The organism is Photobacterium galatheae (assembly GCF_000695255.1).
In the GTDB taxonomy this organism is placed as follows: Bacteria; Pseudomonadota; Gammaproteobacteria; order Enterobacterales; family Vibrionaceae; genus Photobacterium; species Photobacterium galatheae.
In genome coordinates this window covers 57,672-102,853 of record NZ_JMIB01000013.1, presented here as the reverse complement: position 1 = coordinate 102,853, position 45,182 = coordinate 57,672, and the positions used below count along the sequence as shown (strand labels likewise).

Here is a 45,182-nt window from a genome sequence, read left to right as displayed (position 1 = left end):
TTGGTCACTCAGTTCACTGATAAAATCTTTTTGACTGTATCATTGTCGAGTGCCCACACAGATTGCATGGTCAAATTGTTAAAGAGCTTTCGTCGTTAACCCGAAGGGTTAATCTCGAACAGGGCGGTCATTCTAACGAATCAATTTAAAGAGTCAAACAATTTTTTATTTGGCTTCTTTGTGCCGCCTTGTATCCAGACCAGAGTGCCGGTTTGTTCCGTACCCCGTGTCGGTGAGGCGGCATTATAGAGATTTGAAGATGCGTGACAACCCTTTTCTTCAGAAAAATTGTTTAAGCGGTCATAATTTCAGCTAATGTGAAATTATGCGTCGTAAGTCAACATTATACGATCGCTATTTTCACTTTCTGGTAATCAGAAACTTATACACGTAATATTAATGTGATTAATTTGTTAAAAGAGTTCGCATTCTTACTATTCAATCAATGACACTGTAGCTTGCCTATGAAACTTTCTAACTCATACACGATGATCGTCGCGCTGATAACACTGATTGGCGCTGTCATTTTTAGCTTCATTTCTTCAACTGCAGCGATTGCTTTTGCATTAGGTGCCATCTTGTCCGGTTTAGCCAACGCCTATCTTGGTAAAAACCAAACAGACAGCCCCAAAGGAGAAGATAATCAGAGCAGCAAAACACTCTATGTGGGTAACCTGCCTTACCGAGCCAATGAAGGGGATGTCAAAGAGCTATTTTCAGAATACGGTGAGGTGTTCGCTGTCCGCCTCATGAAAGATAAACGGACAGGAAAAAGACGTGGATTCGGTTTTGTCGTCATGAATAGCAAAGATGCAGACTTCGCTATCAATAAACTGAATGAGAAAGAATTTGGCCAACGTACCCTGAAAGTCCGTGAAGCCAATGAGCCTAAAAACGAGGATAGTTCAGACTTCTGACCTGGCTGAGCTGCATCGCCAGCAAACTTTCGTTGAGTGCCGTATGATCTGACTTGTCACAAGTGTGATAAGTCAGATTTTCCACCGGCCACTTTCTTCCGCTTGAAATATCTTCGGCTAAAAGCGATTGGACCCGGCTTGCAATTGCATTCCCGGAGTCAACGACATGACGGGCCTGTGGAAAAACTTTCTTAATCTCTTCTTTCATGAGTGGGAAATGAGTACATCCCAGCACCACAGTATCTATTGCCGTCGACTCCCACGGCTGAAGGATGGCGGCCAGTTCTGACAGATCTACCCTTCCGCCGCGTAACTTCATTTCAGCAATTTCCACCAGCCGGGTCGTGCCCAGTAAATGAACTTCACAGTCGGCGGCAAATTCCTGAATCAATGACTGAGTATACTGACGCTTTACGGTTGCCGGTGTAGCCAGAACGCCCAGCACTTTACTCTGGCTTAATTGTGCGGCGGGTTTAATCGCTGGAACAACGCCAACCACAGGCTGATTTAAAGCGGACCTCAAATGGGGCAATACAATCGTGCTCGCCGTATTGCAAGCAATGACCACCAGATCTGCCTGATGTTTATCAACCAATGTCTTCACGATATGCAGCGTGCGTTCGATCAAAGTCGACGCTTCCAGTTCGCCATAAGGAAAAGCGGCGTCATCAAACGCATAGATATATTGATAATGAGGCAACAAGCTGTATATCTCCTGATACACAGATAAGCCGCCCACACCGGAATCAAAAATTAGGATGGTTTTCACAGTGTCTTTCTGACTGACAAGATTGAAGCCTTCATCATACTGGTTGAATCCTAAAAGCCAACTCAGCGACGTCAGTTTACTGTGAGTCTGAGGCCGAGATCTGATAGCGAAGATAATGAAAACGCTCCTCACGTTCCACAAACAACGGACTGATATTCAGTTGCCCGTGAAAACATGGAGCAGACACCACCAGAGTATGGAACTCGCCATCTTCTCCGCATGGGTCGACACCTTCGGGCAGTTGTTCAAGCAGCGAATGCCCAAACCATTGGCCGCAAAAATCACCGTTCAACTGATGCGTGTCTACCGTGGTCAATATGGTTTGAATTCCCCTGTTCAGAATTTCCAACGCCAGTTGACGACTCTCTTCACCAAGTAGAGGGAAAACACATTCCCAGCCAGCCGGCTCAATATAACTCCGCCGGTAAGCTTCAATGCCATTACAGAACATATCGCCAAAGGCGACAGCCTCAGTCTCCCATCCAGAGTTTTGAATCGCCGCAACCACCAGCGACTGATAAACCTCATTGGCAGGAAACACCTGCGGCAGTGGGATTTCCAGCAAAGGCAGTCCAATCAAACGCGCCTGCTCCCGGACGACAGTGATTGGCGTTGCCTGAAACGGTACTTCATCGCCGACATAAGTCGTGAACAAGCCGGTCACCTCATAACCGGGATTTTCCAGCAACCGAAGCAAAGTCAGGGCTGAGTCTTTGCCGGAGGACCAACTGACAATCACTTTCCTGGGTTTCATCTTCATCTCACGAAAAAGCCGCCCGAAGGCGGCTGAGGGTTAAAACTGATAGCCAATAGTCAGGTAGTAAGCACGCTCTGCGGCTGGATAACCAAGCGCCGTTTCATAATCTTCATCAAACAAATTCGCAACGCGAGCACTGAGCGTCGTTGACTCATTTGCATAATAACTAACAGCTGTATCAAACAGAGAGTAAGAAGCCAACGTCACATTACTCGTTGGAAATGTACTGTAATCCAATTCTGGACGTTTACCGACATATAAATAGCTAACCGACCAATCCACCTGCTCAAAACTTACTAACGCATTCCATTTATACATCTCTTTTGCGCGACGCTGGAGCTGATGACCATCAGCATCTTCAGCATCTTTATAATCAGCACTGAGTTGATGCTGAATGATACTTGTCTCGAACTCCGCCACCAATTCGATGCCTTGGATATGGCTCTCACCATTAACGTTTTGGTACTCATAAGTTACTGGGTGAGAATCAATCAGATTGTTAATTCTATAATCGTATCCAGTTAACGACCAGTAAACCTCTCTAACTACACCGCTAAACCCGATCTCCCATGCTTCCGACTCTTCCGGTTTCAGATCCTTGGTGCCGTATTTGGGATCATACTGTTGATAAAGGCTTGGAGCTTTAAAAGCTGTACCAAAAGAAGCCTTAAGACCAAGTTCAGGGATAAATTGATAACCTGCAGCAAGATTGTAAGTGAACTCACTACCAAACTTTTCATTTTCATCCAGCCGGGAACTTGCTTCAAGCGACATATTGTTAATACGTGCTGAAGCTAAGCCAAATACTGCACTGTTGGTCCTGTCGAAAGTTTTCTTTGCAACCTTATCGGCATAAGACTCCTTACGCCAATCAAAACCACCAGCCAATACGACCGAATCATTAAACAAATAACTGTTAGTCCACAGAATGTTTTGCTGTTCAAGTTTATCTTGAGTACCGCTCATTTTCCCTTGGCTCTGTTCATAGTCCCAAGATTTTTGCTTCTGCGTGACCAGTTGTAACTCAGACATCATCTCTTCAGATTGAAACTTTGCACCAACTGTTGCTGAAAGGTCGTCTTTTTCAGACTCTGAATATTTTCGAGAGGAATAGCTACTGTCATACTGATAAACATTTTCATAAATACGAAAATTGCCAAAAGCTGACCACTGCTTGTCAAAATGATGTACATAGCCTAGTAAACCATTTTTACTATCAAATCCATGGCGATCACCGTCATTTAACCCTGTGACAGGATGGACGTTATATCCTTCATCACTCACGGAACCAAGAGCTAAATTCACTTGACCTTTGTCACTAACTTTCACACCTGATGCGACACTAATCTCTTGATAATCTAGGCTACCAAGCCCTACATTTGCATTTGTACTCTCTTCATCGGCACGTGCAATAGTAATGATGTTAATTACACCACCAATAGCTTCTGAGCCATATAATGAGGCTCTTGCACCACGCACATATTCAATACGCTGCACATAAGTCAACGGAATTTGGTTAAAATCTACGGCTCCTTTAGCGGCGCGAGAAAAACGGACGCCATCCACCAAGACCAATACCTGGTCGGAATCTGTTCCTCGTACAAAAATAGAAGCCAACTGACCACGGCCACCGTTTTGCGTAATTTGCACACCAGTCAGACGACGTAATACATCAGGTAGTGTTTTGGCCTGCATTTGATCAATATCTTGGCGTGTCACAATTTCAATATCGGCCAATGTACTCTTATGACTTTGCTCAAACCGGTTGGCGGTAACCACCATGGTCTTTTCAGTCGTGTTCTGGGCAGAAACAAGAGAGGATTGCAGGCACAGCGGTGCCAACGCCACTGCTAAAAGCGTTTTTTTCATTATTTTGGATACCTTAAATCGCGTTGAAATCTGGCAGTCTCCGTACTGCCTTCGACGATGACCGGTCTTCGGACTTGAGAGCACGGTTGAACAACCGCCTAGGACAACGACTTCCCATTTCGTTCAGCATGCCTTGCGCACACTTGAGGAAACAGTGTCTGGCTTTCAGCCTTGTGTCTTCGTTCTCTCTCACCGCTGCGCGTCAGTTACGGATTCTCACCGTATTCCCCGCCTGTCTGCTATACAGGCAAACCATCGCAACAAAATGCTAGTTTTCACCGTTCCAGTTGTCTAGTTTAGTTTGCTATTACTCATGACAAATCTACGCCACCAGCATTTTTCTCTGCCCTTGCACTGGACATCAGTCAACAATGCAATAAAATCTCCGCTCTTATTTTGAGCAGTTTTGAGGCAACACCATGGCAGCAACCCCAATCAACCCCGATACCTACCAGGCACAGCTGGACGAAAAAGCCGAGCGTATGCAAGCGCTGTTTGCTGACGTAGACACCCCGGAGTTGGAAGTGTTTGCTTCGCCTGCACAGCATTACCGTATGCGTGCGGAATTTCGCGTCTGGCACGAAGGGGAAGACCTGTATTACATCATGTTCAATCAGGAAACCCGCGAGAAGTACCGTGTCGATCAGTTCCCTGCTGCCAGCCGCCTGATCAACGATCTGATGCCGCTGCTGATGGACGCCATGAAACCAAACCGCGCCCTGCGCCATAAACTGTTTCAGGTCGATTTCCTGTCGACCTTAAGCGGCGAGGTGCTGGTTTCTCTGTTATATCACCGCCAACTGGACGATCAGTGGCTCACAGAAGCCAAAATGCTGAAGCAGCGCCTGAATGATGAGGGCTTCAACCTCAATTTGATCGGCCGTGCACGTAAACAGAAAATCGTGCTGAATCAGGACTACGTGGTTGAGAAACTGAAAGTCAATGATCGCACCCTGACCTATCAGCAGGTCGAGAACAGTTTCACCCAGCCAAATGGTGAAGTTGCCCAGAAAATGCTTGAGTGGGCCGTCGACTGTACGCAGGACAGCGAAGGCGATCTGCTGGAACTGTATTGCGGTAACGGGAATTTTTCTCTGGCACTGGCACAGAACTTTGAGCGCGTTCTGGCAACTGAGCTGGCGAAACCGTCTGTGGACTCAGCTCAGTACAACATTGCAGCAAACCAGATTGATAACGTGCAGATCATCCGGATGTCTGCTGAAGAGTTTACACAGGCCATGGAAGGTCAGCGCGAGTTTCGCCGTCTGAAAGACAACAACATTGACCTGAAAAGCTACAACTGCAATACCATTTTCGTCGATCCGCCACGGGCTGGCATGGATGACGATACTTGCCGTATGGTGCAGGGCTACGAGCGCATCGTCTACATTTCCTGTAACCCGGACACCCTGAAAGCTAATCTGGAAATTCTGAGCACCACACACCGGATCACCCGCTTTGCGCTGTTTGACCAGTTCCCGTATACCCACCACATGGAAGCCGGAGTCATGCTGGAGCGGAAATAATCGCACGCTCGGGCACAATCATTCTGAGACAAAAAAGGCGCCTGTCGGCGCCTTTTTGCATGAGATGAACAAGCTTATGCGTCTTGCTGGGTCTTCGATTTTGGCTTCATGATGCCCATTCGGTAGGCCACCCACAGCAACAACGCCAGGCAGATCATCAGCGGCAGGAAGTTCGAACCCATATCCGGTGTCTGGGCGCGCAGGAATGCGGAATACCCAAAAGCCCCGACTAAAAACAGCGCAAAGGCAATTTGCGGTGTCCCTTCCGACATTGGACGAGTCAGGTAATCCTGATAGAGGCAATACACTGTCATCACAAATGCAATGACAGGAAAAATAGAGAAAGCGACCGCACTGGAAGTAAACACAGCCAGTGTGGCATTACCGCATAGCCCTGCCAGCAGTGACAGGATTAAGGTCTTGCGTTCTGCTTTAACTTGTTGCTTGTCCATATTTTCACCAACATTTTCTATTTAGGTTTATGCGCCAGCGTGTTCCGCTCACGCTCTTTACGATACCAGTAAGCACCTTTGGCAATCATCCGCAGTTGCATAATCAAACGCTCGGCATGCTCTGCCCGCGCCTGAGCATCGAGATCCAGCGCATCAGCACCGGAGCTGAACACCAAGGTCACCAAAGCTTCAGCCTGAATAAAGGCATCTTCATGATGACTTCCACTTTTGGCCACCAGATACTCCGTGAGTTCCGCCACAAAGTGCTGAATTTCACGCGCAACTGCCGCACGAAACGCAGGAGACGTGCCGGAGCGCTCCCGTAACAGCAACCGGAACACGTTCGGGCTGCTTTCAATAAATTCCATAAAGGTTTCAACAGAAGTGCGGATAACGCTGCCTTCCTCGGCAATACGCTGCCGAGCCTGACGCATCAACTGGCGAAGCAGCAAGCCACCCTCATCAACCAATGTTAGTCCAAGTTCATCCATATCTTTGAAGTGACGATAAAATGACGTTGGCGCGATCCCCGCTTCTCGGGCGACTTCGCGCAAACTGAGACTGGAAAAACTTCGCTCGGCACTGAGCTGGTTAAATGCTGCGTTAATCAGTGAACGCCGGGTTTTTTCTTTCTGTTGGGCCCTAATCCCCATGGTTGACTGCTTCTCGGTTGCCAGTTTGTGTTTCACTATACCCGCTTTCTGAAACTTGTTCAGCGTCAATCCACTTTTCGCCCGGGGGAATACTAACGACCCGCTCAGCTGGAAGCAAAGTCACGGTTCCGGTTTTCCCAGTCGGCTCACAATCTACTGATATTCAGGCACATTTTTGAGAATTCTATCACCGACAACGTGATCCTCCGCGCTCTATCGCGGCAAGACGATTTTCCCTTGTGCAGGAAAACGTTACACTCCTCACCACAAAAACAATCGAATCATAAAGGCGGCCCATGACTAAACAACACCCTACGACTCCCTCACACTATGATGTGATCATTATCGGCAGCGGACCCGGAGGCGAAGGGGCCGCCATGGGGCTCACCAAAGCCGGCTTCAACGTCGCAATTGTGGAGCGAGAAAGCAGTGTTGGTGGCGGCTGTACCCACTGGGGGACTATCCCTTCCAAAGCGTTACGTCATGCGGTCAGCCGGATCATCGAATTCAACAAAAACCCACTCTACAGCCGAAACACAACACCACTACACAGCACATTCAGCCAGATCCTGGGCCATGCGCAAACTGTGGTCAGTAAGCAAACCCGCATGCGTCAGGGTTTTTATGATCGCAACCAATGCACCATCCTCTCTGGCGAGGCCAGTTTTGTAGACAGCCACACCGTTCGTGTTCGTCATCACGACGGCAGTCAGGAAACATACACCGCTGACAAGTTCGTGATCGCAACCGGTTCACGGCCATATCACCCGAATAACGTCGATTTCAATCACTCACGTATTTATGACAGCGACTCCGTTTTGCGCCTGCAACACGACCCGCGACACATCATTATTTACGGTGCGGGTGTCATCGGCAGTGAATATGCGTCAATTTTCCGTGGATTGGGCGTCAAAGTCGATCTGATCAACACCCGCCAGCGCTTGCTGGAGTTTCTGGACAACGAGATCTCCGATTCGCTGTCTTATCACCTGTGGAACAACGGCGTGCTGATCCGAAACGACGAAACCTACAACAAAATTGAAGGAACAGATGACGGAGTGATCCTGCATCTGGAGTCGGGCAAGAAAATGAAAGCCGACTGCCTGCTGTACGCGAACGGTCGTACCGGTAATACCGACCGTCTGAATCTGGACGCTGTCGGGCTGACACCCGATTCCCGGGGTCAGTTATCCGTCGATCAAAACTACTGCACCGAAATCGACAACATTTATGCCGTGGGTGATGTGATTGGCTACCCGAGCCTGGCCAGTGCCGCCTATGACCAAGGCCGCTTCGTCGCACAAGCCATTGCAACCGGTCAGGCACAGGGGCAACTGATTGACCATATCCCGACCGGGATTTATACCATTCCGGAAATCAGTTCAGTCGGCAAAACCGAGCAACAACTGACGGCAGAAAAAATCCCCTATGAAGTGGGTCGCGCCCAGTTCAAGCATCTGGCCCGGGCCCAGATTGCGGGTATGGATGTTGGTAGCCTGAAGATCCTGTTCCACCGCGACACCAAAGAGATCCTCGGGATTCACTGCTTCGGTGAGCGTGCGGCAGAGATCATCCACATCGGCCAGGCGATTATGGAACAGAAGAACGGCGGTAATACCATCGACTACTTCGTCAATACCACCTTCAACTATCCAACCATGGCAGAAGCCTATCGTGTTGCTGCACTGAACGGGCTGAACCGCCTGTTTTGAAAGCACCATTCTGCAGCTCTCCCTGTGGAACCATACACCCCATAAACCAAACGGCGCACTCGGAAGTGCGCCGTTTTTGTATACTTGTAAGCCGTTACAGCCGGTTACCACGATACGCCGATGACGGGTTCAGCAGCATATGACGGTTGACATCTTTGTACAGCAGATAACGGAAACGGCTCGGCCCCCCCGCGTAACAGGCCTGCGGGCAGAACGCACGCAACCACATATAATCACCGGCTTCCACTTCGACCCAGTCCTGATTCAGGTGATAAACGGCCTTCCCTTCCAGTACGTACAGACCATGCTCCATCACATGGGTTTCATCGAAAGGAATGATTCCACCGGGCTGGAAAGTCACAATATTAACATGCATGTCATGACGCATATCTGCCGGATCAGCAAACCGGGTGGTCGCCCAGACATCACCAGTGTCCGGCATGGCGGTTGGTTCAATGTCGTTTTCATTGGTCACGAAAGCATCTGGCACCGCAATACCATCCACAAACTGATACGCTTTCCGGATCCAATGGAATCGCACCGGTGCATCGCTGTAATTTTTCAGTCGCCATTGTGCTGAAGGCGGCAGATATGCATAACCTCCGGTTACCATATGATGCTCTTCGCCTTCCAGCGTCAGGGTCATCTCTCCTTCAACGATAAACAACACGCCTTCTGCGCCGGCGTCCAGCTCAGGTTTCTCACTGCCACCCTGCGGCGACACTTCCATGATGTAGTGAGAGAACGTTTCTGCAAATCCTGTCATTGGGCGGGCAATCACCCAAAGTCGTGTGCCTTCCCAGAACGGCAGAAAACTGGTCACGATATCGCTCATCACCCCCTTGGGAATGATGGCATACGCTTCGGTAAACACCGCGCGGTCAGACAAAATCTGAGTTTGAGGGGGCAGACCGCCCTGAGGGGCATAATAGGTATTACGAGCCATGACAGATATCCTTTCATGTATAGCAGTGTGACTGCGCCGATAGATAAAGCAGGGTCAGGATGAGACTGCTGTTTCGATACTGGAGACTTCTGATTGTAGAGCATGGCTATTTGATTTATAAATTAAATAAATAAATGCCAGTTAGTGGATTTCCCACTGAAAAATAATGAACCTGAACAAGATATTAGATCCGGTATTGCTGCGTAGTTTTGTAGCCGTGGTTGACAGCGGCAGCTTTACCCGTGCCGCAGAGAGCACTCACCTCACACAATCAACGGTCAGCCAGCAAGTGCGTAAACTTGAATCCCAGCTTGAGTGTGAACTGTTGCATCGCAAAGGCCGCTATGTCACCGCAACACTGGAAGGGGAGCGGGTGCTCAGCTATGCCCGGCGCATCCTGCAACTCATGAATGAAGCGATTGCACAAACCAGTCTCAGTGCCGAACAGCAGAAAATCCGGCTGGGCGTGCCGGAAGATTTTGCCACCCATGCCATCATGCCCACCCTGCACGCCTTTTCCAGTGCGTATCCGGGCATCCGGCTGGAAGTAAAAAGTGGGATGTGCAGTGATATCTGGCGAGAGTTTCAGAACAATGAACTGGATCTGGCACTGGTGAAACAACGTCCGGGCAGCCAGCCCGGTCTGAGTCACTGGCCAGAACCCCTGTGCTGGATTGATGCACTGCACAGCAACAATCTCGATCAACACCCCGTCCCACTGGTCTCATTCCCAATCGGCGGGTTATACCGGAACGAAATGGCCCATACCTTCGACAGTCTTGGCCGAAGCTGGCGACTGGCCTATGTCAGTACCAGCCTGTCCGGTGTCTGCTGCGCTGTCGAATCAGGGCTGGGGATTTCACTACTACCCCGACGACTGGTCACCGCACAACACCGGATTCTGGACGAACGGGACGGGCTGCCATCGGTTCCGGATATGGAAGTCACCCTACATGCACAAAGTAAGCTCTCGGCGCTCAGCCGGACTCTGGCCGAGCAGCTGATTCAGACCTGTGATCGGATATTCGAACGGGAGATGTGACGCAGAAAAAAAACGGCCCTTCCGGGCCGCTTTGATGTTTCCTTAACTGGCTTCCATCATCCGGTTATCCGGCGTCAGAATTTCGGACCAGGGCAAACTTTCGTCACCCAGCGTAATGAAATTCGGGTTTTCCAGCGTATGCCGTTCGTTATAAGACAGCGGTGTCAGATGGGTATTCAAAATACGCCCACCCGCTTCTTCGACAATACATTGCGTCGCCGCGGTATCCCACTCTCCGGTTGGCCCCAGGCGCAGATAGCAATCAACTGCACCTTCCGCGACCAGACAGGACTTCAGCGCCGCCGAACCCAGTGGCACCAAATCATAGTTCAGTGCCGGATCTAACCGATTGGTGATCACACGAATATCCTGACGTCGGCTAATGGCCACAGCAATCGAACGCGTCGGACCTTCATGTTTATGGGTAGAAATCTGAACGGTTTCGCCCTCTGGCGTAATCTTCCAGGCACCCTGCTTCCGGTACGCATAATACACCACACCAGACACCGGCGCGTAGACCACTCCCATCACAGGCTGGTTGTCTTCCACCAGCGCGATAATGGTCGCGAAATCTCCGCTCCCGGCAATAAACTCCTGAGTTCCGTCCAGCGGGTCTACCAGCCAGTAACGCTGCCACTGGCTTCGCTCCGCCAGCGGAATGGCGGCATCTTCTTCCGACAAAACGGGAATATCCGGGGTCAGTTCAGTTAAACGTTCCAGCACCAGTTTATGGGCTGCCAGATCTGCACTGGTGACCGGGGTATTATCTTGCTTGACCTGCTTCTCAAACTGGCCACGCTGGTAGATATCCAGAATGACCTGTCCCGATGCCCGGGCAATTTCAATGACGGATGGAATAAGGCTCGATAGTTCCATCTCACACTCCTGCGCTAGGATAAATACTTCAATGCCAAAAATAAGGCGGTGATGCTTCTGGCTTCTGCAAAGTCCAGATGGCTGAGCAGTTCCTCCGCCTGCGCCAATGGCCAGCGGACGATTTCCAGCGGTTCAGGTTCGTCCCCCTCCAGCCATTCAGGATACAGGTCCTGTGCCAGAAACAGGGTCATCCGGCTGGAAAAGTAGGACGGGGCCAGCACGACTTCTTTCATGGGCACCAGAGTTCGGGCACCAAAACCGATTTCTTCTTTCATTTCACGGTTCGCTGCCTGCTCGGCGGCTTCACCGTGGTCAATCAGTCCTTTCGGAAAACCCAGCTCATAGCGGTCGGTGCCGGCTGAGTATTCACGCACCAGCAACAAATCGCCTTCAGCAGTCACCGGGACGACCATCACCGCATGACGCCCGCTAGGCTTCATCCGCTCATAGGTCCGTGTCTCACCGTTACTGAAGCGAAGATCCAAAGACTCAATCTTGAACAGGCGTGACTGCGCCACAACCTCAGTCGCCAGAATGGTTGGTTTTTTACTTTCTGCCGCCATGCTGTTTCCTTGTAACTTGGTCTATTGGCTATTAAATGGCAAGGCTGTCAGAAAATAAAGTAAAAATGCCACCTTCCTCAAACCCGTCAGACCATTTCAGCTTTGAAGAACACTGCCACTCAAAGATTACAGGCGACCAGAATACCGGACCGGATAACGACCGCTGGCATCCGGATTGCCCAACCACTTGAGCTGATCCCGCAAATTGGCTGGCAGCTCTGTGCCCGGCGTAAACCAGCCATTGAGGCTATAGGTTTGATTCTGGCTCAAGCTAGCCTGCCACTCGCTGTTGACCTGCTCAGATGTCTGACGAGCGATGGCCGCCAGTTGCCCGTCGTTACAGCTCAGCTCAGCATTCACCGGCCCCAGGTCAATCTCGCCCAGTGGCGTGCCAACCAAAGCACCATTCCAGGCCAATCCACCATCCAGCGTCTGACAATAAGGCGGCGCAAAGCGGTAATCATCCAGCGTCAGTGTAAAACTGCCCCCCAAGGTTACCGGTACAGGTAAGCGCATATACTGTACCGCCTGTTGCGCTGACATCGTCAGCACAAAGTCTTGTGCATATGGGCCATCAAAATTAATGCCAAGGGTGCCGTGGCCACGGTATCCCAGCGCACTGCCCTTGCCCATATTCACCTCAAAAACTGCATCGCCTGTCAGCAGCTTCCAAGGCGACATATTCCAGTCAACCTCTCCCAAGACCCACTGCTGCCAGCGGATTTGCGACGCTCTGCCTTTCCAGGGCGTCCCACTGATCCCGGAGACAGCCAACCCCGGTGTCTTCGGAACATACTGCCATAACCAGCTTGCGGGCAAATGCACCAACAAACTCACCAGCAAGGCAAGCATGAAGCTCACCCCAACAAACACTCTGAAACCCACGCTTAGCCTCGTCCCAACTGTAAACGGTTTACTTCGACCACACCGGACTGATCGGTTTTGGACACATCCAGAAATTTCGCTTCAATCCCATGCTCATCCCGGAGAAATGCCAGCCAGTTCACCAGGGTATTAAACGGCAATGGCTGCACCCAGACCTGCACCGACTCATCGCGCGGTTGCGGCTGCATTCGGATCAATTCAATCCGAAAACGTCGGGTTGTTTCATTCACAACCTGATTCAACCCCGTTGGACTAATGCTTCCTGTCGCACCGGTTTTCGCTCTGCGCTGGGTAATTTCATTCGCTGTATTGCTTACCCAGGACAATAGCTGGCGCTGGACTTTCAGCTGATCTTCAGCGTGTTGCGCCCGCAGGGCCATCGGCTGCCAGATCCCCCAGTAGAGGACGGCAATCACCAGCGCAATCCCGCCACCGACCACCAGACGCTGTTCACGACTGGTTAATGATTTAAACCACTGATTCACGAACGCCTCCTCAGCACCAGTGCACCACTCACCTGCTGGCCTTCCCGGTTCAACTGGCCCTGATCGACTTCAAATTCTTCCACCAACAGCACCCTGAGTTGCTCAAAGTGCTGGAATTCTGCCGCAACGGCCTGAAGACGCAATTCTTTACGGTTCTGATCGTATTTCAGGTTATGAACGGTTAGCTGCGGCACTTTACTCAACGCGGGCCGTAACTTAACCAGCCACGGTAACAGCCCCTGGCCGGACTCCGCACCGCCGAGACGGCTCATCTCATCATTGAACTGACGCTTCACATATCCCGTGTATGGAATCGACTTAAACTGAGGCAACACCTCACGGAAAATCCGGTAACTCTCATCTTGATAAGCCTGAGCCTGCTGCTCGATGCTCTGCACCCGAACCACATATTCAGCCACCATCACGCCTAACAGCAACGCCGCGGCAATGCCGACTTTACGCCAGGGCTTCAGAGCTTTATGCCAGGTTGGCTGCAACTTGTAAGGGCCAGATAACAGGCTGGCTTTACTCTCGTGCGCGCCCTTTGCCAGCAGCGCCATTACCAGTTCAGGTGCTTCAGCCTGCCACACCCCAGGCATCCCCGATGGTGCCGGCGTAAAGTGACGGATACGCGTCTGAACCGCCTCTGAGTCTTCGTCTGTCAGCGCTTCAGCAACGTCAACCTCAACCGACTCCTCAGAAAGATCCTCTTCCATGGCCTGGCTGACCAAAGGGACTTTCTGTGCCATCAGCCAGCTCGCCAGCCATTCACTGTCGGCACAAATACCTTGGGCCACGGATTGACGCAGTAACCACTGGCCATCAATTTCCGCGGCGCTATAGCTGTTCTCAAATGCCGGCAGACAGAGACAATCCGGAATCACTTTCCGAACGGAAAGCCCGGCATCCTCACACAATGACAGCCAGTCCTGCATTCGCTGGTGACCTACCACAGCCACATGTGCTTTATCCGCTTCACGCTGGAGCATGTGAATATGCAAATCATCCACATCCTGAGCCAGCTCTTCCTCCAGCAGGTAAGGTAGCACCTGCGCAAGCTGGCGTCCGGAACCGGATGGAATCGACACCTGACTCAGCAGTAAATCACTTCCTGGCACGAGCAAATAAACGGGGCGGTTCGCACCGTAATCCGCCAGCTCGCTGAGCTGACTGCAGTCAGCCAGTTCACCCGAGGCAATCACTTCCTGTTGCTGTGGCGACCAGACCAGCCAATGCACCGGCCCGGCAGGACGGCTACTTAGCCTTATCGTCAGAAACTCGCTCACTCATTCCTCCATATCGACGACGCACAACCGTCACCTTGTTCTCCCCGTCTCGTTTGAGCAGGGCTAATATTCTTAATCGAGCCCGGTCTACTTTCACTTCAGCATCCAGCTCAAAAAAATCACTTTTGACAGCCAGATAAGGCTTCGCCTGATCCCGGACCGTCTTGGTCAGCCGGCTAATCGCACCATCCGCTAAAAATGCATCCACATCCTGCCAGCCATCATAAGGGCGATTTTCGATCAGCTGACGGGCATCATCCAGGCTCAGTTCAGGGCTGAATGCCCCAACCAGCAAGGCTGCCTGCTTCGCGGTAATGGTATTGACGTTAATCAGCAAATCGGTGGTCGGCAACGCACACAATAATGCGCGTGTCTGCTGAAACATTTTGGCACTCACACCATTCACCGATCGAAATTCAGTGATATCCGCCATCAGATTTCTGGGGGGAAGATAAGGCGGAGAAAATCCTTCGTAACTGCTGTCACCTGCACCATAGGCGCTGTAGACCGTCTCGTCCGGATCGACATATTCCCAGACCGAATCCGCCGCCACTTCAGCTTCGTAACTTTCACTCCCACTTTCTTCCAACAGGGCCTGCAGGAAACGGACCCGGAATGGCTTTTTCGTGCGATCCTGTTCCGGCGCCTGACCAGACAGAGCATTCAGATTAAAACAGGCCTGACGGTCATAGATATTGCCTTTCACTTCTCCGTTATCCAGCGGATAGCTCTGTCCTTCCGTCGCCCAGACCTGACTAAGGTTCACCGTATCGCTGTCAGACAGGCTTTGCTCAATGGCCACCTTGGCCAACTGCTCCATGCCCTGGCTATACCAGTAGGCTTGCTGGTTAAATACCTGGTTTTCAACCCGGTAAAAATTCAGTTGCAGACGATCGGTCATCTGTACGGCAAGCAGCGTCATCATGGCAAGCAGAAGCAGGACAACGATCAGGGCAACCCCACGCTGTTTCGCTGGTGACGGTCTCATGAATCTCCATCCCCGTCTTTTTTGGTCACTGAGGGCAGTTTCGCCTCGGGCAGCATATAGACCCGTTCAACTTTGCCGAAGTCATCCAGCGTCAGCGTGACAGCAATCCCTTTCGGCAGTGCGCCACTCTCAGTCCAGTTCTCCTGCCAGCCCTCACCGTAGAAACGAAACGACAGTCCGGTCACACCGGTCAGCACCTGGCGCACCAGTGGCTCAGTTCCGACGACGGTATCCGGATAGCGAAACCAGACCCGTTCCAGCGTTTCATCCACGATCCGATAACCGACCCGAAGAATTTCACTACGGGGAAACATCTGCTGCGGATTTTGCCAGCCGTCACGGGTAAAGAGGATACCATGACTTGAAGAATCAAGAAGATACTCGCCACTTTGCAGCAGCGAACTGCTTTCATCATTCCCCTGCTGTCTGACCTGACGGGCAACCATCTGGCGAAAGTCACCATCCAGCATCACCATCGCCCGCTGGATTTCCTGCAAGCGCTCGTTATGCTCCCGGGACTGCTCATCGCTTCGCTGAACCCCATTCATCACCTGATAAGCAGACATGCTGAGCATGGCGAAGACGGCAATCGCCACCAGCACTTCCAGCAGCGTGAAGCCGGCTGAACGCTGTGGTCCAAATGGGCGACGCTCAGTTTTCAATGTAGGTCCTTAGGGTGGTTACCCGGTCTTTCATTGCTTCATCGGTCGCTACGGATACATCCAGCGCTCTCAGATAACCATCTGCTGTTTTCGTGCTTTTCACCGACCAGTACCAGGTTTGCCCGGCAAGCTCTGACTTGCCCTTTTTCTCAGCCGTCAACTTTTCACCGGCAATGCGGAGCCGGGCAAACTCATTGTCCGCGACCATGGTGGCAAAGGTTTTCTGTTCCAGATAACCCACAGTGTTGATATGCTGACCAACAGCCTTCATCACACTCAGGGCGGCCGTGGCAAAAATGGCCAGCGCCACCAATACTTCCAGCAGGGTAAACCCAGTTTGAGAACACTTCGTCAGGCCGACTTTCATGGCTTCGTTTCCTCGCGGGTTTCACCCGGCGCCAGCAAATGCAGCTGCCCCACTTCATCGGCTTCCACCCGCCAGACATTGCTCTCTCCGCTGGCGTCAAAAGTCACGGTAAACGGAGTAAACTCGCCGCTGGCCATCACAATGATCTGGGGGGGACGGGTCTGCTTCTCTTTTTCATCCGCAAACAGATCTTCATCAAACAGCGTTCCCGGCTCAAACAGACGATCATCGTCCTGCCAGGCATTGCTGCCGATTTTCACTTCCATACCCAATGAATCAGGCAAGGTAACTTCACTGAAATAACGGGAATCTTTCAAAGGCTGCCAGCCATCTGGTGCCAGCTCAAAGAAGCGGTAATCTTGCCGGTCAATCCGGACACCATAGTCTCGCCCGTTGAGCATCGCATCTTCCCCCAGCAGCTGCACCAGATAATGAAAACGCTGCGCTTCTTCTTTCAGCGCATCGTCTTTCGGGGCAGGCAGGGTTAAAATCACGGCTACGGCGCTGGTTGCCAACAGCACCAGCACCAGTAGCAGTTCGATCAGGGTAAAACCAGCAGCCTTTCGATACATAGCAGAAATTAACGGTAATCCAGCATGTTCCAGTTACCGATATCGGTATTCACACCTTCACCGCCTTCCTGACCGTCAGCACCCAGGCTGAACACATCCACCGGGCCATTTTCGCCAGGCATCACATACTGGTAATCGTTGCCCCAAGGGTCTTTCGGTAAACGTTTGATGTAACCGCCGTTACGGTAGTTACGAGGCTCCGGTGTCGATGACGGTGCACTCACCAGCGCTGGCAGCCCCTGATCTGTGGTCGGGTACACACTGTTGTCCAGTTTGTACATATCCAGCGCCTGCTCCAGTGCACCGATATCGGTCACGACTTTCTGCTGATCCGCTTTCTCTTTGTTACCCAACAGGTTCGGTACGACCAGACTGGCCAGAACACCGAGAATCACGATAACCACCATGACTTCCAGCAGAGTAAAACCGCGTTGTTGACGTTGCATTGCAAAAACCTCCAAAAGGAAAAACTACATGCCCACCATATTGTTCAGGGCAATAATTGGCATCAGGGTAGCAATGACAATAAACATTACTATCCCGGCCATCACTACAATCAGCAAGGGCTCAAACACCCCCAGTGCCATGTTGACCAGTGACTCAAAGTCCCGGTCCTGATTATCTGCAGCCCGGGTCAGCATCTGCTCCAGCTCACCACTGCGCTCACCACTGGCGATCATATGCAGCATCATGGGCGGAAACAGTTTTGTCTGCTCCAGTGAAACCCGAAGGCTAGCCCCCTCGCGCACTTTATCTGCGGCTTCAAGGATTTGTTGGTTAACCCAGGTATTGGTCATCACCTGAGCTGCCACCTTCATCCCTTCCAGTAAAGGAATGGCGCTTGAGGTACAAATGGACAGTGTCCGGGCAAAGCGGGAGGTATTCAGACCCCGGCCAACTTTGCCGATCACCGGCACCCGCATCATACGCTGATCCCATTTCAGGCGCAGATCAGGGCGGCGCAGTGCCATCCGAACTCCCATAATCAGTGCCATGATTGCCAGAACAACCAGGACTCCCCAGTGCTGGACAAAATGACTCGCTGCCAGCAGTACCTGAGTGATCTGCGGCAGTTCCTGGCCCATATGAACAAATTGATCAACAATTTTTGGCACAACGGTTGCCAGCAGGAAAGCAATCACGGAAACAGCCACCAGCGTCAACATGGTGGGGTAGATCATCGCCTGTTGCAGCTTACTGCGCATCTTCTGACGATTCTCCGTGTAATCGGCCAGTCGGTTCAGCACGGTATCCAGGTGACCGGATTTTTCGCCGGCCGCCACCATGGCACGAAACAGCTGATCAAAGATATGCGGAAACTCAGCCATACTGTCGGACAGGGTGTAACCTTCCACAACCCGGGAACGCACAGCCAGCATCATGTTTTTGAGACGAACCTTCTCACTTTGTTCCGCAACCGCTCGCAGACACTCTTCCAGCGGCATCCCGGCCTGAACCAGGGTGGCCAATTGCCGGGTCAGCAAAGACAGCTCATTGGTGCTAATACCGCGACGCAGCACCAGACGACCGCCGGCCTTGCGCTTTTCTCTTTCATGGCTCTGGCTGACCTCTACCGGAATCAGCCCCTGCTCTCGCAGTTGCTGACGGATCTGGCGCGCTGTATCTGCCTCCATGACCCCTTTCTTCTGGCGCCCTTTGGCATCCAGCGCTTTATATTCAAACGCTGCCATTATCCCTCCCTGGTGACCCGCATTACTTCTTCCAGCGTCGTGATCCCCTGACGGACTTTCGCAAGCCCATCATCACGGATACTCGGTGTATGCTGACGGACCACCTTCTCAATAGCTTGTTCACCGGCTTCGGCATGGATCAGTTCCTGCACCTGCTCATCAACCAGCAACAACTCATGAATACCTGTCCGGCCCCGGTAACCTTTATGATTACAGTGCTCGCAGCCCACAGGGTGGTAAAGGGTCAGAGATTCATACTCAGGCAGACCAAAGAGTTTCTTCTGTTCATTATCAGCCAGATAGGGCTTCCGGCATTCCTTACACAGGGTACGTACCAGGCGCTGCGCCAGTACCCCCAACAGGGAGGATGACACCAGGAAAGGCTCAATCCCCATATCACGCAGACGAGTAATGGCACCGACTGCGGTATTAGTGTGTAACGTTGACAGCACCATGTGACCTGTCAGAGAGGCCTGAACCGCAATCGAGGCTGTTTCCAGATCACGGATCTCACCGACCATCACCACATCCGGGTCCTGACGCAAGATAGCGCGCAGGCCGCGGGCAAAGGTCATATCGACTTTGGTATTGACCTGTGTCTGGCCGATTCCGTCGATATCAAATTCAATCGGGTCTTCAACGGTCAGGATATTCCGCTCTGAGCTGTTCAGCTCCTGCAGGCCCGCATACAGGGTGGTTGACTTACCCGAGCCCGTCGGGCCGGTCACCAGAATAATCCCGTGCGGACGCTGAATAATATATTGGAAACTCTCATGAATCCGAGGCGTCATCCCCAGGCTGTGCAAATCCAGCCGGGTCGCATTCTTATCCAGCAGACGCAGTACCACTCGCTCACCGTGAGAGGAAGGCATGGTAGACACCCGCACATCCACCGCCCGGCCACCGATGCGAAGCGAAATCCGGCCGTCCTGCGGCACCCGCTTCTCGGCAATGTCCAGACGGGCCATGACCTTAATCCGGGACACCAGCAATGGGGCCAGCTTACGACTTGGATTGAGGACTTCACGCAACACGCCATCGACCCGGAAACGGATCGACAACGCTTTTTCGAATGTTTCTATATGAATATCGGACGCGCCTTCCTTGATGGCCTCAGCCAGCATGGCGTTGATTAGCTTAATAATCGGCGCATCGTCTTCTGACTCAAGTAAGTCTTCCGTCTGTGGTAACTCTTCGGCCAATGAAAAAAAGTCATCACTGTCCGAACCGAGATCTTCCATGAGCTGACGGGCTTCCGATGAATCACGCTGGTAAGCTTCTGTCAGCCGCTGCTCAAACACCTCAGGTGCCAGCTGCTCCACATGAAAACTACTGCCACAAACCCGACGCACTTCCGCCAAAACCACGGCTTTCAACGGGCCGCCATGATAAAGCACCCGGCCCTGCTCTCCCGCTTCCAGCACCACCTGATGACGCTTGGCGAATGAAAACGGTAAACGGAACTGCACCAGTTCAGTCGGGTGCATGTTATCCATTATTGCTCCTCCAGACGGGACACAAAGGCCCGTACTTCAGCCGGCAGCGCAATATCATCACCATATTTCGGCAACACAGGCGACTTGCTGTTTGGCATCAGGCGCAGACCTTCATCCGCTTTGTAAAGTTGCTCAGCACGGATGTAGTTGTACTTACGCTGGGTAATCCCATCAGCCGTCACCCCATCGCGAATGATGGTCGGTTTAATAAAGACCATCAGGTTTGTGCGGCCCTTACTGGTATTGTTGGACTTAAACAGATGGCCCAGGATCGGAATATCACCCAGCAACGGAATTTTTGATTCATTCTCGTTCGACTGATCCTGGATCAGGCCGCCCAGTGCAATCATCTGACCATCCTGGATCAAGACGGACGTTGTGAGCTGGCGCTTGGAAAAACGAACGTCAACGGCACCATTGGCACCCAGGACGTTGGAGACTTCCTGTTCAATTTTCAGCTGAACCGAGTCACCTTCGTTAATCTGAGGCGTCACTTTCAGTTTAATCCCCACTTCTTTCCGCTCAACGGTCTGGAATGGGTTATCGTTGTTCGAGCTGGCCGTTGAACCGGTCACCACCGGGACTTCTTCACCGACGATGAATGACGCTTCCCCGTTATCCATCACGGTAATACTTGGCGAAGACAGAATATTTGATTCACGATCCGTGGCCACCGCGTTCACCAGCATGGTCCAGTCGCCCATGATCAGGCCCAGCACGGCACCGTTGGCGCCAGAAAGCACCTGGCCCAGTGTGGTAAAGTCACCGCTCTCGGTCACTTCAACATCCACCAGGTTGTTATTGTTATCAAAACGCTGTTCGGTTCGGGTGGTATCCTGCGCTTCTTCCAGACCGATCAGGTACTGGCCAATTGGTACGTTAGAGTTACCAAACTGAACGATACCATTTTCTTTCGAACCGTACTGAATCCCGAGGTTAATCCCGGCCCCTTCAGACAGCTCCACAATCATGGCTTCAATCAGCACCTGTGCCCGGCGGATATCCAGTTGCGCAATGATATTCTCCAGCGCGCGCATGATATCGGGTGGGGCTGTCAGGATCAGAGCATTGGTATCGGCATGGGCCGAAATCATAACTTCATTTTTGTTATTGCCAGCCGCTTTTCCATTCCCCTGCTTTTCAGCCTGAAGGTTATCTGAAACGCCTTTTAACACATCCACCAAATCTTCAGCATTGGCGTATTTCAGATAAATCACCCGGTTGTTACCGGAACTGGCCATTTCTTTATCCAGCTGACGGATCAAACGTTTCAGACGTTCACGTACCTTTGGATCTCCGGACAGCAACACGGCATTAGTTCGCTCATCCGCCACCAGCTTCGGTTGCAGGAATTCAGGCGTGGACTTTGAATCGGCTGATTTATTCAACGCATCCACAATCCGGACCATTTCCGCTGCCGAGGCATTGTTCAGCTCCACCACATCGATTTCTTTATCACCTGCGCGGTCAACACGCTCAATGATATCTGCCAGACGATTCACGACGGCTGCACGACCGGTGATCATAATGATGTTGGCCGGGTCATAGTGCACCACGTTACCGGCACCGGCATTGTCGTTCAGCTGACGCAGCAAAGGTGAAAGTTCCCGCACCGACACATTCCGTACCGCCACAACCCGGGTCACGACTTCGTCGCCCTGAGCCTGTGTCTTGCTGTCGACGACGGGAATCGAAGAAGTTTTTGCGTCTTTATCCCGAATCACTTTGAGTACGCCGTTATCCATTTCGACCACAGCGAACCCATAAACTTCCAGCACATTCAGGAAAAACTGATAATACTGTTCATCATTGAGCAGATCATAACTGCGTACATTCACCTGCCCCCGGACTGATGGATCGACGATAATTGTTTTTTGCAGGTTCCGTCCGACGATATTAATAAACTCTTGAATATCTGTTCCTTTGAAACTGGCGCTGAATTCGCTTGCCATCAAAGGAGCTGATAGCAGGCTGGCCGCCAGCCACAGGGTGCCCTTACCCATCCATTTTTTCACAACTAACTCCTGCGAATGTACGCAATGTGTTCAGGCTGCTATTGCAGCTCAATATATATGTCATGTAACTGGCCATCTCGCTCTACGGTCAGCGTGAGCTCCGTGGCCGAAGACAGCTCGGTCCACAGTCGTGCCATGACGGCCTCGTCTTTTAAATCGTTGCCATTCAGGCTGACCGCCAAATCATCTGGCTGTAGCCCCACGGCATCAAACAGCACCCGGTTTTTCCCCGGATTGACCCGATAGCCGATTAAATTTCCATCCTGCTTCACTTGTGATAGGCGGATGTAAGAAAAAAGGTTTTGCGGTTTTTCCAGAATTTCCTGTTTAATCTGCGCCAGCTCATCCCCTCCGCTCTCCGTAGGTTCAGACCTCGGGGTCGGACGCACAGCCGGAGACGGTGCTGCGGCACGGGCATTGCCCTGACCAAACTTCACGCCATCCAGCATCAGGGTTTCATCCCGACCGTTATTGCGGATAATCACCCGGTCTGCAAAGACGGCCTGCAAGGTTGCACGCGTCCCGTCAATCGCTTCATTCAGACCATAGGTATTCTGTTTACCCCGGTTCGTAATCACTGCCAGGCTGGTATTGGGATCGTCGCTCGCCACCACCCCAACCAACGTCAGATTCAGTTTGGTTTCCGGCGCATCCTGTTTCACTGGCTGCTGTGGAACCACCTTCGGCGCGTCGGCACGGTATCGGCCAAACAGCTCCATACTGGTGATATCCGAGACTTGAAATCCTTCCTGTTTGCTCCCGGTAACACTCACGATAGGTGCTTGCCAGACTGGCGGGGTTTCCACCGGCTGCAGGAAAGACCACAGCAGACGACCCAGCACCCAGGCCAGCACAATCACGAGCCACCAGGTCACGATTCGGGTCAGGGTTTGCATGGATGGCATCCGTTTGCCCGCAACTGCCTGACGCCACTGCATTGTTACCCTAGCTACATCCATTGATTGTTTCTGCCTCGTGACTCTGTGTAATCAATAATAAGACAAGCAAGTCTTTGCTTAGGTTCCTGTCAAAAAACGCAATATTTTGCATACCCACCAAAGCTCATCTTGTTGCATGACAGGTTAATATAGCAAACCCACTCACCGAAAAAACATAACTCATTCAATAAGAATGCCGTTTCGTGTGAGCAATTTCCCATTGATTGTTGAATTTGCGATCTGGCATCACCATTTAGTAAAGCTGACGCAGCTTTTCCGATGTGATATTTTTAGCGCCCATTTGGGGTAAGGAGCCAGAAAATGAGCCGGCAAACTTCCGAATCCGATACATCTGATGTGCGGCTAGACAAGTGGCTGTGGGCTGCCCGTTTTTATAAAACCCGCTCGATCGCACGGAATATGATCGATGGCGGAAAAGTTCACTATAACGGTCAGCGCTCCAAACCCAGCAAACTTGTCGAAGTCGGCGCCGAAATCAAACTGCGGCAGGGCAATGAGGAAAAAACGGTCACTATCCTCAAAGTGTCCGGTACACGCCGTGGTGCTCCTGAAGCCCAAACGCTGTATCAGGAAACCGAGGCCAGCCTTGCCCAGCGTGAGCAACAGGCCCAGATGCGTAAACTCAACGCATACAGCAACCCGCATCCGGATAAACGTCCGGATAAGAAACAGCGACGCGATATACTTAAGTTTAAAAGCGATCACTAGCCCTGATTGCCGGAGAAAACCAAATCATGACCAGCGATAATCTCTACCGTTACCTGTTCGACGATGTCTCTGTGCGCGGTGAACTCGTACAATTGAACGACACTTACCAGCACATTATTAAGAGTAAAGACTACCCTGCGCCGCTGCAGACCTTACTGGGTGAACTGCTGGTTGCCACCAGCCTGCTGACCGCTACTCTGAAATTCGAAGGTTCCATCACGGTACAACTGCAAGGTGACGGCCCGGTGAAACTGGCCGTCATTAACGGCGATCACAACCAGCAAATGCGCGGCGTTGCGCGCTGGGATGGCGACATCCCTGCCAATGGCACCATTCACGACCTGATGGGTAAAGGGCACATGGTCATTACCATTACGCCAAACCAGGGCGAACGTTATCAGGGCGTTGTAGGACTGGAAGGCGACAGCCTGGCGGCCTGCCTGGAAAACTATTTCGCCAATTCCGAACAGCTGGCAACCCGGATCTGGCTGCGGACCGGTGAACTGGATGGTCAGCAAAAAGCTGCTGGGATGCTGCTGCAAATCCTGCCGGACGGTAAAGGCGATGCCAGCGATTTTGAGCATCTGGAGCAACTGACCAGTACCGTGAAAAATGAAGAGCTGTTCGGCCTGACGGCAGAAGATGTGCTGTACCGCCTGTATCACCAGGAAAAAGTGAAACTGTTTGAACCTCAATCCGTCGCTTTCCACTGCGGTTGCTCCCGCGAACGCAGTGCTGGTGCCATCAAACTGTTGGATCGCGCTGAAATAGAACGCATTTTGCAGGAAGATGGCAAACTGTCCCTGCACTGTGATTACTGTGGTACCAGTTATGATTTTGACAGCATTGATGTAGCCAGCCTGTTTGAAACCGGGGCTGAAGGCGACGATTCTCAGCTCCATTAATTTTCAGGAATTATTAACACTGAAAATAAATTACAAAAGCCAGCGCGATGCTGGCTTTTTTTTTAACTCAGGCACACTTTTCCACTTCTTTCTGAAATGGAAATACAGCTTCACCCGGCTTAATTGGCAAGTAATATTAATCGCTTACCGCTGGTATAATCCTTCCCTGAGAGGGTAAAATTAGTCTAGGTACAGATAAAAACACAAGTCAATTTCCACATTTTGTATGTGGTTACGATAAAAATTACCTCCCTGACTTCAGGGTGAAAAAAGACAGCCAATAACCCCTCTTACCCCCAAGGAGCCACCGATGACAGTCGTGCACGCCGAAGAACAAAAGGTTAGCCAATCTCTGGATTTAAGCCAGTACGGCATCCAAAACGTGAAAGAAGTCCTTCGTAATCCGAGCTACGAAGTCCTTTTTGCAGAAGAAACCAAGCCTGAGCTGGAAGGCTATGAAAAAGGCGTAGTGACTGAGCTGGGTGCTGTTGCCGTCGATACCGGTATCTTCACCGGCCGCTCTCCAAAGGACAAATACATTGTCAAAGATGACACCACCCGCGATACCTTGTGGTGGGCTGATCAGGGCAATAACGACAATAAACCAATCACGCAGGAAGTCTGGCAGGATCTGAAAGCGCTGGTTGCCAACCAATTGTCAGGCAAACGTTTGTTTGTCGTCGACGGTTACTGTGGTGCTAACCCGGATACGCGTCTGTGCATCCGCGTCATCACCGAAGTCGCCTGGCAGGCGCATTTCGTGAAGAACATGTTCATCCGCCCAAGCGAGGAAGAACTGGCAACCTTCAAGCCTGACTTCGTGGTGATGAACGGTGCCAAGTGCACCAACGACCAATGGCAGCAGCACGGCATGAACTCGGAAAACTTTACCGTGTTCAACCTGACCGAGCGCGTTCAGCTGATCGGCGGCACCTGGTACGGCGGCGAGATGAAGAAAGGTATGTTCTCGATGATGAACTACTTCCTGCCACTGCAGGGCATCGCCTCCATGCACTGTTCTGCCAACCAGGGTGAGAACGGTGATGTTGCCGTCTTCTTCGGCTTATCCGGCACCGGGAAAACCACCCTGTCGACCGATCCGAAACGTAAACTGATCGGGGATGACGAGCACGGCTGGGACGACAACGGCGTGTTCAACTTCGAAGGCGGCTGCTACGCCAAAACCATCAAGCTGTCTAAAGAAGCGGAACCCGATATCTACAACGCCATCCGCCGCGACGCCCTGCTGGAAAACGTGACGGTTCGCCCGGACAGTACCATCGACTTTGATGATGGCTCCAAAACAGAAAACACCCGCGTCTCCTACCCGCTCTACCACATCGATAACATCGTCAAGCCGGTCTCTCGCGGCGGCCATGCCAATAAAGTGATCTTCCTTTCTGCTGATGCATTCGGCGTCCTGCCACCAGTGTCCAAACTGACACCAGAGCAGACCAAGTATCACTTCCTGTCTGGCTTTACCGCCAAACTGGCCGGTACAGAGCGCGGGATTACTGAACCCACACCAACCTTCTCAGCGTGTTTCGGCAATGCTTTCCTGAGCCTGCACCCGACGCAATATGCAGAAGTGCTGGTCAAGCGTATGGAAGCCGCTGGCGCAGAAGCCTATCTGGTCAACACGGGCTGGAACGGCACAGGCAAACGCATTTCCATTCAGGATACCCGTGCCATCATTGATGCGATTCTGGATGGCTCGATTGAATCTGCAGACACCAAGCAAGTGCCGATTTTCAACCTGACCGTGCCGACTGCTCTGCCGGGCGTGAACCCGGACATTCTGGATCCGCGCGATACGTATGCCGACGCAGCCGACTGGGAAGCGAAAGCACATGATCTGGCACAGCGTTTCATCAACAACTTCGAGAAATATACCGACAACGAACAGGGGGCCGCCCTGGTTGCTGCGGGTCCTCAGCTCGACTAATGAATCACCAAAGTGAACAAGCCCTGCACAGCAGGGCTTTTTTGTCTCTGAACCAATCACACACTCAGACGAACTTCTTCATGAAAAGCTAAATAACCAGCAAAAACCAGCCGCATTTCTTGCCAAGTCGTCGCATTTCCGTCACTCTTTTGATACCGACCTTACCATGCAGTTTTCTCAGGAATTTCATCACCGCCCGATTGCCCGGCAGCGGCCTAAACGTGGTTTGGCGGCTGATATGGAGTTCGGCATGCGTTTTATCGCAAAAATTCTGGCTAGCCTGATTATTCTGCTGCTGATGGCAGTCACGATTGCATTCATTCTGCTGCACACCCGTCACAGCGCATTATTGGTCAATACTCTGGTCAGTCACCTGAGTGACACCACGCTGCAAGTCACCGAGGTCCAGTATTCCCTTCAGGATGATCCCCGTCATCTGCGTCTGATCCAGCCTCGCTGGCAACGTCAGGGATATTCAGAACAAACGGCCGAACGAATCGACCTCTGGTTGTCCCCGACATCACTCTTCCGCAAAGGGTGGCATTTTGACAGCCTGCTCATTCAAGGACTCACGCTGAATCATCTGTCTGATTTACCGCTGGAAAGCGGTACGATAAGCACACAACGTCTGGCCCTGACGAACCTGACCCTGGACCTGCCGGAACTCCAGCTGAAAAATGCCCGCTTGCAGATTGATAACTGGCGTAACAGTGAAGCGCATTGGGGAGACTTCAGCGGCAACTTCCAGCTTTCAGCCGATCAGCTGATCTGGCAACAGCAAACGCTGAACAAACTGCTGATCGACGGTGAACATTCCTCCAAAGGCTGGACCTTCTATGGCGTTTCTTTTCACTGGCTGAATGCAAACTTCAACGGGCAGGCTGAATTCGAAGCAGATACACACCACCTGATCGTTCACCAGCTCACGGCCAACGGCCTGCAAATCGACGAAAATTTTCCGCTTGAGCCACTGCTCAGTCTGGCCTCAGAAGCCCGCCAGACCGATCTCAGCCTTGAGCTGCGCCGACTGGATATCCTCGACGGCAGCCTGGAACGCAGCCAATACAGCGTCAACCACGCCAGTCTGTCGCTGGAGAACTGGCAATGGCCGGGAGCACTGTGGCAACAGAAAGACGCCCGACTGTCTCTGGGCGCTGAAACCCTGCGCTGGCACGATCTGATGCTGGAAAATCCGTTAACGGAATTACACCTCACGCCAGGGCAAATCAGCCTCAAAGGATTTTCCGCCCGGTTGCTGGAAGGCTATGTGCGAACTGAAGCAACCCTGACCCCGGATGCCCTGTTGCTGCATCAGTTGGAACTGAAAGGTATTCGCTGGGTCATGCCAGAGGCCATTCAGGCCTGGCTCATGGGGAATGCGGCACCTCAAAGCCCGCTACAACAGCAGGTCGATACCTGGTGGCGTCAGCTCAATGAGCTGACCGTGGATCAACTATCAGTCGGCTACAGCCAGCTCACCGGCACTTATGCACCGCTGCCCATTCAGTTCAGCGATATCAACCTGGAGGGGACTGGCATGGTGCTATTACATGAAGGACAACCCGGCCTTTGGCAGGGTGAATTTGCCGCGGGTGCCGGATTTACCAATATCCGCCAAATCACGATTCGTAACCCGTTGCTGACCATGAGCAGTCAGGCCGGACACTGGCAGCTGACACGCCTGACACTTCCCATTGAAGCCGGGATACTGGAAGGCAAAGGCGAAATACAACTCGGCGAAGCGGGCTGGCCGTGGCAGCTCAAGCTCTCCGGAGACAGCCTGCCACCGCAAATGCTCAGCCATTGGCTGAATCTGCCGCTCCCGCTGCTCGGCGCCATGGATATTCAGACACAAGCCAGCGGACTGGGACAATTCCAGCGCGGGTTGGCATACAGCCTCCACGGTCAACTGGAAGCCAATTTCCGTCAGCTATCGCTGACCCAGCAAGAAAGCGCACTCATGGCCCGCTGGCAAGCTACCGAACAACCAACCGGCTTCGCGTCCAGCCCAGACAGCACCGAACCCCTGATGCCTGTCACCCTGAGTCCACTGACGATTCATGCTGATCGCGGCCGGATCAGTCTTGAGCCTCTGGCCCTTCAAGGCCCGCAGCTACACGCAGAATTACAGGGCGCGTGGGATCTGGCGGCACCGGCAGACAGTGCTGTTGAGTTACAGGCCAGTGACGGCTGCCAGCAGCTCACCAAGCGCTGGCACAGTCATCAGCAGGAGACGAGCGTATCGTCATCCTGTGAGCGGAAGAGCATATAAGTCCCGGTAAAAGTCGCAGCCAGGGTTTCATCACTGAACACCTGAACTTCCACCACCATCCGGCCTTTGCGGCCATTGGCGATGCGATCCAGATCGCCGGTCAGGGTTTCTACCCCGGTCACAGCACGGGGTCTCGATTTGACCGGCGCTGAATAACGGATCCGGCTGTCCACCAGCATGATGTCAGCCTTGAGCTGACGTTCTTTCAGCAGCATCCACAGAAAGCCCCAGCCTGCCAGTGTCGCCATGGTAAAGATACTGCCGGCGAACATGGTCGCCCGCGGATTAAGATTGGCATTGAGCAGGGCACTGACTTCGAAACGATACCCGGTGTACTGGCTGATCTTGACGCCCATTTTGTCACTGATCGGAATCTGTGAGTGCCAGACATCCTGCAGCTCCTGACACCAGTCCGGATGACGCACCACCTCTGTTAATGGGTCGAGATATTTCAGCATCTGCTGATGACGCACCGGCCCGCGTTCTTCGCTCAGCTCTCCCTGATTGGCAAAACCGTTCATCTGATAAAAACGAATCGCTTCCTCACGGGCATTACAGACCAGCCGTTTTGCGCCCTCTTGTCGGGCCAATGACTCCAGCGCCATCAACAGCAGCCCACCCATCCCTTTATTGCGATAATTCGGGTGGACAGCCATATAGCGGATCTGACCGTCATTTTCAGGGGTCATATACAGTCGTCCAATCGCTACTGGCTGGCCGTCATCATCCACAATCATGCGATGGAAGCTGAGGGCATCATACGCATCGCGCTCAGAGCCAACAGGCATGTGCCAGGGCTGTCGCAGCATCTGCCAGCGAAAATCGAAATAACGATCAAGTTCCGCGTCAGATTGCGGGGTGATCAGTCGAAACATTCCATCTTTCTCCAATCATTCAAATCCATTTGTACAGCGGCACCCGATATGATCCTGTGATCATGGCACGGATTCACCAACCCAGCGCTTTTGTGCAGGCTAGCACTGTAACCAGAAAGTGACAGGACCATCATTCAGAAGTGCGACCTTCATATCGGCCGCAAAACGCCCGGTTTCAGTCCGAATGTCTTTCTCTTGGCAGGCTTTGACGAAATCGTGATACAGGCGCTCTGCATCGGCTGGATTCGCCCCAGCCGAGAAACTCGGCCGCATTCCGCTGTTGGTATCGGCAGCTAAAGTAAACTGCGACACCACCAGCACACTGCCGCCGACCTGCTGCACATTCAGGTTCATTTTACCGGCTTCATCTTCAAACACCCGGTAACCCAAGACCTTATCACGTAAGCGGCGGACTTTGGCTTCATCATCCCCTTTTTCAACGCCGAGCAATACCAGCAATCCTTGACCGATAGCCCCGGTGACGATGCCATCGACCGTCACACTGGCTTCGCTGACCCGTTGTATGAGCGCAATCATTCTGTTTCCCCTACAGTTTTCAATGTTCAGAAGAGGAATTGTCCGTTTTGTCTGGAACTTTGTCTACTGAAGCCAAATGAGGAGCCGCTTTCTCATCCGGATTCTTCGGCATGTGATCCGCATGCTCTCGCTTCATCCAGTGCTGCTCCTCGCAGAGGCTGGCGGTGATTTCCGCGCCCAGCAACACGATACACCAGCACAAATACACCCAGACGAACAGAATCGGCACCACGGCCAGTGCCCCATAGATCACCTGATAGGAGGGAAAATTGGTGATATAAAGGGCAAAGCCCTTCTTGCTCAGCTCAAACAAGGCACTCGCGATCAGCGCCCCGATCAGCGCATTGCGCAATCGGACTTTGGTGTTTGGCACCAGCATATACAGCCCCAGAAATGCCAGCGTTGACATCAGCACCGGCAGCCCGCGCAGCAATTGCCGCACCAGTCCGCTGGCGGTTTCACTGCCCATGATATTCAAAGAACCCAGATAGGAGCTAATCGCCAGACTGGAGCCAACCAGAATTGGCCCCAGAGTCAGCACCATCCAGTAAATCGAAAAAGAAATCACCAGACGACGGTGCTGGCGAACCCGAAAAATAAAATTCAGCGACTTATCAATGGCAGAAATCAGCAAAATGGCAACCACAAACAGAGCGCCGATCCCCACCGCCGTCATTTTTCCGGCATTGGCCACAAACTGGTTCAGATAGGTTTGCACCACATCCCCGGCGGTTGGCACGAAATTTTCAAAAACGAAGGTCTGTAATTGTTCCCCCAGCGGAGCAAACACCGGAAAGCTCGACAGTGCTGACAACACCACAGTGATCAGTGGCACCAGTGACAGCAAAGTCACATAGGCCATGGAGCCGGCAATCACGGTCAGGCGATCATGGCCGATACGGCGGTGCAAATACTGCACAAAATGCCACAGGACTGTGAGCGTCTGGCGCAAACCCGGGCCTCGTATGATTTTTTTATCTGGCATATTGATTGAATCTTTGCTTTTATTCGTTCACTGAATCAAACAACCCTTTTCTAAATCAGCATCTTGCATTGAAAAATAGCCGGAGGCACCAAAGCCACCGTCAGGTTGTTTGGGTATATCAACAACATAGTGCGTCCGGGAAAGAATCACAACTTAACCCTATCGCCAGTCAGGAGCCCTTCTATGCCATATGCTTTTGTTCTGCTGCTGAGTCTGACCCTGCTGTCCGGCTGTCAGAGCGCCTATTATTCTGCCATGGAATCCGTGGGGGTTCATAAACGCGATATTATGGTCGACCGGGTGGAAGACGCCACCGAAGCACAACAGGATGCACAAGAACAATTTACCTCGGCACTGGAAGCCTTACAGTCGCTCACCAATTTTAATGGCGGCGAACTGGAAGCGACCTATGAACGCGTCAATGCTCAGTACGAAGCCAGCAGTGACGCCGCAGACAAAGTCAGTGACCGAATCGCCGCAATCGAAGATGTCGCCGATGCCCTGTTCGAAGAATGGCAGGAAGAACTGAGTCTGTACTCCAGCGCGACCCTGCGTCGTGACAGCGAGAAAAAACTGAAAACAACCCGGGCTTCCTACCAGAAAATGCTGGCAGCCATGCATCGGGCAGAAGCGAAAATGAAACCGGTACTCAATACACTGCGTGACAACAGCCTGTACCTGAAACATAACCTGAATGCTGCGGCCATCGGCTCCCTGCAGGGCGAATTCCGTTCACTGGAACGCGATATCCAGCGTGCGATCAACGATATGCGAACAGCAATCAGTGAGTCGGAACGCTTTGTCGCCCAGCTCAATCACAGCAGTTAATCTCAACCAGAACCGATAAAAAAATCCCCCGCCGGGTAAACCAGACGGGGGATTTTTTTCATGTGCGCCACATTCACTGGCGCACCAAAGCATCGTTTACTTAATCAAAACTTACTTCGCACCGCGGCTTGCACGCTTACGATCAGTTTCCGTCAGCAGTTTCTTACGGATACGGATGCTTTCTGGCGTCACTTCCACCAGCTCATCGTCATCGATGAATTCCAGTGCCTGCTCCAGGGTGTACTTAATTGGTGTCGTCAGCACCTGTGCATCATCGGTACCGGATGCACGAACGTTGGTCAGCTGCTTCCCTTTCAGGGCGTTTACAGTCAGGTCATTGTCACGGCTGTGAATACCGATCACCATACCTTCGTAAACTTCCACACCGTGACCGATGAACAGACGACCACGCTCCTGCAGGTTGAACAGGGCATTCGTCAGCGCTTTACCCGCAGCGTTTGCAATCAGTACACCGTTAATCCGTTGACCAATCTCGCCACCTTTGTGCGGACCGTAGTGATCGTAAGTGTGGTAAATCAGGCCAGAACCAGAGGTCAGCGTCATGAACTCAGTCTGGAAACCGATCAGACCGCGAGACGGCATGATGAAGTCCATACGAACACGGCCTTTACCATCCGGTGCCATGTCTTTCAGCTCACCTTTACGCAGGCCGATTTTCTCCATGATACCGCCCTGATGCTCTTCCATCACATCAATGGTCACAGTTTCAAACGGTTCCATCAGCTGGCCGTTTTCTTCTTTGATGATAACTTCAGGACGAGATACCGCCAGCTCGAAGCCTTCACGACGCATGTTTTCGATCAGAATCGACAGGTGAAGCTCACCACGACCTGAGACGCGGAATTTGTCCGGGTCTTCCGTTTCTTCAACACGCAGCGCAACGTTGTGGACCAGCTCTTTCTGCAGACGCTCCAGAATGTTACGGGAGGTCACGAACTTACCTTCTTTACCGGCAAACGGAGAGGTGTTTACCTGGAAGGTCATGGTGACGGTTGGCTCATCGACACTCAGTGCCGGCAGCGCTTCAACGGCGTTAACGTCACAGATGGTGTCAGAGATTTTCAGCTCACCCAGACCGGTGATCGCGATGATGTCGCCTGCAGTCGCACGATCAATGTCGTGACGCTCCAGACCCAGGTAACCCATAACAGTACCAACTTTACCGTTACGGGTTTTGCCGTCTGCACCAATAATGGTCACTTGCTGGTTTGGTTTCACAGAACCACGGGTCACACGGGCAACACCGATGACGCCCACGTAAGAGCTGTAGTCCAGCTGAGAGATTTGCATCTGCAGCGGGCCATCCACGTCAACAGATGGCGGAGCCACGTTGTCAACGATCGCCTGGAACAGCGGTTCCATGTTTTCGCCGGTTTCACCTTCTTCGCGAGAAGCCCAGCCGTTCAGCGCTGACGCATAAACAACCTGGAAGTCCAGTTGCTCGTCGCTCGCACCCAGGTTGTCAAACAGGTCAAAGACCTGATCCATCACCCAGTCAGGACGCGCGCCCGGACGGTCGATTTTGTTGATCACCACGATTGGCTTCAGACCATGCGCAAACGCTTTCTGCGTCACAAAACGGGTCTGTGGCATCGGGCCGTCTACTGCATCAACGATCAGCAGTACGGAATCCACCATCGACATAATACGCTCTACTTCGCCACCGAAGTCGGCGTGTCCCGGGGTGTCCACGATATTGATGCGGTAATCATTCCAGTTAATGGCGGTGTTCTTCGCCAGAATGGTAATGCCACGCTCTTTTTCGATATCGTTGGAGTCCATCACGCGTTCTTCAACGCCGCCACGGGAGTCCAGAGTACCTGATTGCTGTAGCAGTTTATCTACCAGGGTGGTTTTACCGTGGTCTACGTGCGCAATGATTGCGATATTACGTAATTTATCGATCTGTGGATTAGACATGGATTTGGCATTCACTCAGATGTAGCGACCACCTGTGCACGAGGCAGTCACTGATTAAAAAAACGGCTCATAATCTACCAGATTTTACGTCAAAACCCAGCAATTATGTGATTTATATCATCGCAGCCGAACCAACCCGACATCACAATGAAGATTAAACGCAAAAATATCATTAAAAACAGCAAATTAAACCGATTGCATGATAATCTTCTTTTCTCTGGCTATTTATCATGAATGCAATCAGTAGCGCTAGTGATTGACAATTGACCAGTGTGGACTAAATATAGCCTGAATCTTGGCTCGGCTTGTCTGGCAAGTCCGCCAAGCAGGAAAGTGGCCCAATGCACCGTCATGGTGCACACTTTCACCATATCAGTGCACGGAAGCCCAAGTTTTTCAGTACTGAGCGCCATAACAGGGCGTAATGATGGCAATTTTGGGGCTTAAAAAAGTTGGCATGGATTTCGCAAAGTTCTTGGTATCGGAGCACATGACTGTTCCCTTCCAAATATTTTTTGCGGCCAGTTGCCCAAATCTAACACCGGAGGTTACTTAAGATGTCAGTAGAAAACGTACTTGCGTTGATCCAGGAAAACGAAGTGAAATTTGTTGACCTACGCTTTACCGATACCAAAGGTAAAGAGCAACACATCTCTATCCCCGCTCATCAGATCGACGCTGACTTCTTTGAAGACGGTAAAATGTTTGATGGCTCTTCGGTCGCTGGCTGGAAAGGCATCAACGAGTCTGACATGGTGATGATGCCGGACGCATCAACCGCGGTACTGGACCCATTTACAGAAGATGCCACGCTGAACATCCGCTGTGACATCCTGGAACCTGCTACCATGCAAGGCTACGACCGTGACCCACGTTCAATTGCCAAGCGTGCAGAAGAATATATGCGCAGCACTGGCATCGCAGATACCGTTCTGGTTGGTCCAGAGCCAGAGTTCTTCCTGTTCGACGACGTGAAATTCGCCACCGACATGTCAGGTTCTTTCTTCAAGATTGATGACATCGAAGCGGCCTGGAACACAGGTTCTGATGTCGAAGGCGGTAACAAAGGTCACCGTCCGGGCGTGAAAGGCGGTTACTTCCCGGTTGCACCAGTCGACTCTTCTCAGGATATCCGTTCTGCCATGTGTCTGATCATGGAAGAAATGGGCCTGGTTGTTGAAGCGCACCACCACGAAGTGGCAACTGCGGGTCAGAACGAAATCGCAACCCGTTTCAACACCCTGACCACCAAAGCGGACGAAATTCAGATCTACAAGTATGTTGTCCACAACGTGGCACACGCATTCGGTAAAACAGCAACCTTCATGCCGAAACCATTGGTTGGCGATAACGGCTCTGGTATGCACGTGCACCAGTCTCTGGCAAAAGACGGCCAGAACCTGTTTGCCGGCGACAAATACGGCGGTCTGTCTGAAACTGCCCTGTACTACATCGGCGGTATCATCAAACACGCACGCGCCATCAACGCCTTCGCAAACCCGGCAACCAACTCGTACAAACGTCTGGTTCCAGGCTTCGAAGCACCGGTCATGCTGGCTTACTCCGCGCGTAACCGTTCTGCGTCCATTCGTATCCCAGTGGTACCAAGCCCGAAAGCACGCCGTATCGAAATTCGTTTTGCTGACCCTGCGGCGAACCCATACCTGTGCTTTGCAGCCATGCTGATGGCCGGTCTGGACGGCATTAAGAACAAGATCCATCCGGGCGAAGCGATGGACAAAGATCTGTACGATCTGCCAGCGGAAGAAGCGGCTGAGATTCCAAAAGTTGCAGAGTCGCTGCAAATCGCGCTTGCTGCTCTGAATGAAGACCGTGAGTTCCTGACATCTGGTGGCGTATTCTCTGATGACTTTATCGATTCCTACATCGCCCTGAAGTCAAAAGATGTTGAACGCATCAACATGTCAACGCACCCACTGGAATTCGATCTGTACTACTCTGTATAAGCCAGAGCAGTGCACTGAATTCTAACCCAAAGGCCTGCACTGCAGGCCTTTTGTCTGTCTGCTGTCCTGACATAATCTAGCTGACCCTTCGTACCCTGACGATGCATCCTCATGGTGCATCCCGCCACCGCCCTACCGTTTTGCCCACAACTGGCGCAACGTATCATGACCCTCCCGCCAGATACCGTTCTTTGTATCGTTCCTTCCGTGATGCCTGGCATGGATGCGGCTGGGGTATACGACAATCAAAAGACGGCAAGCTTATTGCATTATCTATTCGAGTCACCGTCTCCCGGGCGCTGTTCAGTACTGGCTCTGCCGATTCAGAGGCATCCATCTGGAAAACATCCGGGTGCACCGACTTTGTGCTGCACAAGCATAGACAGACGCGCTACACTGTAATGCACCAAAACAGTGCAATGCACCGATCCGGTCTGCGCTCGCATGGGCTAGGCCGGTCATAACAACAAGGATGAAACTGTGACTGCCGCTTTTACACCATTGATCCTGAACAATCTGGTCACCGCGGTGATTCTGCTCGATGAGCCACTGAAAATCCGCTATGTCAATCCAGCCGCCGAGCAGCTGATGTCCTGCAGTCAACGACGCCTGCTGGGCAGCCGATTTCCGGATCTGCTTCAACACAGTTCTCTGGATTTAAGCCTGATCCAGGCGACCGTTCAAAGCGGCCAGGGACTGACCGATGGCGAAGTCACTCTCGTGATCGACGGTCGCCATCACACGCTGGAAATTAATGCCACTCCAGTCAGCTGGCAAAAGGAAGTGCTGATCCTGCTTGAACTGAAAGCCGTCGATCAGCAACGGCGGATCAGTCAGGAAATCAGTCAGCATGCCCAGCAACAGGCAGCCAAGGAACTGGTGCGCGGGCTGGCACACGAGATCAAAAACCCGCTCGGCGGACTGCGTGGCGCAGCACAGTTGCTGGAGAAAACCCTGCCCGATCCCAGCTACACCGAATATACCCAGATGATTATCGAGCAGGCGGACCGACTGCGGAATCTGGTCGACCGACTGCTGGGGCCGCAAAAGCCGGGCGTACGAACCGTCGGCAATATCCATGTTGTGCTGGAGAAAGTCCGCCAGCTGGTGTCGCTCGATCACAGAGAACAACAGTTGCAGATCCAGCGCGACTACGACCCTAGTCTGCCAGATTTCAGCATGGACCCGGAGCAGCTTGAACAAGCGATTCTCAACATCGTCAGCAACGCGGCACAGGCACTGAGTCAGCAAGGGGAAGGGGTGATTATTCTGCAAACCCGGACCGCCCATCAGGCAATGATCCACGGCCAGCGCCACCGGATTGCGGCCAAAATCGACATTATTGATAACGGCCCCGGTATTCCGGCTGATATTCAGGACACCCTGTTTTATCCCATGGTGACCGGACGCGAAGGCGGAAACGGACTGGGACTGTCGATCGCCCAGAATCTGATTGACCAGCACCACGGCAAGATTGAAGTTTCAAGCTGGCCCGGACAGACCAAATTTTCCATTTATTTACCGATACAAACAACAGAATAACAAAGCAGCCGGGCGCACCTCAGCCTTAAGACCCGGCACGCCAACAAAGGACACAACGGAGGGCACGCAATGAGCAAAGGACTAATCTGGGTTGTCGATGATGACAGCTCGATACGCTGGGTACTGGAGCGAACCCTGAATGCAGCCGGACTACGCTGCGAAACCTTCGCCGATGCCGACAGCGTCGTGGAGGCGCTGGAGCGCAGCGTTCCGGATGTGCTGGTTTCCGACATCCGGATGCCGGGCACCGACGGTCTGACCCTGCTGCGTAACCTGCATACCGACTACCCGACCTTACCGGTCATCATCATGACTGCGCATTCCGACCTGGATGCCGCCGTCAACGCCTATCAGGAAGGGGCGTTTGAATACCTGCCCAAACCGTTTGATATTGATGAGGCCGTCAGTCTGGTTGAACGTGCAGTCACACACAGTCAGGAGCAAAAACGCCAGCAGCAGCCGGAAGAAATGACCAAGCGCGCACCGGAAATCATCGGCGAAGCCCCAGCGATGCAGGAAGTCTTTCGTGCCATCGGCCGCCTGTCCCGCTCGTCGATTTCCGTGTTGATCAACGGGGAATCCGGCACGGGGAAAGAACTGGTGGCACAAGCGCTGCACCGGCACAGCCCACGCAAAGAAAAGGAATTTATCGCCCTGAACATGGCCGCTATCCCCAAAGATCTGATCGAATCCGAACTGTTCGGCCATGAAAAAGGGGCTTTCACCGGTGCCAACAATATCCGTCAGGGGCGCTTTGAGCAGGCCAACGGCGGCACCCTGTTTCTGGACGAGATTGGTGATATGCCGCTGGATATTCAGACCCGGCTGCTGCGGGTACTGGCCGACGGTCAGTTTTACCGGGTCGGGGGCCATTCGCCCATCAACGTGGATGTACGTATCATCGCCGCAACGCACCAGAATCTGGAACGTCTGGTTGCCAAAGGCGATTTCCGGGAAGACCTGTTCCACCGCCTGAACGTGATCCGGGTACATCTGCCGGCGCTGAAAGACCGCCGTCAGGATATCCCGCAACTCACCCGGCATTTCCTGCAACGGGCGTCAGACGAGCTGGGTGTCGAAATCAAAACCCTGCACCCCGACACCGAAATCCTGCTCACCAGCCTGCCCTGGCCTGGCAATGTCCGCCAGCTTGAGAATACCTGTCGCTGGCTGACGGTCATGGCCAGCGGGAATGAGATCCTGCCGTCAGACCTGCCGCCGGAGCTGACCACAATGGAAAGCCAGCCTGCGGGCGACGGCAGCGAGCCACACTGGCACCAGTCACTGCAAAGCTGGGCCCGTCAGGCGCTGCAACAGGGCAATCAAAACCTGCTGGGCGAAGCCATGCCGGAATTTGAGCGCATTCTGCTCGATACCGCACTGGAATTTACCCATGGTCACAAACAGGAAGCCGCCAAACTGCTCGGCTGGGGACGCAATACACTGACCCGGAAACTGAAAGAGCTGAACATGGCTAACGATTGATCTTTTTTCAGGGATCGCGACTGAATCACTGGTGATTTTTTCAACACCGGAAGTAAACATTCGCCCGATCTGACGGATCGGGCCGGATCCTCATTCAGCCCGATAATGATTGTCGCCGATTCTTTGCTTATACTGAGGCAACAGTTTTTCCGGGATACCAACATCATGATTCACAAACACCTGCCATTGACTGATTTGCACCGTCACCTCGACGGAAACATCCGTATTCAGACCATCCTTGATCTGGGCCAGCAGTTTGGCATGACCCTGCCTGCCAATGACCTTGAGTCGCTGCGTCCGCACGTTCAGATCGTTGAAGCCGAGCCGAGTCTGGTTGCTTTCCTGTCCAAACTGGACTGGGGCGTCGCGGTTCTGGGCGATCTGGACGCCTGCCGCCGCGTTGCCTATGAGAACGTTGAAGACGCGCTGAACGCACAGATCGATTACGCAGAGCTGCGTTTCTCGCCTTACTACATGGCAATGAAACACAATCTGCCGGTGGCTGGTGTGGTTGAAGCTGTGGTCGACGGCGTGAAAGCCGGCTGCCGCGATTTTGGCATCAAAGCCAATCTGATCGGCATCATGAGCCGTACCTTTGGTATTCAGGCCTGCCAGCAGGAACTGGATGCGCTGCTGACCCAGAAAGACCATCTGGTGGCTGTGGATCTGGCCGGTGATGAGCTGGGCCAGCCAGGCAATCAGTTTGTGGGTCACTTCAGGCAAGTGCGTGATGCCGGCCTTCAGGTCACGGTTCACGCCGGTGAAGCCGCGGGCCCTGAAAGCATGTGGCAAGCCATTCAGGAACTGGGCGCTGTCCGGATTGGTCACGGTGTGAAAGCCGTCGAAGATGCCAAGCTGATGGACTATCTGGCCGAGCACAAAATCGGGATTGAGTCGTGCCTGACCTCGAACATCCAGACCAGCACCGTTGCCAGCCTGACCGCACACCCGATCAAGCAATTCCTGGATCACGGTATCCTGGCCTGTCTGAACACCGACGACCCGGCCGTGGAAGGCATCGAGCTGCCTTACGAATACGAAGTCGCCGCACCACAGGCTGGCCTGACTCAAGAGCAAATCCGTCAGGCGCAGATCAATGGCCTGGAAATTGCCTTCCTGTCTGACAGCGAGAAAAAAGCACTGCGTGAGATGGCGGCGAATCGCTGATCGCTCATCTCAAATCCGTAGCTTCATCATGAAAAACGCCCCGGCAGGCATCCAGTCCGGGGCGTTCTTTTGTACTTCAACAATCAGCAGAAACAGGAAATTAAATCACCCGCGAAAACTGCTGCTGACGGGCACGCTGACGCAGATAGACATCAAAACACATGCAAATATTACGGATCAGTAACCGGCCTTTCGGAGCGACCTGAATCTGTTCTGCCGTCACTGTGACCAGACCATCGTCAATGAAGGTCTGCAACAGCGCCAGATCTTCCGCAAAATAGTCCGCAAAGCTGATGCCGTATCGCTGCTCGATGTCGGTTGTCGAGAGCTCGAACTGACAAATCAGGGTTTTGATCACTTCCCGACGCAGCAGATCATCGTCATTGAGATTCACACCTTTCCACAATGCATGCTGCCGGGTTTCGATATCAGCATAATAAGCTTTCAGCTCTTTCTGGTTCTGGGCATAGCTGTCCCCTATCATGGAAATCGCCGAGACGCCTAACCCGAGCAGATCGCAGTCACCCTGTGTCGTGTACCCCTGAAAATTACGGTGCAGCTTGCCTTCGCGCTGCGCAACAGCCAGCTCATCATCAGGTAAGGCGAAATGATCCATCCCGATAAACTGATAGCCTGCCCCCGTCAGGGTTGTAATCGTACTGTGCAGCATCGCCAGCTTTTCGGCAGGTGACGGTAAGTCCGCATCTTTGATCTTGCGCTGCGCCGCGAACAACGACGGCATATGGGCATAGTTAAACACCGACAGACGGCCCGGTTGCATCGCCAGTACCTGCGCCAGTGTTTTGACAAATCGCTCGTTATTTTGCTTCGGCAGCCCATAAATCAGATCCAGATTGGTCGACCGGAATCCCAGCGCGCGGGCGCGTACCACTAGCGCTTCAATGAAATCTTTGTCCTGCTCCCGGTTGACCAGTTGCTGGACTTCTTTATCGAAATCCTGCACCCCGATACTAAGACGATTGAAGCCTTCGCTGCGCAGGTGATCCAGCATGGTCAGCTCCATACGGCGCGGGTCCACTTCAATACTGATTTCCGCATCAGGCAGAAGATTGAATGACTCACGGAGCATCGTCATCAGGTGGGTGATCTGCGAGGCCGTCAGAAACGTCGGGGTTCCGCCACCAAGATGAAGCTGACTCACCTCACGGCCCTGCAACAGCGCCGCTCGCTGGCGAATTTCCAGCGCCAGTGCCGCCAGATAAATATCCGCTTTATGGGCATGACGGGTAATGACTTTATTGCATCCGCAGTAATAACAGAGGGTATGGCAGAACGGGATGTGAACATAAAGCGATAAACGCCGCTCAGGATAACGCTGGCAGGCCGCTTCAAAATCCGCAGTCGTAAAATCAGGCTGGAACTCCAGCGCGGTCGGATAGGAGGTATAGCGTGGGCCGGAGTAATTGTACTTTTCAATCAGGGCCTGATCCCAAATCATGGCTGGCTGTGTCATGCTGCTCTACCTCACGGACGCTCGAATAAGTCAATCGGCTAAGCTAACACGGGCTAACACCCTGCTTATTGATCGATCACAAAGATTGATCAATCACAAAGACAACACGCAATCATCCGTTTCAGGTACAAAAAAACCCGGGGAAAATCCACCGGGTTCATTGTTCTTATCGAGCTTTTCAATCAGGCTTTCTGCGCCAGAATCTGAGCTAACTCCTGCTGAATGGCATCGAACAGGCGGGATTCTGCTTTCATCCGGACCATATCGTCTCTCATCCGATCCTGTTTCGGCATGGCTTTGCGTTCATCGCCACGCGGCATTTCTTCCACCACGGTATACAGCTCGTACAGTGCCGGATACTGGGCAGAAAAATTCACGCTGCGCTCAGCCTGCAACACCGTCATCAGCTTATACAAGCGAATGGCAATTTCCGACATGTCGCATTGCTCCTGCTTTCCGGCTTCGGCAATGATATAGACACTTTCAAGAATATTGGTGTTGCGCTGCACAATGGCTTCAGCCTGTTGCTGCTCAGCACGGGCAATAAAAGCTTTGTGACGCTGCTTCTGCAGATACAGCTGGTACAGCAGATAACCGGCATAAGACGCCAGTGCCAGTACAATCAGGCTTCCTGCCACCAGCAACCAGAGTTTCAGATCCTGCAAGGCTTACTCCTTATCGAAATCGTCCCAGCGGGCATTTTCAAAGTCATCCAGCAGATCTTCCTCGCTGCGGGTATCACCGATCGCGATTTCATCATCTGCAGCCACATCTTCCTCGTACAGGCCCAGCTGTTTCATCAGTTGCTCGATTCGGTCGAGTTTCTGATCCACCTGCTTCTGTAAACCGGCACCCAGTTTCTCACCAGCGTCCAGACGGTCCAACAGCGCCATCAGTTGCGGATCGCTCTCCAGCATCGCCAGTTCCTGCTCAGCATTCATGCGGCGAACTTGTTTGGTTGGTTTCGGCTCGACAATCAGTGGCACCGGTTTTTTGCTGCCGTGGCGAGGATCTTTGGCCTGACCCTGGCGGCTACCATGCTCAGCACCGCCATCGGAATGACGGCTGCCAGCCTTCAACCCTTTGCGCTTGCGGGCTTTCTGACGGGTACGACCATCCAGATCCATCTGGCTGACACTTTTTTCAACGTACTGCGCCGGGCCTTCCGAGCCAGGTTTACGGCTTCTTTTCTTACGGGTCATGACTGATTTTTCCTCAGCATAATTACATCGTTACCTACAAATTCCACCGTCAAACCATCGCGCTCGGCCAGAAAACCGAAGGTTTCCCGACTAAAAAAGCTGACGTGGGTGGGATCATTCTTGTAATGCCAGCGGCTGAATGCCTCGACATCCGTGGCCAGCTTTGTCATCAATCCCAGCCAGCCTCCCGGTTTCACCAGCGACAACAACTGTTGCCATTCGCGAGCCGGGGTATAAAAGTGTTCAATGGCCTCGGTACAGGTGACAAAGTCATACTGACGCTCAAGCACGCTGTTGTCCGGGGCATAATAAGGATCATAGACAGCGATCCGATGTCCCTGCTCCCGAAACATCGCGGCCAGCGCCGGACCTGGCCCACAGCCAAAATCCAGTCCGTCGAGTTTGCCTTCCGGCAAACGTGCTGCCAGCGGCGTCGCCAGACGCTCAAGAAAACCTCGATAACCTTCATCTTCAACATGGTTTTCATGCTGATCGTAGACTGCCTTTTCCTGCGCCGGCGACAAATGCGAGGCCGGATCGGCAAAGACCAGATGACATGCCTCGCACTGAAGGTACGCGCGGCGGCGGTCTTCATGGTATGGCAGGACAGAGGCGCTCGCGCATAAAGTACAGGCCGTCATCAACTTCTCCCGGGTTCCGACGCTTGAAATCAAGCCGCGTATCATATCAGACCTGCACCGATTGAGAAATGGACAGCCCGGTGCATGCTGAAGGCGCAGAGAATAAAAAAGGCAGCCTGAGCTGCCTTTTTTCGCTTGTTACTTCTTGCGATACTGAGGTCGGGATCAGTGAAGACCGCCAAGATAATGTGACAGGGCGTCGATTTCCTTGTCACTCAGTTTCGCGGCAACAGAGCGCATCATTGCGTTCATATCGTTGCTACGCTGGCCATCGCGGAAAGCCGTCAGTTGTTTCTTGATGTAATCCGCGTTTTGCCCGGAAATGTCCGGGAAACCAGACAAGCTGGTACCATTACCGCGAGGACCATGGCACGCCGTACAGGCCGTAATACCACGTTCAGCATCACCCACACGATACAGCTGCTGACCCATTGCGATCGAGCTTTCTGTGGTGGTGCCTTCTACCGCAGGTAAGGAACCAAAGTAAGCCGCCAGATCCGCCATGTCTTCTTCAGACAATGGCATCGCCATGCCGCCCATCACAGGATCATTACGCCCCTGTTCACCACCCGTTGTCATCCCCAGCTTGAATTCCTTCAGCTGTTTCTCCAGATAACGTGGGTGCTGACCCGCAAGGTTGGGGTATTGTCCGGTGATACCTTTACCGTCAGCGCCATGACATGCTGCGCATGTCGCTGCTTTTGCTTTTCCAGCTTCAACATCTCCCTGGGCCCAGCTTGTGCAACTGGCAAGAAGTGTAAATATCAATGCTAATTTCTTCATGACATTCCGTTTATAATTATTGAGCTTCCAGTACCACAAGTATTGCTCAGCAACATGGTATACAATGCACCATCAACCAAGCAGGGTTAGTGCTACATTTTACACACTTTCGCATAAAAGTAATTAGTCGACGACCAGAAGACTTGACGGAGTTAACAGTGAATTCCCCTCTCAACTACAGACAAACCCATTTTATTACCAGTGCCCCGGATATCCGCCACCTTCCCATGGACAAGGGAGTTGAGATTGCATTTGCTGGCCGCTCAAATGCTGGTAAATCAAGTGCTTTGAATCGTCTGACTGATCAGAAAAGTCTGGCACGGACCTCAAAAACACCGGGTCGCACCCAATTGATCAACATGTTTGAAGTCCGCACGGGCTGCAACCTGATTGACCTGCCCGGCTACGGCTACGCCCAGGTTCCACTGGAGATGAAG

At 52.5% G+C, this 45,182-nt stretch carries 43 protein-coding genes and 1 riboswitch (1 of these 44 only partly in view); of the genes, 14 read left to right on the top strand and 29 right to left on the bottom strand.

Features of this window, described 5'->3' with window-relative positions; genetic code table 11:
- Positions 1-464: 464 nt before the first annotated feature.
- Positions 465-917: an RNA recognition motif domain-containing protein gene (locus EA58_RS07760; protein WP_036751062.1), complete on the top strand. Its 453-nt coding sequence runs from the start codon at positions 465-467 to the stop codon at positions 915-917.
- Here EA58_RS07760 and murI read toward each other — a convergent pair.
- The 3 genes from murI to btuB form a co-directional block, all read right to left on the bottom strand.
- Entirely contained in the window at positions 889-1,686 is a 798-nt protein-coding gene (gene murI, locus EA58_RS07755) for a glutamate racemase (protein ID WP_036751059.1), read from the bottom strand. The two genes, EA58_RS07760 and murI, sit on opposite strands and share 29 nt — an antisense overlap.
- A gap of 76 nt (positions 1,687-1,762) precedes the next feature.
- On the bottom strand, positions 1,763-2,440 hold the full coding sequence (locus tag EA58_RS07750; RefSeq protein WP_036751057.1) for a Dph6-related ATP pyrophosphatase: 678 nt from the start codon (positions 2,438-2,440) through the stop codon (positions 1,763-1,765).
- Positions 2,441-2,479: 39 nt separating this feature from the next.
- Entirely contained in the window at positions 2,480-4,312 is a 1,833-nt protein-coding gene (gene btuB / locus EA58_RS07745) for a TonB-dependent vitamin B12 receptor (RefSeq protein ID WP_036751054.1), read from the bottom strand.
- Positions 4,313-4,354: 42 nt separating this feature from the next.
- A riboswitch (cobalamin riboswitch) is annotated at positions 4,355-4,584 on the bottom strand.
- 147 nt (positions 4,585-4,731) lie between these two features.
- Between btuB and trmA the strand changes: the two genes are divergently transcribed.
- Positions 4,732-5,838 carry a tRNA (uridine(54)-C5)-methyltransferase TrmA gene (gene trmA / locus EA58_RS07740; RefSeq protein ID WP_036751051.1) on the top strand — a complete coding sequence of 369 codons (1,107 nt, stop codon included), beginning with the start codon at positions 4,732-4,734 and terminating at the stop codon, positions 5,836-5,838.
- Between the two features lie 74 nt (positions 5,839-5,912).
- On the opposite strand, the gene EA58_RS07735 is transcribed toward trmA, so the two are convergent.
- Together EA58_RS07735 and fabR are read right to left on the bottom strand one after the other, a co-directional pair.
- Complete coding sequence (locus tag EA58_RS07735) at positions 5,913-6,290, bottom strand: YijD family membrane protein (RefSeq protein WP_036751049.1); 378 nt, start codon at positions 6,288-6,290, stop codon at positions 5,913-5,915.
- Positions 6,291-6,307: 17 nt separating this feature from the next.
- On the bottom strand, positions 6,308-6,943 hold the full coding sequence (gene fabR / locus EA58_RS07730; protein ID WP_036751089.1) for an HTH-type transcriptional repressor FabR: 636 nt from the start codon (positions 6,941-6,943) through the stop codon (positions 6,308-6,310).
- A gap of 296 nt (positions 6,944-7,239) precedes the next feature.
- Here fabR and sthA point away from each other — a divergent pair, with 296 nt between their 5' ends.
- A complete protein-coding gene (sthA, locus tag EA58_RS07725) occupies positions 7,240-8,655 on the top strand; it encodes a Si-specific NAD(P)(+) transhydrogenase (RefSeq protein ID WP_036751046.1) in 1,416 nt (471 codons plus the stop codon).
- 94 nt (positions 8,656-8,749) lie between these two features.
- Here sthA and EA58_RS07720 read toward each other — a convergent pair whose 3' ends face one another.
- Positions 8,750-9,601 carry a bifunctional allantoicase/(S)-ureidoglycine aminohydrolase gene (locus tag EA58_RS07720; protein ID WP_036751044.1) on the bottom strand — a complete coding sequence of 284 codons (852 nt, stop codon included), beginning with the start codon at positions 9,599-9,601 and terminating at the stop codon, positions 8,750-8,752.
- Between the two features lie 166 nt (positions 9,602-9,767).
- Here EA58_RS07720 and EA58_RS07715 point away from each other — a divergent pair, with 166 nt between their 5' ends.
- Positions 9,768-10,643, top strand: a complete 876-nt coding sequence (locus tag EA58_RS07715) for a LysR substrate-binding domain-containing protein (RefSeq protein WP_036751041.1) — start codon at positions 9,768-9,770, stop codon at positions 10,641-10,643.
- Between the two features lie 42 nt (positions 10,644-10,685).
- On the opposite strand, the gene cysQ is transcribed toward EA58_RS07715, so the two are convergent.
- The 14 genes from cysQ to gspC all read right to left on the bottom strand — a co-directional run bounded on the left by cysQ (position 10,686) and on the right by gspC (position 23,488).
- The gene (gene cysQ, locus EA58_RS07710) at positions 10,686-11,519 is read right to left on the bottom strand and encodes a 3'(2'),5'-bisphosphate nucleotidase CysQ (RefSeq protein WP_036751039.1); all 834 of its coding nucleotides are present in this window, start codon (positions 11,517-11,519) and stop codon (positions 10,686-10,688) included.
- 14 nt (positions 11,520-11,533) lie between these two features.
- Positions 11,534-12,082: an ADP compounds hydrolase NudE gene (gene nudE, locus EA58_RS07705; protein ID WP_036751037.1), complete on the bottom strand. Its 549-nt coding sequence runs from the start codon at positions 12,080-12,082 to the stop codon at positions 11,534-11,536.
- Positions 12,083-12,208: 126 nt separating this feature from the next.
- Positions 12,209-12,934 (bottom strand): type II secretion system protein N, encoded by a 726-nt coding sequence (locus EA58_RS07700; protein ID WP_051641946.1) that lies wholly within the window; start codon positions 12,932-12,934, stop codon positions 12,209-12,211.
- Between the two features lie 35 nt (positions 12,935-12,969).
- Positions 12,970-13,452 (bottom strand): type II secretion system protein M, encoded by a 483-nt coding sequence (locus EA58_RS07695; RefSeq protein WP_036751033.1) that lies wholly within the window; start codon positions 13,450-13,452, stop codon positions 12,970-12,972.
- Entirely contained in the window at positions 13,449-14,738 is a 1,290-nt protein-coding gene (gene gspL / locus EA58_RS07690; RefSeq protein WP_081819585.1) for a type II secretion system protein GspL, read from the bottom strand. Before gspL ends, EA58_RS07695 begins: the two co-directional genes overlap by 4 nt.
- Positions 14,707-15,726: a type II secretion system minor pseudopilin GspK gene (gene gspK, locus EA58_RS07685; protein WP_036751030.1), complete on the bottom strand. Its 1,020-nt coding sequence runs from the start codon at positions 15,724-15,726 to the stop codon at positions 14,707-14,709. The genes gspL and gspK overlap by 32 nt, the downstream gene beginning before the upstream one ends.
- Positions 15,723-16,388: a type II secretion system minor pseudopilin GspJ gene (gspJ, locus tag EA58_RS07680; RefSeq protein ID WP_036751027.1), complete on the bottom strand. Its 666-nt coding sequence runs from the start codon at positions 16,386-16,388 to the stop codon at positions 15,723-15,725. The genes gspK and gspJ overlap by 4 nt, the downstream gene beginning before the upstream one ends.
- Positions 16,378-16,755 carry a type II secretion system minor pseudopilin GspI gene (gene gspI / locus EA58_RS07675; protein ID WP_036751025.1) on the bottom strand — a complete coding sequence of 126 codons (378 nt, stop codon included), beginning with the start codon at positions 16,753-16,755 and terminating at the stop codon, positions 16,378-16,380. The genes gspJ and gspI overlap by 11 nt, the downstream gene beginning before the upstream one ends.
- Complete coding sequence (gspH, locus tag EA58_RS07670; RefSeq protein WP_036751023.1) at positions 16,752-17,327, bottom strand: type II secretion system minor pseudopilin GspH; 576 nt, start codon at positions 17,325-17,327, stop codon at positions 16,752-16,754. Before gspH ends, gspI begins: the two co-directional genes overlap by 4 nt.
- 8 nt (positions 17,328-17,335) lie before the next feature.
- Positions 17,336-17,773 carry a type II secretion system major pseudopilin GspG gene (gspG, locus tag EA58_RS07665; protein WP_051641945.1) on the bottom strand — a complete coding sequence of 146 codons (438 nt, stop codon included), beginning with the start codon at positions 17,771-17,773 and terminating at the stop codon, positions 17,336-17,338.
- A 24-nt stretch (positions 17,774-17,797) separates the two neighbouring features.
- Positions 17,798-19,018 carry a type II secretion system inner membrane protein GspF gene (gene gspF, locus EA58_RS07660; RefSeq protein WP_036751018.1) on the bottom strand — a complete coding sequence of 407 codons (1,221 nt, stop codon included), beginning with the start codon at positions 19,016-19,018 and terminating at the stop codon, positions 17,798-17,800.
- A complete protein-coding gene (gene gspE / locus EA58_RS07655; protein ID WP_412177939.1) occupies positions 19,018-20,505 on the bottom strand; it encodes a type II secretion system ATPase GspE in 1,488 nt (495 codons plus the stop codon). The genes gspF and gspE overlap by 1 nt, the downstream gene beginning before the upstream one ends.
- Positions 20,506-20,513: 8 nt before the next feature.
- Entirely contained in the window at positions 20,514-22,529 is a 2,016-nt protein-coding gene (gene gspD / locus EA58_RS07650; protein WP_036751014.1) for a type II secretion system secretin GspD, read from the bottom strand.
- A 38-nt stretch (positions 22,530-22,567) separates the two neighbouring features.
- Positions 22,568-23,488 carry a type II secretion system protein GspC gene (gene gspC, locus EA58_RS07645; RefSeq protein ID WP_235199577.1) on the bottom strand — a complete coding sequence of 307 codons (921 nt, stop codon included), beginning with the start codon at positions 23,486-23,488 and terminating at the stop codon, positions 22,568-22,570.
- A 300-nt stretch (positions 23,489-23,788) separates the two neighbouring features.
- On the opposite strand from gspC, the gene hslR reads away from it, so the two are divergent.
- The 4 genes from hslR to EA58_RS07625 all read left to right on the top strand — a co-directional run bounded on the left by hslR (position 23,789) and on the right by EA58_RS07625 (position 29,318).
- The gene (hslR, locus tag EA58_RS07640) at positions 23,789-24,196 is read left to right on the top strand and encodes a ribosome-associated heat shock protein Hsp15 (protein WP_036751009.1); all 408 of its coding nucleotides are present in this window, start codon (positions 23,789-23,791) and stop codon (positions 24,194-24,196) included.
- A gap of 26 nt (positions 24,197-24,222) precedes the next feature.
- Positions 24,223-25,101 (top strand): Hsp33 family molecular chaperone HslO, encoded by an 879-nt coding sequence (gene hslO, locus EA58_RS07635; protein ID WP_036751008.1) that lies wholly within the window; start codon positions 24,223-24,225, stop codon positions 25,099-25,101.
- Positions 25,102-25,411: 310 nt separating this feature from the next.
- Positions 25,412-27,046, top strand: coding sequence for a phosphoenolpyruvate carboxykinase (ATP) (pckA, locus tag EA58_RS07630; protein ID WP_036751006.1), 1,635 nt, complete (start codon positions 25,412-25,414; stop codon positions 27,044-27,046).
- A 166-nt stretch (positions 27,047-27,212) separates the two neighbouring features.
- On the top strand, positions 27,213-29,318 hold the full coding sequence (locus tag EA58_RS07625; protein ID WP_051641944.1) for an AsmA family protein: 2,106 nt from the start codon (positions 27,213-27,215) through the stop codon (positions 29,316-29,318).
- Here the strand turns inward: EA58_RS07625 and EA58_RS07620 are convergent.
- The 3 genes from EA58_RS07620 to EA58_RS07610 form a co-directional block, all read right to left on the bottom strand.
- Positions 29,270-30,193: a bifunctional GNAT family N-acetyltransferase/hotdog fold thioesterase gene (locus EA58_RS07620; RefSeq protein WP_036751005.1), complete on the bottom strand. Its 924-nt coding sequence runs from the start codon at positions 30,191-30,193 to the stop codon at positions 29,270-29,272. The two genes, EA58_RS07625 and EA58_RS07620, sit on opposite strands and share 49 nt — an antisense overlap.
- 99 nt (positions 30,194-30,292) lie before the next feature.
- A complete protein-coding gene (dtd, locus tag EA58_RS07615) occupies positions 30,293-30,730 on the bottom strand; it encodes a D-aminoacyl-tRNA deacylase (protein ID WP_036751004.1) in 438 nt (145 codons plus the stop codon).
- Positions 30,731-30,749: 19 nt separating this feature from the next.
- Positions 30,750-31,715, bottom strand: a complete 966-nt coding sequence (locus EA58_RS07610; RefSeq protein ID WP_051641943.1) for a virulence factor BrkB family protein — start codon at positions 31,713-31,715, stop codon at positions 30,750-30,752.
- A 183-nt stretch (positions 31,716-31,898) separates the two neighbouring features.
- Here EA58_RS07610 and EA58_RS07605 point away from each other — a divergent pair, with 183 nt between their 5' ends.
- Positions 31,899-32,543: a DUF2959 domain-containing protein gene (locus EA58_RS07605; RefSeq protein WP_036751003.1), complete on the top strand. Its 645-nt coding sequence runs from the start codon at positions 31,899-31,901 to the stop codon at positions 32,541-32,543.
- 111 nt (positions 32,544-32,654) lie between these two features.
- Here EA58_RS07605 and typA read toward each other — a convergent pair whose 3' ends face one another.
- Entirely contained in the window at positions 32,655-34,484 is a 1,830-nt protein-coding gene (typA, locus tag EA58_RS07600) for a translational GTPase TypA (protein ID WP_036751000.1), read from the bottom strand.
- Positions 34,485-35,041: 557 nt separating this feature from the next.
- Here typA and glnA point away from each other — a divergent pair.
- The 4 genes from glnA (at position 35,042) to add (ending at position 40,645) form a co-directional block, all read left to right on the top strand.
- Positions 35,042-36,451: a glutamate--ammonia ligase gene (glnA, locus tag EA58_RS07595; protein ID WP_036750997.1), complete on the top strand. Its 1,410-nt coding sequence runs from the start codon at positions 35,042-35,044 to the stop codon at positions 36,449-36,451.
- Between the two features lie 480 nt (positions 36,452-36,931).
- A complete protein-coding gene (gene glnL / locus EA58_RS07590; protein WP_036750995.1) occupies positions 36,932-37,993 on the top strand; it encodes a nitrogen regulation protein NR(II) in 1,062 nt (353 codons plus the stop codon).
- A 69-nt stretch (positions 37,994-38,062) separates the two neighbouring features.
- Positions 38,063-39,478 (top strand): nitrogen regulation protein NR(I), encoded by a 1,416-nt coding sequence (gene glnG / locus EA58_RS07585; protein ID WP_036750992.1) that lies wholly within the window; start codon positions 38,063-38,065, stop codon positions 39,476-39,478.
- Between the two features lie 165 nt (positions 39,479-39,643).
- A complete protein-coding gene (add, locus tag EA58_RS07580; protein ID WP_036751078.1) occupies positions 39,644-40,645 on the top strand; it encodes an adenosine deaminase in 1,002 nt (333 codons plus the stop codon).
- 100 nt (positions 40,646-40,745) lie between these two features.
- On the opposite strand, the gene hemN is transcribed toward add, so the two are convergent.
- The 5 genes from hemN to EA58_RS07555 form a co-directional block, all read right to left on the bottom strand.
- On the bottom strand, positions 40,746-42,119 hold the full coding sequence (gene hemN, locus EA58_RS07575; RefSeq protein ID WP_036750990.1) for an oxygen-independent coproporphyrinogen III oxidase: 1,374 nt from the start codon (positions 42,117-42,119) through the stop codon (positions 40,746-40,748).
- A 182-nt stretch (positions 42,120-42,301) separates the two neighbouring features.
- Positions 42,302-42,784 carry a DUF2489 domain-containing protein gene (locus EA58_RS07570; protein WP_036750988.1) on the bottom strand — a complete coding sequence of 161 codons (483 nt, stop codon included), beginning with the start codon at positions 42,782-42,784 and terminating at the stop codon, positions 42,302-42,304.
- A 3-nt stretch (positions 42,785-42,787) separates the two neighbouring features.
- Positions 42,788-43,321: a Der GTPase-activating protein YihI gene (gene yihI, locus EA58_RS07565; RefSeq protein WP_036750985.1), complete on the bottom strand. Its 534-nt coding sequence runs from the start codon at positions 43,319-43,321 to the stop codon at positions 42,788-42,790.
- Positions 43,318-43,962 carry a class I SAM-dependent methyltransferase gene (locus tag EA58_RS07560; protein ID WP_036750982.1) on the bottom strand — a complete coding sequence of 215 codons (645 nt, stop codon included), beginning with the start codon at positions 43,960-43,962 and terminating at the stop codon, positions 43,318-43,320. Before EA58_RS07560 ends, yihI begins: the two co-directional genes overlap by 4 nt.
- 165 nt (positions 43,963-44,127) lie before the next feature.
- Positions 44,128-44,745: a c-type cytochrome gene (locus EA58_RS07555; RefSeq protein ID WP_036750980.1), complete on the bottom strand. Its 618-nt coding sequence runs from the start codon at positions 44,743-44,745 to the stop codon at positions 44,128-44,130.
- Positions 44,746-44,903: 158 nt separating this feature from the next.
- Between EA58_RS07555 and yihA the strand changes: the two genes are divergently transcribed.
- Positions 44,904-45,182, top strand: the start of a protein-coding gene (gene yihA / locus EA58_RS07550; protein ID WP_036750978.1) for a ribosome biogenesis GTP-binding protein YihA/YsxC. The gene runs 405 nt beyond the window's last position; 279 of the gene's 684 nt are visible here — the first part of the coding sequence; its start codon is at positions 44,904-44,906; the stop codon falls past the right edge of the window.

What these genes read in the sequence shown, in the direction of transcription:
- EA58_RS07735 (WP_036751049.1), bottom strand. Translation starts at nt 6,290, where the DNA reads ATGGACAAGCAACAAGTTAAAGCAGAACGCAAGACCTTAATCCTGTCA.
- pckA (WP_036751006.1), top strand. Translation starts at nt 25,412, where the DNA reads ATGACAGTCGTGCACGCCGAAGAACAAAAGGTTAGCCAATCTCTGGAT.
- EA58_RS07605 (WP_036751003.1), top strand. Translation starts at nt 31,899, where the DNA reads ATGCCATATGCTTTTGTTCTGCTGCTGAGTCTGACCCTGCTGTCCGGC.
- fabR (WP_036751089.1), bottom strand. Translation starts at nt 6,943, where the DNA reads ATGGGGATTAGGGCCCAACAGAAAGAAAAAACCCGGCGTTCACTGATT.
- cysQ (WP_036751039.1), bottom strand. Translation starts at nt 11,519, where the DNA reads ATGGAACTATCGAGCCTTATTCCATCCGTCATTGAAATTGCCCGGGCA.
- EA58_RS07715 (WP_036751041.1), top strand. Translation starts at nt 9,768, where the DNA reads ATGAACCTGAACAAGATATTAGATCCGGTATTGCTGCGTAGTTTTGTA.
- EA58_RS07700 (WP_051641946.1), bottom strand. Translation starts at nt 12,934, where the DNA reads ATGCTTGCCTTGCTGGTGAGTTTGTTGGTGCATTTGCCCGCAAGCTGG.
- sthA (WP_036751046.1), top strand. Translation starts at nt 7,240, where the DNA reads ATGACTAAACAACACCCTACGACTCCCTCACACTATGATGTGATCATT.
- EA58_RS07720 (WP_036751044.1), bottom strand. Translation starts at nt 9,601, where the DNA reads ATGGCTCGTAATACCTATTATGCCCCTCAGGGCGGTCTGCCCCCTCAA.
- gspG (WP_051641945.1), bottom strand. Translation starts at nt 17,773, where the DNA reads ATGCAACGTCAACAACGCGGTTTTACTCTGCTGGAAGTCATGGTGGTT.
- dtd (WP_036751004.1), bottom strand. Translation starts at nt 30,730, where the DNA reads ATGATTGCGCTCATACAACGGGTCAGCGAAGCCAGTGTGACGGTCGAT.
- trmA (WP_036751051.1), top strand. Translation starts at nt 4,732, where the DNA reads ATGGCAGCAACCCCAATCAACCCCGATACCTACCAGGCACAGCTGGAC.
- gspE (WP_412177939.1), bottom strand. Translation starts at nt 20,505, where the DNA reads ATGCACCCGACTGAACTGGTGCAGTTCCGTTTACCGTTTTCATTCGCC.
- gspK (WP_036751030.1), bottom strand. Translation starts at nt 15,726, where the DNA reads ATGAGACCGTCACCAGCGAAACAGCGTGGGGTTGCCCTGATCGTTGTC.
- glnG (WP_036750992.1), top strand. Translation starts at nt 38,063, where the DNA reads ATGAGCAAAGGACTAATCTGGGTTGTCGATGATGACAGCTCGATACGC.
- EA58_RS07760 (WP_036751062.1), top strand. Translation starts at nt 465, where the DNA reads ATGAAACTTTCTAACTCATACACGATGATCGTCGCGCTGATAACACTG.
- nudE (WP_036751037.1), bottom strand. Translation starts at nt 12,082, where the DNA reads ATGGCGGCAGAAAGTAAAAAACCAACCATTCTGGCGACTGAGGTTGTG.
- gspC (WP_235199577.1), bottom strand. Translation starts at nt 23,488, where the DNA reads ATGGATGTAGCTAGGGTAACAATGCAGTGGCGTCAGGCAGTTGCGGGC.
- typA (WP_036751000.1), bottom strand. Translation starts at nt 34,484, where the DNA reads ATGTCTAATCCACAGATCGATAAATTACGTAATATCGCAATCATTGCG.
- gspH (WP_036751023.1), bottom strand. Translation starts at nt 17,327, where the DNA reads ATGTATCGAAAGGCTGCTGGTTTTACCCTGATCGAACTGCTACTGGTG.
- btuB (WP_036751054.1), bottom strand. Translation starts at nt 4,312, where the DNA reads ATGAAAAAAACGCTTTTAGCAGTGGCGTTGGCACCGCTGTGCCTGCAA.
- EA58_RS07555 (WP_036750980.1), bottom strand. Translation starts at nt 44,745, where the DNA reads ATGAAGAAATTAGCATTGATATTTACACTTCTTGCCAGTTGCACAAGC.
- glnA (WP_036750997.1), top strand. Translation starts at nt 35,042, where the DNA reads ATGTCAGTAGAAAACGTACTTGCGTTGATCCAGGAAAACGAAGTGAAA.
- EA58_RS07625 (WP_051641944.1), top strand. Translation starts at nt 27,213, where the DNA reads ATGCAGTTTTCTCAGGAATTTCATCACCGCCCGATTGCCCGGCAGCGG.
- gspF (WP_036751018.1), bottom strand. Translation starts at nt 19,018, where the DNA reads ATGGCAGCGTTTGAATATAAAGCGCTGGATGCCAAAGGGCGCCAGAAG.
- add (WP_036751078.1), top strand. Translation starts at nt 39,644, where the DNA reads ATGATTCACAAACACCTGCCATTGACTGATTTGCACCGTCACCTCGAC.
- hemN (WP_036750990.1), bottom strand. Translation starts at nt 42,119, where the DNA reads ATGACACAGCCAGCCATGATTTGGGATCAGGCCCTGATTGAAAAGTAC.
- hslO (WP_036751008.1), top strand. Translation starts at nt 24,223, where the DNA reads ATGACCAGCGATAATCTCTACCGTTACCTGTTCGACGATGTCTCTGTG.
- EA58_RS07610 (WP_051641943.1), bottom strand. Translation starts at nt 31,715, where the DNA reads ATGCCAGATAAAAAAATCATACGAGGCCCGGGTTTGCGCCAGACGCTC.
- gspI (WP_036751025.1), bottom strand. Translation starts at nt 16,755, where the DNA reads ATGAAAGTCGGCCTGACGAAGTGTTCTCAAACTGGGTTTACCCTGCTG.
- EA58_RS07750 (WP_036751057.1), bottom strand. Translation starts at nt 2,440, where the DNA reads ATGAAACCCAGGAAAGTGATTGTCAGTTGGTCCTCCGGCAAAGACTCA.
- yihI (WP_036750985.1), bottom strand. Translation starts at nt 43,321, where the DNA reads ATGACCCGTAAGAAAAGAAGCCGTAAACCTGGCTCGGAAGGCCCGGCG.
- EA58_RS07560 (WP_036750982.1), bottom strand. Translation starts at nt 43,962, where the DNA reads ATGACGGCCTGTACTTTATGCGCGAGCGCCTCTGTCCTGCCATACCAT.
- hslR (WP_036751009.1), top strand. Translation starts at nt 23,789, where the DNA reads ATGAGCCGGCAAACTTCCGAATCCGATACATCTGATGTGCGGCTAGAC.
- EA58_RS07620 (WP_036751005.1), bottom strand. Translation starts at nt 30,193, where the DNA reads ATGTTTCGACTGATCACCCCGCAATCTGACGCGGAACTTGATCGTTAT.